A 57,459-nucleotide genomic window follows, 5' to 3' on the forward strand; every position below is an offset into this window, starting at 1 on the left:
GTGCTGGTGCTGCTAGAGCTGAGCAGTGGATACAGCTTTATCGAGACCGAATGCGAGAATCGCACCTATGCCACCTGGATGGAACAGGTAAAGCAGTGGTGGCAGGGCAGCGTCTGGCAGTGCCATTTATTAGACGACAATTAACTTGGCGATGGGCTCGCATCACCGGGTCTTGGCGGCGACGGTGGCTGTGACGCGTGCGCTTCCACCGGTAGCTTTTTTTTTAGCATCCGCCGCAGCTGACCTCGACTGAGGCTAACGTCGTGCACTTTGGCTAGATGCTCAACCAGCTGTCGGCTGTTGACGGTGCGCTCCTCAACTGACAGATGCTGCTCTAGTGCCGATAGAATCTCCGCTGAGCATTGGGGCGGACGCCCTGGGCGGGACAGATCCCATAAGCCATAAAGCCCTCCTTGCTGCCAGCGGTGAATCGCCTTGCGGGCAGTGGCTACCTGCCAGCCCAGGTATTCTGCAATTTGCTCAGGCGTCCAGCCCCGATGGCTCAGTCGTAGCGCCTCGGCCCGGTCTTTAGTACGTTGCGGTATCCCAGCTGCGGCTCGCAGGTCTTGCAAGGTGCGGTCTTCGTCTAGACTCAGCTCGACTCGCAATGGCGGTGTTGGCATGCCCCAAACATCCTACTCAATTTGGATGCTTCTCAGCTTACCCTATCGCTACGTTTAATTCCGTTCCTCTACTTATTATCTCAACCGTATCGATTCATTCTTGCTCATCACAACTGCCTATCGAACGATTTGTGCAACAAAGCCCTTCAGCAGCTTAATGATAAAGCTGGGTGCGACCCGGAACCGCTTTGCCAGCTGACGTTGAGAAATCGGCTCGTTTTCGTAGGTATCGATGATTTTTTCTCATAGGTCTAGGGAATATGCTTTCATTTGGGGATAGCCTATTGTCTTTATAGTTGACGTGCCTTACAGGAATTTTTTTCTATATCTTGAATAACGACATGGCGATTTGGAACCCTACTCAAGACATTGGCAACAAGCAGCTGCCGATAGTAAGGGATTGAAAAAATGTTTGATAGGGATAGTCAGGACAGTTTCCTAAAATACCTTCGATACTTGTAACGACGATATGAGCGGTTAGATTGATAATTTTAGAAGCCATAGTTCTAGAACGAAGGATTAAACTTCCATTTTTATTTTTTGAGTAATTCAGTCTATTTACTTAGCTGCCCTTCCGATAAGCAGGGCAAGTGGTCAATCATCATAAATTGCTCAGCCAGCCTGTAAGCATTTTCCTTCCAATCAGTCTCAGTCTGTGCATTTTGAAGGATATAAGTTTCCTCCCAGTCCGGTTCGTCTTCGAGAATGATTAGCATATTCCGAATAATTACCATACCTATTTGCATACGCTACAGGAACATATGCAGTCGTACTACATCCAGTTCATCCAGCTCTTCAGTATCTTGAATTACGACATAGCTGTTTTTGATACTACTCAGGGTTTGGGCGATCAGACGCTGCCGATAATAGGACACTGAAAACATCATTTGATAGGGATACTCAAGGCAGTCCTCTAAAATATTTTTGATACTTTCAACTACGATATAGGCAGTTAGATTAACAATTTTGGAAGGCATATAGCGGATATCGTTGGGTTGAGTAGAATTGAGAAAGGACAGGATACCTATCCGCCAAAAAATTGGCAGAGCACTTGCTAGATATCCTCTGCTATATTCAGAATCAGTAAGCTAAAAATTGACTTAGTTTTTTGTCCTTACAAATGAATCCTGGCACGGTGCATCGATGTCGACCCGTACAATTTCGCACATACTTAATATTTATTTACATTCCAGCCGCCCTATTTTCCAGCTGCCCTGGAGCCGAGTAAGCGACTATATTCCATCTGAACCAGGCGATAGCATTCGCAAGAGGCGGCTTCCAGCCCAGCTCGGTCTAAGATCGCCATTCGTCCCCGCGAATAGCGAATCATCCCAGCCTGCTGTAAAACGCCTACCGCTACGGTGACGCCCGAGCGCCGAATTCCGAGCATCTTCGCAATGAAATCGTGAGTTAGGGTCAGCGAGTCTCGTTGAACGCTGTCCTGTACCGATAGCAGCCAGCGGGCCAGGCGCTCTTCAATCGTATGCTGGCGATTGTAGGCGGCATTCTGGGCGACCTGCGTATACAGAGCCTGCATGTATAGCATCAGCAGCTGAGTCAACCTGCTGCCCCGGTTAAATTCTTGTATCAGCTGGCCAGCTTCCATCACCAGCACTTCACCTTCAAACTGTACGGTCACGCTTTGGGGCGTAGACTGTCCGCCCCAGATCACTGGCAGCCCCACCATGCCCTCATTGCCGACCAGGGCAATTTCGGTCAGGGTGCCGTCTTCTAGCAAAGAAAGAAGAGAAAGCAGCGCCTGCTCAGGGAAATAGACTTCCGTCATCACTTCGCCAGGATCATAGAGGACATGCCCAAGCGGATACGAGCGGAGACTCAGGAAAGGGGCAATGCGCTCCAGCTCATCGGCTGGCAGCGCCGCTAGCAGCTGGTTCCTGGGGCTAGCGCTGAGAGGCTGAAAATTCTTTCATTTAAAGCTCGTCATGGCCGTTGGAGTACTGCGGAATCAAGAAAAATGAACGTTGAACAACGTTGAACGCCACCTTTCGGTCATCCGTCAGTCATCCATACGAAGCTGATTATTTTTCAACCATACAAATTACTGTATAGCAAGTCAGTACGCTATCGTACCAACCCACTGCGGAGGATTTCTACTATCTCAGGTGATGCCTACCTGAGACAGCTCACTCGCTCAAAGGTTTGTTTTGTCTGGCGGTAGCAGGCACAGGCTTGAGCTTCCAGGGCGGCGCGATCGCGCACGGTAATCGTTCCCCGCTCATAGCTGATAATGCCCGCCTCTCGCAGAGCCTGGGCGGCTTGGGTAACGCTTGCCCGTCGGATACCGAGCGATGCACCTATAAACTGATGGTGAGCAGCAGCTGATTTTGCTGCACCGTATCCTGCACTGACAGCAGCCAGCGAGCCAGCCGCTGCTCGATACAGTGACGGGCACGGCAGGCCGCCAGCTGAGAAGTCTGATTGAGTCTCGCCTGGGTATATTGCAGCAGGGCAGTTTGGAGCTCACCGCCCTGACCGACAACCTGCCTTAAAGCCTGGGCGGGCAGCTTCATCGCACCGCCGGCAATCGGAATCGTGATCTGAGTAAAGGAAATGCCGTTGCTCAACATCAGCGGCAGCCCGACCATGCCTTCTGCCCCTACTAGCCCCGATTCAATGATGATGTTCCCTTCCAGCTGACAGCCCAGCGAAATCATACTAAAGTCAGGGAAATAGGCGGCGCTAATCTGCTCTCCAGGCTCACAGAGTACCTGCCCAAACGTCAGCGAAACCGGCTCTAGCTGCTCTGCAATTTGCTCATAAGCCAGCGTCGATAGCGCTGCCAGCAGATGATTGACGGGCCGAGATAGCGTTCTGGTCATAGGAGAACCCAAATAGACCCAGCCAGGTTTTATTCAGCGTGAATCGAGTACTGAGTAAGGGCACTTTACACCATCGCAAATTAAAAGAAACGCGATCGCAGCAGTTCTTATTACTTCGCATCCCGCCAATCCAGAGGTTGGGGCTAGGTGATAGGGCAGCGTCCCTCCAATAAATCTTGCTTTCGGCGAAAGACGTTACCCATAAATTCCATAAACACCTGAATTCGCTTGGCCGATCGCAAATCTTTGTGGGTCAGTATCCAGACATCGTGACAGAGTTCTGCTTTGCCTGGCGGAACCCGACGCAGGTCAGGTTCCACATCGCCCATAAAGCAGGGAATGCGCGACATCCCCAAGCCTGCTTTGACAGCAGCTAACTGCACCGTTGCGTTGTTCATACGCCCTCTTGTTGGCACAGTAGGAAACTCGCTTTTTTTGACCCAGTCAGGATAGGAAACACAGTCTCCCCAGCCAATCCAGCGAGTCTCTTTTGGTTGATGTTGAGGATCGTGATTTTCTAAATAGTCTAGCGAAGCATAGTTGGCGCAGGCATAGCGGGCAGCTTTGTAACCTACCAGATGGTCTGGCGGATTTTTAGTCACGCGAATGGCCACATCGGCTTCCCGCCGCGTCAGGTCAAACAGTTCATAGGACACGATTAGCGCCGCTTCAATGCCGGGATACTGTTCCATGAACGCTACAATGTCCGGCATCAGCAGGTTGTTGGCAAAGGCGTCCGGCAGCGTCACCCGAATTTCCCCTGTTAGCCTGGAATCTTTTCCCAATAGCTGTCGTTCAATGCCATTGACCTCGTCCTCAATCTGAACAGCGCTTGCCATTAGCTCAGTCCCCACAGCTGTAATGGCATAGCCGCTGGGCAATCGATCGAACAATTTCACCCCATATTCTATTTCTAGCGCCTCAATCCGGCGAGAAATAGTAGAGTGATGAACGCTTAGCTTTTCTGCTGCTGCTCGGGCAGATCCTTCTCGGGCCAAAGCTAGGAAGATTTTGAAATCGTGCCAGTTGCCCATGTCAAAACGGCTTCGCTAAAGAAAGATATCTCAACAGTGTACACGGCTGGATGATAAATGCAACGACTTGTCGCGCTCGTAACCATTCCCGTCGCGAAAAAGCACCGCTAAGATGGGTTCATTGCGTAAGGAGCCCATCAACCTATGACTGTTCCTGTTGTATCAGCTACTGTTGCAGCAGTCCTAATCATTCTGCAGCAGTCCCTGATGATTGCTGCTGGTATGCACCGTACCAAAGTGGGCATTAGTGCGGGTGTAGGCAACGACGCGAACTTAGAGCGTAAGGTCCGGCGACATGGCAACCTGGCAGAAAATGCAGCCCTATTTGTAGCTACGCTTGCCTTAGCCGAATTATGCGATATTCCCAAACCAGTTGTCGCTGGATTTGGATCTATTTTCATTCTGTCGCGAATGCTGCATGTCTTTGGGTTCTCCTCTCTGGCTGGTTCCCATCTTGCAGAAGGGAGCAAGGCGTTTCTAGTCATGCGTGCTATCGGTGCGGGTGGCACATTTCTAACGGGTATTGTGCTTGGTGTCTTTTTGGTGTTCTCCCTGGCTAGAGCACTGTAGCCCTAAGTCTCAAGATAAAGCCCTGAACAATGCCAAATTAAAGAAATACCGCTATGCCAATCTCACATAAAAACTTCGATGTTGCAATTATCGGTTCTGGTATCGCCGGGTCAATGCTAGCCGCTATTCTCTCTCGAATTGGGCTAAATGTTGTTGTGTTTGAAGCTAACAGCCATCCTAGATTTTCGATTGGGGAATCGATGATTTTGGAAACCTCCGAAGTCATGCGAGCAATGGCAGAAACCTATGATGTTCCTGAGCTGGCTTACTTCAGTTCTGAAAACTATTTTGACCAAATTGGCACGTCCCACGGCATCAAGCGCCACTTTAGCTTTATGCACCACGCAGAGGGACAGCCTTTCAATTCCCAGCACATCCTCCAGGCGGTCATTCCCAAACAGCCCCACGGCCACGAGCTGCATCTGTATCGACAGGATACGGACTACTTCTTAGCGATGATAGCCATTCGTTACGGGGCGACCGTTCTCCAGAAAACTGCTGTGCAATCGGTCAACATTGATGCTGAAGGGGCGCGGCTCTTGACTAAAAATCAGACCTTCTGGGCTGACTATGTCGTTGATGCAGGTGGATTTCGTTCTGTACTAGCAGAGCAATTTAACCTTCGCCACCATGATTTACAAACCCACTCGCGGGCAATTTTTACCCACATGGTGGATGTACCTTGCTACCATCAGCTCGGCTCCTCGAAGCAGGTCTATGGACTGCCGTTTCGACTGTCTGAAGGCACACTACACCATGTGTTTGAAGGCGGCTGGCTATGGGTGATCCCTTTCAATAATCACTCGCGATCGACTAATCCTCTCTGTAGCGTAGGGCTGATGCTCGACCCGCGTATTCATCCGGCCTGTCCTAAGCTGAGTCCGGAGGCGGAATTCTATCAGTTCATTCAGCAGTTCCCCGGCATCGCGGCACAGTTTCAGTCAGGCAAAGCGGTTCGACCTTGGACGCGTACGGGGCGATTGCAGTATGGGGTGAAACGAGTCGTGGGCGATCGCTACTGCCTGCTCGGCCAGGCGGCTGGATTTATTGACCCGCTATTTTCTAAGGGGCTCTATACCGCATTGGCCTGTACATCCGTGTTGGCAGAGCGCCTGCTGGCCGCGAAAGCCAGCAATGACTATTCAACAGCTCAGTTTCAACCGGTTGAAGATATCACCCTGGCGTTCATTCATGAAAATGACCGCTTAGTGGCCAATGCCTATCGCTCATTCGCGCACTATGACCTCTGGGCAACCTATACAGTGCTATGGCTGCTGGGTGCCTATCTGGAACTAGTCAAGCTGATCAGCAATCGGGTTTTAGCGACCGATTCCTCAGACTACTACCGCCGCTTGCAGGATCTTAGACTGGCGGGAGGAGCCTTTCCGCCGTTTCGCACTCTGGTGCAGCCTTTATATACGCTGATTGAAAGTTCAGACTTAACCGACGCCAAAGTCGCTAATGCCGTGAGTCAGCAGGTGAAGCAGCAGCTTGCCCAGGTTCCCTGGATGCCTGAGGCTTTTCAGCAGGTCTTACAAGGTAAAAATCATCTTCCGGCTAACAAACTCAGTCTGAAATTGCTAAACCGCAAGCATGGTTTTCTGGGTCAGGGCAGCTATCGAGCCCACTTTTTTGATAGTCTGCCGCTGCAAAATCTGGCCTGGACTTTTTTGCAGGAACAGGTTAGGTACTCTCGCCCTGCTCTGCGCCTGCAGCGGGCGGCTCAGCTTCAGTCTAAAAAGACTGTCAATCCCAGCCCTCACCACCCATTCGCTTCCTACCGATGGGCAACTGCCGCAGCGGCTGCCCTATTGCTCGCGGCGGTGGTCTATACACCCCGCTGGTCAAAACCTATTACCGTTGGCCTGGCTAACTTTCTGGCAAATCCTACCACATCCCAAATGGTCTGTAGCAGCCACGCTAACATAAGCCATTGACGAACCGATAAATCGCAGTTTTTTTAGCCATGGGTTCAGATGAGAGTCGCCTGCCGCCTTTAGCCTCTGACCTGCGACTGGCTCAACGCCGCGCTCCTTTAAAACACCAGCTGCCCTATGCCAAGTCTCAACCCTGGCAAGGGTGGACGCTTCGCGATCGCGATCCGGCCGTCATCCAATCATTCATGCCCTTCTACCGATGGGCCTATCAGCATTATTTCCGGGTCCAAACCGATGGGTGGGAAAATATTCCAGCAGCGGCGCCCTGCCTATTTGTGGGGTCTCACAATGGGGGCTTAGCGGCTCCCGATATGCACATGTTTATCTACGACTGGGTGCAGCGATTCGGAGCGGAGCGCCCGGTCTATGGGCTGATGCATCCGCAGGTGTGGTCTGTGTTTCCTCGTTTAGGTCAGGTTGCGACCCAGTTTGGCGCGGTGCGGTCACATCCTAAGATGGCGATCGCCGCCCTCGCCGCCGGAGCCAGTGTTCTGGTCTATCCCGGCGGCGCGCAGGATGCCTTTCGCCCCCATGCCCAGCGGTCTCGAATTTGTTTTGCCGACCGTCGGGGCTTTATCAAACTAGCCCTGCGGCAGGGCGTGCCAATTGTTCCGACTATTTCCTGGGGAGCCCACGATACGCTGATTGTCCTGGAAGATTGCTACGCCCAGGCTTGCCAACTGCACGAGTTGGGTCTGCCGTGGCTTTTTAATCGGGATCCCGAAGTCTTTCCGATCTATCTGGGCCTACCTTGGGGATTGGCGATCGGCCCCTTGCCCAATCTGCCGCTGCCTAGCAAAATCTATACTCGCGTCGGCAGGCCGATTTACTTTGAGCGCACCGGACGATCGGTTTTGAAAGATAGCGACTACGTTGAGGCCTGCTACTACCACGTCCGCGATCAGATGCAGTCGGAGCTAGACCAGCTGATTGCCGATACCGCTTAATCTGCGATCGCGCCTGCAAATCTTTCTCTAAGGAGAATTTTTGCCGCAAGGATATTGAGAAAACTTCACAAATCTCACCGCTACTAGACATCAAGACGGGTTGATGAGGATATAAAGTTTTCTTGACGCGCCCGATTCAGCGCAATTTAGAGCGTATATCAAACTACAATTCTTCAATCAAGACCTCTGATCGAGCCTCGCGATCGCTATTGAATCGACGACTCTGAATTGACGCCTCCACCACCTATCTCTGGCTGCATAATAAAGAGTGCTCCAACATAGTTAATCTTGAAGCGCTTTTTCCCTCACTGCGGGGCTTCTGGCTAGAGCTAGCCTATCCCATATCGAAAATATGATGGCCTGATCACGTCCCCTTCTGTCCCACCCATCATGGTGGAGCAGGGTCAGGGAGTCGTCAGCCGTATTCGTTAGCACCTGGCCTGTAGATCAGGCTGTGGGACGAAGTTGTCAATGAGCATACAGCCAAGTCAGCTATGAATTATCAACGCTTAATTGAATCCGGTGTCACCCAGTGGAACCAATGGCGTCTCAAATATCCGGAGCGGCTGCCGGACCTGAGCGGGGCTGACCTAAGTCGAGCTTATTTATTTGAGGCCAATCTGAGCGGGGCGAACCTAAGCGGTGCCAATCTGAGCCGTGCCTGCCTGATTGGGGCGAACCTGAACGGGGCTGATTTGAGCGGGGCGAACCTAAGCGGGGCCTATCTGAGCGAGGCCAGCTTGAACGAGGCCAATCTCAGCCAGGCAGATCTGTCTGGTGCCGAGGTCGCCTCTGCCGATCTGACAGGCGCTAACCTAGCTGGAACTTGTCTGGCGTCAGATACGCAAAATCCGGATCAGCCTCTGAATCAGTCCCTAAGCATGACTGCTGAGCAGGTCCATCGCCTAGAAGCGGTTTATCATCAACCGAGCGGGCAGCGACATTACGAGTCCCAGTCTACCGTTTCTCCTGCTGAGCTGCATCAGCCCACGGTGCGAGTCGAAGCACCTCAGTTCAGCCAGCCGTCTCCGGCTAAAGTATCCCTGGACGAAGCGAATCCTAACCCTCTAGCTTGGCCTCAGGCCCTGATCGAGCAGTGCCAGCAGAAACTGGCTGACTATTATATTGGCCCAATCGCAGCGCTCATCATGGAGGATATTGTTGCTATTCATTGCCCCCAAACGTTGGAGCAGTTTGTCGATTTGGTCACTGCCCATATCCCCGAGCCACAGGCTGCATTCTGCTTTCGCAATCGTGTTTTGTCTAGCCCACCTCAGGCCCCTAATAGCCCGAAGACTGCTAGAGCCTCAAGCACAGTAGATTCAACAAGCCCAGCGACGCTGACCGATGCCTTTATTGACCACTGTCGGCAATGTCTCACTGAGTACTACATCCTGCCGATCGCTGAAATGATTGTGGAGGAGGTGCTCACCCTTGATCAGCCCACGACTCCACACCAGCTGATCACTCTGATTGCTGACAAACTGCCCCAGGCGGAGGCAGAGAGCTTCATTCGTCAGGCCTATTTTTAGCTAGAGCACTTTTGCAGTGTAGGGCTCAAATCGCGAACGGTCTCCTTTGCAGACGGTAATCACGGTTTTGACGCCGCCACGGCGGGTAAAGTCGCCAATCACTCGAATGCCCGCCGGGGCTAGCTCGCTCCAGAGCCGGTCCGCGATCGCGTTCACCACCTGCTCGTGGCTGATCGACTCGTTCCGAAAGGCGTTGATATAGAGCTTGAATGCCTTCAGCTCAACCACCCAATCCCGGGGCTGATAGTCCACTACGATGGTGCCAAAGTCGGGATAGCCAGAGCGCGGACAAAGAGCCGTAAATTCAGGATGCTCCAGATGGATAACATAGGCATTGTCAGTCTGGTTCGGCCATTTTTCGAGCGGCTCAGCTGCGGCTCGCTGAATCGCTAAATCGCCATATTTCAGGTCAGGAGCAGCCGCTGCCTGGGAGGTGCCGTTACTGAGTTCTGGAAAGGATGGCATGGATTTGAGGTTGCGAGTATGCGGTAAGGTTGGCGCTATCGATGTGACAGCAACGCTGCCGGGAATCGACTGAGGTACGTTCACTGTAGCAGGCCCCAGCGTGAAACTTTAGGCCCAAAAGCGGGCTTCCATGCGATCGCAGTAGTTCTCCAAATTCTCAAACTGGCGGGCAAAGTCCGAGAGCACAGAGGGCAGCGTCAGCCGGAACAGGTTGGCCAGAAATCCGTAGCCGGTAGCGTCCAGGCTAGTGGGCTGCTCGCCCATCAAAAAGGGCTTGTCGGCGAGGAAATCGCTAATTGCCTTAATGTCGTTCTGGCCCATCTCATAGATTTCCGCTCGGCTATGGCGACCCATTCCATGACCGTAGAGATTGCGCAGGACATCCCGACGGACCATTGCAGGCACAATCTTGCGCAGAATAGGCGGCAGCTCTGAGAAATAAACCTGGCGAATCACTGCCCAGTTGTCGGCTTCGGCCCAGCGGCTGTATAGAGTCGCCCAGTAAAGGTGCTCTTCCATCAGTCGGCAAAAGGCAAGCGAGACGGATTGCTCCTGCGGACTCAGGTGCTGATCGAGCCGATCGCCGTAGGTTCGCTTGAGGTAGTCAAGGATAAAGCCAGAGTCGGCAACGGTGCGATCGCCATCATGAATATAGGGCAGCTTTTTCTTAGGCGCTTTGCGAACGTCAGCCTCTTCTGCAACCTCATAAGGGAGCTCGGCCATGCGCAAATAGGTTTCCAGCTTGAGGCAGAAAGGACTTGGATTACGAACGCCTAAGGCAGGTTCAAACTGATAGAGGGTAATCATCGGTCGTCGCCAGCATATATCCACATTGGCTCTGTTTGGCCAGCTCGGGCGAATCCGCATTTTTCGTAGAATGCGATCGCGTCACCCTCCGCTACCAGCATCTGCATATGCAACCCCTCATAGCGCTGTTTCAAAATCTCCATAATCCGTTTACCAATCCCCTGTCCCTGAAAGTCTGGATGCACCAGCAGATGCGGATAGTAAACCACCAAAAATCCATCAGAGATGGCATTGCCAATCCCAATCAGCCGTTCGCCCTCCCAAGCCGAAACCAGCGCATGGGAGTTGAGCAGCGCCTGATGTAGTGCCTCAGGCTTTCGAGCCGAAGACCAGCCGTTGGCCTGATATAGGGGCAGGATTTGCGCGATCGCGATCTTCCGCTCCTCAGAAAAAATAATCATCTTTTGCGATTCGGACCACTGACACAAAAACCTAGATTGAACGCAAATAGGGATCACCTGATGGAGGATGTAGCCCAGTCTGAATCCAAAACCGTCTTGTTTCTCGAATGGAATCGTTTTCTGGATAACGGGTATCATTCAAATCAAGACGAGCGCAGGTTGCCCGACCCGTCGAGGTGACACCTTCAATGACAACACCCTGATTCCAAACAAAATGCTCTCCCCAAATCTGCCGGCGAGGATTAAAAAGGGGAACAATTTCTTGAGATTCTGGATCAACACCCGAAACGAAATTGTAACGTCTTTCATTACAGCGACCTGTCTGCTTGACTTCATCACCGATTAGCATTTTGAGAAACCAGCATCGCATTGACATGGGTAAAGATCCGGTCTAATTCCCCAATTGCCTCTAGCTCAGCTATTTCGTCCGGCGTCAGCTGATCGGCTTTTTTCTTTTCCAGAAGATTTTCCATCTGAAGCTGAAGGGCTTCGCTGAACTTAAACAAGCTGAAATTGAATGATTGTTCAAGTCTGATTTCGTGAATCAGCGCAGATGGTCGGCTAAGAGCTACAGTCATTGATACCTCATTGCTATCGGGCAATATTTAATCTCTATCAGTAAAAGAATTATAGCTTCATACAGCAGTACAAAATATTGTGTTAGCAGGTTAGCCTTTTTGAAGTTCGTAGGCTTACTAGTTAGTAAATCCATATTGACTACATCCAGACTGGCCAGCAGCGCTTCTTGTGTAATATCTGCAGTTGCCAGTTCTCACCATCGCCTCACTATGCATTGACTACCTAGCTCAATCATCAAGTGGCAACTCGTCTAGTCAGTCAGCGCTCGAAAGATTGATGGCTCTCACCGCTTTTCCTTCCGGCTATCAGCCCCTCAACCCCAATATGCTCATCCAAATCAGTCCATTCAATGGCGTAACCTTCCCCAAGGAGTTGCCAGTTCTGTAGTTCTTCTTGAGAAGCATGTAGCAAACGGGGATACCAGGATAAAGGAATAGTTAAGCTGCGTCCGTCCGTCAGGTCTACAATTAGCTTTGCGTCGGTCACGCTGACCTGTATTTCAAGGGGTTCTGTCTCAAGTATTAAAGTAGTCACGCCAAGCCTCCAACGTCAATAGCCAACGCTTATTCTTGATGGATAGCCTCAGAATCAATAGCTCTTAGGGATTAATTTAAATTTTATATGTGCACTAGTTATTCGCTTGGGTTTACGTACGACGATGACGTTTGAATTTTATATCTCAGCCCAGTTTTCTATTTTCAGTCCTGCTATCTGACTAAAATCAGATAGGTTACGAGTAAGTAGCGTAGCGTTATTGACAACAGCGATCGCGGCAATTTTCAGATCCATATTTCCCAAGCGTGGATAGGCTTTCCTTAATCGTTGGTGTTCCAAACCAGCAGCAAGGTTAAACGGAACAATCATAATCGAACGATAATCATTCGAAAGCTTTTGTAGACCCCGATAAGCTGAAATCTGCTCGTCCAAGTTTCTTGCTCTCGACAGTACGCTGAGCCGACCTCTAACTTGTTCTTCATAGGTAATCACAGTAACCGCGACTTCTACTGCTGCAACGATTGCCAATCTTGCCAGAATGCGCTTGCCCTCTCGTCCATTACGCTGAATGAGACTGAGATGATCAGTGTCAAGAACATACATTATGAAGTGCTAGGACGCTACTCAGCAGACCTACGCCACTCCTCACCAAGACGGACTGCTTCATCGAAAGTCGAATCATTTTCAAAGCTGCCTGCCACCTTTATCCACCAGGGAGTTTCCTCTGTAGGATAATCCAGCTTACGAGAGGCATATGTCAGGGATGCCTTTAAATCATCCATCTCCAAATCTGGCAGTTCTTCCAAGACTTGCTCAGCGCTCAGACCTGCTGCGAATAGATCTAAAACGTCTACCACCCGAACCCTCATACTGCGAATGCAGGGACGACCTCCACACTGCTTTGGACTTATTGTAATGCGATTAAGCAATGCTAATCTACTTACATCTTTCCCAAAATTATCTTCATTCTTAGCGGACTCTGTCAAATAATTATGACTATTTTCATTTATCCCATCGCCTGACGAATATTTAAGGAGCTCATCTTGATTTCTTAAAATCTCTTCATTAACTTTTTTGATAATTTTGAACGAAGGTTTTATTGATCCATAATAGAATCCTGCTCCTAAAAAATACAACGAAAATAGAAGCATAATGAGCCGAATAGATAGCTTACCTGTTTGTAAAAAGACATAGAGGCCAAGCGATAATATACCTGCTAGAACAATAAGTACATAAATCAGGTCAGCTGAAAATAGCGCTATTTTATCTGATCTTGTAAATCTACCTAATGTTGTAAACCTGCGTACTTCTACAATTCCAGTACTTCCAACTTCTAAAAAAGGAAGGGTTTTTCGCAGATCAGGGTACGTAAGTCTACCATTTGCAAATTTATGTAGGTCAATCACCTTTTCTTGTAAGCATTTATCAGCTTTTATACCAGTTGCATGGCTAATAGATATGCAGTTTATTTGTTCCTGCACGATTTTTTTTGCCTTACCTGTTGCACCATTTTCTTTAAGCAAATATTTCAGTACCAAAAGCTTGCGCTTTGAAATAATATCCCAAAACCCATAAACTTCTTTCAAGCTAAATACTAAAGCAAGAAAGAGGATGCCAATGATGATTCGAGCATCTCTGGTATCTTCTATGAGTTTTACTACGCTTTCAAGCATTCGTTTATTAATAAACTCGTAAAGTATGAAATTGGCACTTCATGGATAGAGTTTTATGAGGCAGATGATTAGAATCCAGTTGGCTGCATCAGCGTTTGATGATGAAAGGACAACCTCCATTGTCCCTTGCGAAGGGGAGCGCGTCATCAGAAAGCGAAAGTTCTTGGAGTCCTGCAATATCAAATGACTCCCAAGGTTGTGAATTAATCGATTCAAGTATCTGGTTCTTGCCAACCAGCATCATGCCGCCTGGAAACGCCATTATGGCATCGTCGATCAGCAGAGACTCATAAAACTCGGTTGCGGCTTCTTTACTGGTGGATAGAGCTTTCCAGCCCTGCTTCTCAAGTTCGACTATATCGTGCATAGTATGAGACCCTCTGGTAGGTCTGCTATCGTAAGTAGATCATCCTAATCATTTGTAGGACTATGTCATGCTGAGCATTGCGCTAGCGCAGCCATGCCCCTTGGGCTATAGCATCTCACGGGAGCCTTTACATATCAGGAGATTCCTCGGCTTCGCTCGGAATGACATCCTTGGGCTTAATTGTGCCGACCTACTTACCTACCTTTGCTCAATCTGGGGTTGATTATCGGTCAGGCCAAACCGCTGCATGACCTTAACCACGCCGAAAGCCAGAAAACCTCCCGCTATGAGGCCGATCAGGATCAGGCCGAGAAAGATTCGCTTGAGCTTCTGAGTCCGTTCCTGGGCTCGCTTTGGGTCGGGGGGTGGAGATGACATGGTGGCCTAGCTGAGTTCACCTTTTGAGCTTATCGCAATGCCTGATGTTGGAATTGCAAAAGCGCTATGCATCCGAGCGGCTGGCAGCCGCCACAAATGCGTCAATTAGCTTGCGGGCGATGCTGAGCTTACCGGGAATAGGGGGCAAATCATGGGGCTTAAACCAGGCTGCGGCTTCGATTTCGGCCGGCTCGCAGACTAAGTCGCCGCCGGCGTAGGCTGCCGTAAAGCCAATCATCAGCGAGTCGGGAAAGGGCCAGGGCTGCGAGCCGAAATAGCGAATGTCTTTCACTGCCACGCCGACTTCTTCTCGGACCTCTCTGGCCACCGTATCTTCCAAAGATTCACCCGGCTCGACAAAGCCCGCCAAGACGCTGTACATACCGGGGCGAAACCGGGGCGATCGCGCCAACAAAACCTCCTCGCCTCGGTAAACCAGCACAATAATCGCCGGAGAGAGCCGAGGATACTGTCTCAGACCGCAGGACGGGCAGCGCTTAGCCCGCTCGTGGACCAGCTGGATCATCGGCGTGGCACAGTGACCGCAGTACTGATGGCTGCGATCCCAGGCGACAATCTGAACGGCCCGGGCCGCTAGGGCAAAAAACGGTTCGGTCAGGGCTTCGTGCAGTTCGCGCAGGGAAGAAAAGGCCATACCGGCGGGCGCGATCGCGGTTTCCGACAGCTCTGCCGAATAGCAGGGCTGGCCGTCAAGCCATCCTAAAAACTGTATCCTCACCGGTTCTAGCCCAATCTCGCTCAGGCTTTTCAACTGAGGGATTTGAACCGAGTCAGGCGTTTGCTCAACCAGCAGCCGCTGACCGACAAAGGCAAACCAATGCGCGATCGCGTCTGCCGGGGGTTCAATCCCAGGGATAAACGTATGGGGGACTTGAAAGGGATGCATATCGGGCTCGCAGCTGACATCATTCACTCCTAACATCTTCGCCTAGACTGAAAAAAGCATCGGTAAACCCTATGATTCGTCTTAAACCCTGGCAGGTAGCCCTGCTGATTGCGCCGATTGCCGCGATCGCGATTTTTATCGTCGTGGTGGCGGGCATCCAGATTCGGGCCTGGGGGATTAACTGGATTTGGGCCATTGTGGTTTTGCTGATTGTCGGCTGGCAGCGGCTGCTGGCCCGCTGGACGACGCCTGCCCTGAACCAGTTTGAAGCCCTGGCCACCGAGGTCAGCGAAGAGCTCGAAGCCGCGACTGACGCCGACGTAGCTGAATCTGCCGACCCCGCTGCTGCCGCCCAGGCCGAAGCTGCCCTGGAGAAAATTTTGCAGACTGCCCAGGCCGACCCGCCGCTGTGGGAAGACGCGGCCACCTTCTGGCAGCGCTGTCAGGAGCTGATTGTCGCTATTGCCCAGGTTTACAATCCTGAAGTCAAACGACCCCTGCTGAATATCTACGTGCCCCAGGCCTATGACCTGCTGCGCGGCACCGTAGACGATATGGATCAGTGGATGGCCAAGCTTGGTCCAGCTCTGAACCAGGTGTCGGTCGGTCAGGTTTATGAAGGCTACGAGGTCTACCGCAAGCTGGAGCCATCGGCTAAAAAGCTGCTCAAGGTTTGGCAGTGGAGTCAGTGGGTGCTCAACCCGGCGGCGGCGGTAGCCCGGCAGGCCAGTTTGCGCTACAGCAACCAGGCCGGTCAGCAGCTTTTATTTAATTTGGGCCAGCTGCTGCGCGAGGCGGCGCTGAGAAATCTGGGACGGCAGGCGATCACGCTCTATGGCGGCACGGCAGCGCCAACCGTAACTGAGCTCAGCCCCGCCCCAACCGCCCTGCCCAAGGCCAAAACCCAAACCCTGCGAGAAATTCTAGACCAAGCCAAACCCGCTGAGACCGTAGCCCAGCAGCCGGTGAATATTCTGCTGGTGGGCCGCACCGGGGCCGGTAAGAGCAGCCTGATTAATACTCTCTTCCAGGCCGAAAAGGCGGCGGTCGATGTGCTGCCCAGCACCGACCAGGTGCAGAACTATCATTGGCAAACCCCCAGCGGCGAGGCCCTAACGCTGTGGGATACGCCGGGCTACGAGCAGGTTAACCGCGAAGACCTGCGCGAAGCGGTGCTCGACTTTGCTAGCCGGGCCGACCTGCTGCTGCTGGTGACGCCAGCCCTCGACCCGGCTTTGCAGATGGACGTAGATTTTCTTCAGGCTCTGCAAACGGCGGGGAATGACCTCAGCGCGATCGCGATTGTCACCCAGGTCGATCGGCTGCGACCGATTCGCGAATGGTCGCCTCCCTACGACTGGCAGTCGGGCGATCGGCCCAAGGAGAAGGCGATTCGCGAGGCCACCGCCTACCGGGCAGAGCAGCTAGGAGAGCCGTGCGATCAGGTGCTGCCGCTGGTCACCCGCGATCGCGACCGACCCGACTGGGGCACAGAAATGCTCTCGCTCAGCCTGATCGAAGCTATCTCACCGGCCAAGCAGCTGCGGCTGGCCCGCTTTCTGCGCAACCGCGAAGCCCGCACCGTCGCCGCTGCCAGAATTATTGACCGCTATACCTTTCAAATGGCGACTACTCAGGGCCTGACCAGTCTGCTGAAGAGCCCCGTACTCCAGTTCATCTCAACCCTGACGACAGGGACGCCGACGCTGGCCTATCTGCTGGCCGAAAAGATTCCAGTCGAAGAGCTGCCGGTGGTCATCGGCAAGCTTCAGATGGCCTATGACCTGTATAATTTGCTGAATGAGGAGTCTGAGCGATCGCGCAGCTTTGACCTGCTCACCCTCTGGCCGCTGCTGCTAGAAAATCCCACTGCCCCCGACCGCAACGCCTGGGCCTTTGGCCATGCCCTAGTTGAATACTGGTCGCAGGGTCTGTCTATAGATCAGCTGCGGCAGCGGTTTGAGGCTTACCTGGGTCAAACCCCTCAACTCAATCCGGCAGCTAGCCTATGACTAACCAAACCCAGGGCCTCGACGAAGCCCTTTATCAATATCTGCTATCCACGACGCTGCGCGAAACGCCGCTGCTGGCCGAGCTGCGGCAGGAAACCGCTAACCATCCCCGATCAATGATGCAGATTGCGCCAGAGCAGGGACAGTTTATGGCCCTGCTGATGGAGCTGATCGGCGCGCAGAGAACCCTGGAGGTGGGCGTATTCACCGGCTATAGCGCCCTGGTTGTCGCTCAGGCGCTCCCCCCCCAGGGCAAAGTCGTGGCCTGCGATGTCAGTGAGAAATATACCGCGATCGCGCAGCGCTACTGGCAGCGCGCCGGGGTGGCTGACAAAATTGACCTGCGCATCGGCAACGCGGTCGAAACCTTAGACAAGCTAATACAAAGCGGCCAGCAAGATTTTGACTTTGCCTTTATCGACGCTGACAAGAGCAGCTACGATCGCTACTACGAGCAGGCCCTCCAGCTGGTTCGACCAGGCGGGCTGATCGCCATTGACAATGCCCTCTGGTACGGTCGAGTCGCCGACCCCACCGTGCAGGACAACCGCACCCAGCAAATCCGCGCTCTCAATATTAAGGTGACTGAGGATAATCGGGTCAGCACCAGCCTAGTCCCCATCGGCGATGGCCTACTGCTCGCCCGCAAGCGAGCCTAAGGAAGCTGCGCGTAAATAACATACCAGAGGGCCATTGGTACTTGATTTGTTTGCCAATTCCTAACTGTACCCGATCACCCCCTTACTCCCTCAAGAACCCACACCAGCCATCTCCGCCGTCTCCACCGTTTCTGCCTCAGGACTATCCGCCTCAGACGGAGGAACCACCTGCCAGAACTTAGGCAGATACTCAGCCCAGCGGTCTAAAATCTCAGCCGCTTTCTGACTGCCGGTGCGCTCTGCGTGGGCAGAAATCAGCCGCTTCAGCTGCTGTTCGCCCGCCTCACTGGTCACCCGCTGTACCTTGACGATTTCTGGATTCACCCGAGTCGGGAAATCACCCGCTTCGTCCAGGAAGTAAGCCAGGCCGCCAGTCATGCCCGCGCCCACATTGCGACCCACGCCGCCTAAGACCGCGACTACGCCGCCGGTCATGTACTCGCAGCAGTGGTCGCCCGCGCCCTCAATCACGGCCTGGCCCTTCGAGTTACGGACGGCAAAGCGCTCGCCTGCGATTCCCAACGCGTAAAGCGTGCCGCCGGTAGCGCCGTAGAGGCAGGTATTGCCCAGGATGACGTTTTCTGACGGATTGTAGGTCACCTCGGCTGGCGGCTTGATGATAATCTCGCCGCCGTGCATCCCCTTGCCCACATAGTCATTGGCTTCGCCTACCAGGGTCAGGGTCATCCCCGGCAGGTTAAAGGCGCCAAAGCTCTGGCCCGCAGCGCCGGTAAAGGTCAGGTCGAGCTGACCTTCAAAGCCGCCGTTGCCGTACTTTTTCGCGATCGCGCCCGCTACCCGAGCCCCCACCGTCCGGTCGGTGTTGACCACCGGATAGGTCTGAGCGACACTGCCCTGCTGCGCGATCGCCTGGGCGACTTCGGCATTTGCCAGAATCTCGTCGTCGAGTACCGGACCGTTGTTATGGACGGTTTCATGCTCCAGCCAGGCGCGATCGTCCTGGGAATTCGGCAGGTCAATTAGGCAAGAGAGATTCAGCGACTGGGTTTTAGTCAGGTTCAGGTCGGTTCGCGGCTTCAGCAGGTCGGCCCGGCCAATGATTTCGCTGAGCGAACGGTAGCCCAGCTTGGCCAGCAGCGAACGGGTTTCTTGCGCCACAAAGGAAAAGAAATTCACCACATGCTCCGGTATCCCGGTAAAGCGCTGGCGCAGCTCTTCCTTCTGAGTCGCCACCCCCACCGGGCAGTTGTTGGTATGGCAAATGCGGGCCATGATGCAGCCTTCGGCGATCATTGAAATTGAGCCGAAGCCGTATTCTTCGCCGCCCATGAGTGCGCCCATGATCACATCCCAGCCGGTCTTAAGGCCGCCATCGACCCGCAGCCGGACGCGATCGCGCAGCTGATTCTGCATCAGCACTCGATGGACTTCGCTCAGCCCCAGCTCCCAGGGCACCCCGGCATGCTTGATCGAGCTCAGCGGCGAAGCGCCGGTGCCGCCGTCGTGACCCGCAATCAGGATGACGTCAGCATTACTTTTAGCCACCCCAGCGGCCACCGTGCCAATCCCAATCTCAGCCACCAGCTTCACCGAAACGCCTGCGTTGGGGTTGATCTGATGCAGGTCAAAAATCAGCTGGGCCAGGTCTTCGATCGAATAGATGTCGTGGTGGGGCGGTGGCGAAATTAACGTCACCCCAGCTTTTGACCGCCGCAGTCCAGCGATATATTCGCTCACCTTTTTACCCGGCAGCTGGCCACCCTCTCCGGGCTTAGCGCCCTGAGCCATTTTGATCTCAATCTGCTTGGCATTCATCAGGTACTCGGGCGTGACGCCAAAGCGACCCGAAGCCACCTGCTTGATCGCCGAAGAGGCGGTGTCGCCGTTGCGCAGTCCCTTCAGGTGGGGCAGCGTCGGCGAATGGCCCTCGGCATCCACGTCGTCGAGCACCTTAAAGCGCACAGAATCTTCGCCGCCTTCGCCCGAATTGGACTTGCCGCCAATCCGGTTCATCGCGATCGCGAGCGTCTCATGGGCTTCCCGTGACAGCGACCCCAGGGACATGCCGCCCGTGCAGAACCGCTCCATAATGGCCTCGACCGGCTCGACTTCGGCCAGGTCGATGGACTCGCGATCGCTGTCAAACTCCAGCAGATCCCTCAGCGCCGACAGGGGCCGATTGTGCAGCTGCTCCATGTAGACCGCATAGTGGTCGTACTGGCGCGTTTCGACTGCCTTGTGCAGCAGCTTGGTCATGGCCGGGTTATTCATGTGGTACTCACCCGACGGTCTGGACTGGACGAAGCCCATATTCTCTAACCGCTTGCGGGTGAGTTCGGGGAAGGCCTTCTGGTGGAAAGACATGGTTTCATGGGCAAGTTCTTCAATCCCCAGACCGCCCAGCCGGGAAACGGTACCCCGGAAGGCAAGTTCCAGCAAATCGAGGCCAATCCCGATCGCCTCAAAAATCTGCGCCCCCTGATAGCTCGACAGTAGCGAGATGCCCATCTTCGAGAGAATCTTCAACAGCCCCATCTCCACCGCTTTACGGTAGTTAGCCTGAGCCCCGTTCAGGGTCGAGACCGGCAGCTTGCCCATCTCCATTTGCTTTTGGGTCTTGCTATCAGCCCACCAATGTCGCACGCTCTCAAAGGCCAGGTAAGGACAGATGGCGCTAGCGCCATAGCCCAGCAGGCAGGCAAAGTGATGGGTGCTCCAGCACTGGGCCGTATCGACCACCAGGGAGGCTTTCATCCGCAGCTCCTGGCGGATCAGGTGATGGTGAACTGCGCCGACGGCTACCAGGGGCGGAATATAGGTGTACTCTGCGGCAAGCAGAGCCGGATCGCCGTTATCGTCCAGCCGGTCACTGAGAATGAGAATTTCGCTACCGGCGGCGACGGCGGCGGCGGCGCGATCGCACAGGGCCTGAATCGCTTCGGTCAGACCCGCCGGTCCGCCCTGCACCTGATACAAAGTAGAGAGATTGCTAACCTCAAACGCCGATTCGCGAATCATCGCCAGCTCTGGTTCATTGACCACCGGCGACTCTAGCTTCAGCAGCCGAGCCTGTTCGGGCGTTGCCTCTAGCAGATTACCTCGCGGGCCGAGCTGGGTGGTCAGCGACATCACCAGCCGCTCCCGCAGCGGATCAATCGGCGGGTTGGTAACCTGAGCAAACCGCTGTTTGAAATAGTCGTAGAGCTGGTGAGGCTTTTCCGAGAGAATCGCCAGCGGCGTATCGTTCCCCATACAGAAGGTGGGCTCTTTGGCCTGGGCCGCCATGTCCTGAATAATCATGTCCAGGTCTTCGGCAGTGTAGCCAAAGGCCGTTTGCTGGGTCATCAGCGCCTGAGATTCTAGATAGGCGTCCTCGCCGAATAGCTGCGGCGAAATCTCCTGTCGGTGCTGTAGCCATTCGCCGTAGGGCTCAGCGGCCGCGATGCGCTGCTTGATTTCCCAATTTTTGAGAATTTCCTGGGTCTTAAAATCAATGGCGATCATCTGACCGGGGCCAAGTCGGCCTTTCTCAATCACCTTCTCAACCGGCATATCGACCACGCCCGCTTCCGACGAGACAATCAGGTAGCCGTCTGAGGTGATGACATAGCGAGCCGGGCGCAGACCGTTGCGGTCTAACGTCGCCCCGACCTGCTTGCCGTCGCTAAACACAATCAGGGCTGGGCCATCCCAGGGCTCCTGAACGCCGCTGTAATATTCGTAAAAATCAGTAATCTCAGGATGGTCGGCCAGGTCGGGCTGGTTTTGATAGGCCTCTGGCACCATCATCATCAGCGACTCTAGCGGGCTGCGACCAGAGCGCACCAGCAGCTCCATCGCCCCGTCTAAGTTAGCGGAGTCGCTATCCTCCGCATCGACCACCGGCTTCAGTAGGGAAAGCTGCTCGCCCCAAAGCGGATGGGCCAGATCGGCCTGCCGCGCCATCATCCAGTTGATATTGCCGATCAGCGTATTGATTTCGCCGTTGTGGCCCAGCAGTCGCATCGGATGGGCCAGCGGCCATTTAGGCATAGTGTTGGTGCTAAAGCGGCGATGGTAGACGGCAAAGGGGCTCTCATAGGCCGGATTTTGCAAATCTTGGTAAAACTGACCCAGGACCTCCGAGCGCACCATGCCTTTATAGACAATCGTTTGGCTAGAGAAAGAGCAGACGTAGAGCTCCTGTAGGGCACCAATCACCTCTGGAGAAAGGGCTTTGCTGCCGCTCAGCTTGCGAATTGCCTGCTCAAACTGTCGCCGAATCAGATAGAGCTGCCGTTCTAAATCGTCCCCACTCAGATTAGGGGATTGCACCAGTACCTGTTCAATCTGGGGCTGAAACTGCCGAGCCTGGGGACCTAACGTCTCGGGCTTAACGGGCACGGCTCGCCAGCCTAGAAAGGTAAATCCCGCCACCTGTACCGCCTTTTCCATCTCCTGCCGGGCTACATTAGTTGCCGCTTCGGCCTGGGGTAGGAAGACCATTCCGACGCCGGTCTGCTCGGGCTCTAAAGGCTCTAAGCCAGCTTCGTCCGCCCAGTCTTGCATTAGCTGCCAGGGTATCGCCGTCATCACACCGGCCCCGTCGCCTGAATCCTGGTCGGCACAGCAGCCGCCCCGGTGCTCCATGCAGCCCAGTGCGGTCAGGGCATCCGCAACCAGATTATGGCTGACCCGGCCGCGCTGGTCGGCAATAAAGCCAACGCCGCAGGCGTCACGTTCTTCGACCAGCCATCGCGGGCCAGATAATAGGCTATGGTTGACCGGAGGAGTTTGGTTAAATGTCATGCGCGGTTACCCTGGAAGATGATTTGAAGATGTAAAACGACTCTGAAGTCAGCCCAGATAAACCTCATAGGCTCAGTCTTGAATAGGCAATTTTTTTGGAGAGCGGAAAACCTGAGCGGCTCGGCTGCAGCAGCTCAGAAACTTTACGGACGTCAAGCCCTTAATGGAATTTTAGAGACGATTGGCCTAAATAAGCAACCATGCGCCTTCAAGCCTCCCGACTGAACTCGGGGTAGACCGGCGCTTCCGAAACGCTCAGGTCGCCCTGAAGATTCCAAAAGTGCCAATTTGCAAGCTATCCCAAGCTGTGCGATCGCGTTTCCGGTGGACTGATATCTTAAAATCTCGATTTCCCATCAGTCAAGCTGCAGCCCTAGACTGTCTAGTTTTCCTGACAACTGCGGTCTCCCTTTGACAGTCCTTGGCAGCTCCTGGCAAGGTGAACAATTTTGACAAGATCGCCCAAACTGGGGTGGCCTTGGGGCAATCTTAGAACGACGTCGCCTCTGTTGCGGTTTAACTCAATTTTATGAAAGCGTTTTCTCGCTCGGTAGGTTTCACGGATGGGCAGTCGCGATCGCGGGCCCCTCACCCGTCGCTTCAGCGAATTTTGCTGCGCTTCAGCCGCATTAGCCTGCTCGCTGCCGTGACCTGGGTGCTGCCCGGCGGGGCGCTATCGCCAGCTGAGCTGGTGGCATCTAAGTCGGGCTTGGTCGATCTGGAGTCGCTGACCCAGCAGCAGACGGCGGCTCAGGCCGACCAAACCCAGGCCCAGCTCAGCCCAGGCGTCCCCCAGGGGGCCAGTCAGGGCGGGACTCAAATCAGCTTCAACGGCCGTACTCTCTCGGGCAGATGGCAGCGGCAGGACGATCGGATTAGCCTCACCAGCGCTGCCGCCAGCCTGCTGGGGGCCGAACTCACCAGCAGCTCAGACCCGGCCCGCCAGCCGCTGGACTGGTTCCCCCGGCCCGAGACGGCGCGGCTGGCGCTGCCGGTGCGGTGGCAGGCTAACGAGCGCTACCTCGACATCACCGACTGGGCTCAGAGCTACGGCTGGCAGCTTCAGACTCGCGGCAACCAGCTGCAAATCACCCAGCCGCCCGGTCAGGTCGGAGCCATTCGGCAGGGGCGGCAGCCCTGGGGCGATCGGATTGTGATCGACTTGAGCCAGCCAGCCGCCTGGCAGGTGGATGCGGTAGACGGCTACACCGTCACTCTCGATGCCCTCACTCCGGCCCAGACGATTGCTGCCTTTAAGCCCAGCCTCGGCAACCTGCTCACGGGTCTAAAAGTTTCCAGCCAGAATGGCCGGACGGTGATCAACCTAAAGACCAGCGACACCGCCCAGCCCCGAATCTGGACGCTGGGCAACCCCAACCGGCTGGTCATCGATATTCGTCAGGACGCGATGGTAGAGCGCGATATTGCCTGGGCTCCCGGCGTTCGCTGGCGGCAGCAGTACGTCACGGTGGGCGGCAGCCGCTTTCCGGTCTATCTGCTGGTGGTCGATCCGCGCGAGTCGAGGCTAGACCTGCGCCCGATCTGGTCTAACCCCGGCACGGCGGTGGGGATCGCGCCAATTATCACGACGGCCCAGCGCTATCAGGCCGCCGCCGCCGTCAATGCCGGATTTTTTAACCGCAACAACCAGCTTCCCCTGGGGGCGCTGCGAGAGAACGGTCGCTGGATCTCTGGACCGATTTTAGGTCGGGGAGCTATGGCCTGGAATCCGGACGGCGACCTGGTGATGGATCGGCTCCGGCTTTCCGAGGTCGTCACCACCGAGTCCGGCCAGACTTTTCCAGTCCTGACGGTTAACAGCGGCTATGTGCAGGCGGGGATTGCCCGCTTCACGTCAGATTGGGGAGCTAGCTATACCCCGATAACCGACGGTGAGGTCGTCATAACCGTCCGTGACCAGCGAGTGGCCGATCAGCGGACATTGGGCTCAGCCGGGAGCGGCAGTATCCCGATCCCTCCGAATGGCTATCTGCTGGTGCTGCGCAATTTCTCTACGGCGGCGGCGAGTTTACGTCCAGGTTCAGGCGTCGCGATCGCGAGCCAAAGCCTGCCGACATCGTTCGACCAGTATGCCAACGTGGTCGGGGGTGGGCCGCTGCTGATCCGCGATCGCCGGGTCGTCCTCGATCCGCAGCTTGAGGGCTTTAGCAGTAACTTCATTCAGGGCATGGCTCCGCGCACTGCTATTGGTAAAACCGCTGACGGCACCTGGCTGATTGTCGCGATGCAGGGTCGGATTGGGGGGCGCGGCCCGACCCTGGCCGAGACGGCGCAGATCATGCAGCAGCTGGGCAGCGTCGATGCGCTTAATCTGGACGGCGGTAGTTCCTCCAGCCTCTATCTAGGTGGGCAGCTGCTGAACCGCTCTCCGCGGACGGCAGCGCGGGTACACAACGGGATTGGGCTATTTTTGACCGAGTAGGGCCGACAGCTTTACGCAGGGATCATGCGAATAAAGAAATCGTATAAATTACCGGTTTTTGTCGCCCTGGAACTGTTGAGGACTAGAACGGTCTTGCTAATATGAACTGGCACATCGGGCCAACGCAAAGCCACTGGCATCTGTAACGCAGCAGATTCGAATAACCTAAATCGATCTGTAAGGAGTATTGAGGAATTTATGGTTCAAGCTAAAGAACGCACCCAATCCGCGCCGCCGGACGTTTCTCAGGATGTCCCTAAGGAAAAAGGCTTTGAAGGCGTCGCCGCGACTGAGCTCAGACCCTGGGGCTCCTTTACCGTGCTCGAAGAGGGTAAAGGCTACAAAATTAAGCGCATCGAGGTGAAGCCAGGGCATCGGCTGAGCCTGCAGATGCACCACCACCGCAGCGAGCATTGGATTGTCGTCTCAGGAACGGCTAAGGTCTCCTGTGGCGAGCAGGAAATCATGCTCTGCTCCAATCAGTCCACCTATGTTCCAGCCTGCACCAGCCACCGCCTGGAAAATTCGGGCGTGATTCCGCTGGTGCTAATTGAGGTGCAGAATGGCGAATACCTGGGTGAAGATGACATCATCCGCTTTCAGGACGACTACGCTCGCCATCAGCACTAGCACCCGGCTCTGCCGAACTACCAAGTTCTAGCGTTCAGTCTATCAGCACAATCCTGCGGGGGCATAGAGCCTATGCCCCCGCTTTTGCTATCCTGAAAACCGGGCTCACGGCTCAGTCCCCCATTCTCTGCTCAATCGCAATCTGCATGATTCAGCTCACAGCGGCCGCTATTCAGGAAATTAACCGGCTGCGCGATCGCCAGAACCTGACTGCCGCTAATTTTCGTCTGGACATTCGGCCCAGCGGCTGCGCCCAGTGGGCCTACCAGCTGTCTTTTGAGTCAGTAGATTTAAATGCGGGATCAGAGACCAATTCAACGACTGGGTCAGACGACATCTATGATTTTGGCAACGTTCGGGTTGTGGTCAGCCAGACGAACCGGGCCTATTTAGAAAACTTAAAGATCGACTTTTCTGAAGACCTGATGGGCGGTGCCTTTCGCTTTGACAATCCGCAGGCTACAGAGAGCTGTCGCTGCGGCTATGCGTTCGCGATCGCGCCTGCTGACCCCGCCGCCGAGCCGCCCTATCGGCAGTCCGAACCTGCCCCGCCAATCTAAAGCCAAGCTAAAATTGACAAGCTAAAAATATAATTGCTAGTATCAGAGCTTGTGACGATACCGTAATAACCAGCACCATCCACATTCTATGCCCACGATTCAACAGCTAATCCGCGACGAGCGGTCAAAAGCGACTAAAAAAACCAAATCGCCAGCGCTCAAGAGCTGTCCGCAGCGGCGGGGGGTCTGTACCCGGGTCTATACCACCACGCCTAAAAAGCCCAACTCGGCGCTGCGTAAGGTGGCGCGGGTCAGGCTGACCTCAGGCTTTGAAGTCACGGCCTACATCCCTGGAATTGGGCATAACCTGCAAGAGCATTCCGTCGTCATGATTCGCGGGGGACGGGTGAAGGACCTGCCGGGCGTTCGCTATCACATCATTCGCGGCACGCTCGATACCTCCGGCGTCAAAGACCGCCGTCAGGGCCGGTCCAAGTATGGGGCCAAGCGGCCTAAAGCCGCGGCGACCTAATTCAGCCCAAAGCGCTGCCAAATGATTGACGCTCGGCTTCTGGACAGCCGCGATCGCCCTTTTTCCTAATTCTTCAACCTATTCACAAACCCCAAGGTCTAAAAATAAGCTATGTCTCGTCGTACTACGGCCCAAAAGCGCACGGTTCCGCCCGACCCGGTTTATAACAGCCGCCTAGTCAGCATGATGGCCCGGCGGATTATGCAAAGTGGGAAAAAATCGTTGGCTCATCGTTTGATTTACGATGCGTTCAAGATTATTGAGCAAAGAGCGGGTAGCGATCCGCTAGAGGTCTTTGAGCAAGCAGTGCGCAATACCACCCCGATGGTCGAAGTCAAGGCCAGGCGAGTTGGGGGAGCGACCTATCAGGTGCCAATGGAAGTCCGTACGGAGCGTGGAACGGCGCTGTCGCTACGGTGGATATCACAGTTTTCACGTCAGCGGGCCGGGCGAACCATGGCGATGAAGCTTGCCAACGAACTGATGGATGCAGCGAACGAAACCGGAGGAGCCGTACGCCGACGCGAGGAAACTCACCGAATGGCTGAGGCGAATAAGGCATTTGCTCACTATCGTTACTAGGCTGTTGATGCGCTGTGTCGGGAGGGATTACCACTGCCCTGCCAGTGGGATAGCTCAGTTGACTTCCTCGTCATTTGGTCCAGCCAGATAAGGCCCGATACAGACTTAACAGATTACAGAGCGGCGTGAGTCCAAGCAAACTTCCTGGTTCTGCTTGTTGGTCACGTCCCCGAAAGTATAGAATTCTTAACAGGACCATGGGTACAATAGTGACCTATGGCAGCAAACAAGGAGGCAGCTGTGGCACGGAAAACCCCGCTAGAAAAAGTTAGAAATATTGGAATTGCGGCGCATATTGACGCTGGCAAGACGACGACGACGGAGCGAATTTTATTTTACTCTGGCGTTGTCCACAAGATCGGTGAAGTGCACGAAGGTAATGCGGTCACCGACTGGATGGATCAAGAGCGCGAGCGGGGAATTACCATCACGGCTGCGGCGATCAGTACCTCCTGGCTCGATCACCAGATCAACATCATCGACACCCCCGGTCACGTCGATTTCACCATCGAAGTAGAGCGTTCCATGCGGGTGCTCGACGGTGTGATTGCGGTCTTCTGCTCGGTTGGCGGCGTCCAGCCCCAGTCTGAGACCGTCTGGCGGCAGGCCGATCGCTACAAGGTGCCGCGGCTGGCCTTTGTCAATAAGATGGACCGGACCGGTGCAAACTTCTTCAAGGTCTACAGTCAGCTGCGCGATCGCCTGCGTGCTAACGCCGTTCCAATCCAAATCCCGATTGGGGCAGAGGACAACTTTCGGGGGGTAGTAGATCTGGTCAATATGAAGGCCTTCATCTACACCAATGACCTCGGTACTGACATTCAGGAAACTGAGATCCCGGCCGATATTTTGGAACAGGCCAATGAGTATCGTACGGTTTTAGTCGAGGCCGTTGCCGAGCGCGACGATGCCCTGATGGAGAAATACCTGGAAGGCGAAGGGCTGACCAATGAAGAAATTATGGCCGGCGTTCGTAAGAGCACAATCGCAGGCAAAATGGTCCCCGTCCTGTGTGGCTCTGCCTTTAAGAACAAGGGTGTCCAGCGGCTGCTCGATGCCGTCGTAGACTATCTGCCCTCACCGCCTGAAGTTCCTGCGATTCAAGGAACGCTTCCCAACGGTGAGACCGATACCCGGCCCGCGAGCGACGAAGCCCCGCTGTCAGCGCTGGCCTTTAAGATTATGGCCGATCCTTACGGCCGCCTGACTTTCATTCGCGTCTATTCTGGCGTTCTGCAAAAAGGTAGCTATGTCTACAACGCGACAAAGGATAAGAAAGAGCGGATTTCTCGCCTGATTATTCTGAAGGCAGACGATCGGATTGAAGTGGATGAAATGCGGGCTGGCGATCTGGGCGCGGCGCTGGGACTAAAGGATACCTTTACGGGCGATACAATCTGCGATCCCGATGAGCCAATTGTGCTGGAATCTCTCTTTATCCCTGAACCGGTGATTTCAGTGGCGGTCGAGCCCAAGACCAAGCAGGATATGGAGAAGCTGTCGAAAGCCCTCCAGTCTCTGTCTGAGGAAGACCCGACCTTCCGCGTCATCTCTGACCCCGAGACAAATCAAACCGTGATCGCTGGGATGGGCGAACTGCACCTCGACATTCTGGTGGATCGGATGCTGCGCGAGTTCAAGGTTGAGGCCAACATCGGCGCGCCGCAGGTAGCCTATCGGGAAACGATTCGTAAGCCGTCCGATGCCGAAGGCAAGTTCATCCGTCAGAGTGGGGGTAAAGGTCAATACGGTCACGTGGTGATCCAGCTTGAGCCCGGTGAGCCCGGCACTGGTTTTGAGTTTGTCTCCAAAATTGTCGGTGGCTCGGTGCCCAAAGAGTTCATTTCGCCTGCTGAGCAGGGCATGAAAGAAGCTTGTGAATCTGGTATCCTAGCCGGATATCCCCTGATTGACGTCAAGGTCACCTTGGTAGACGGGTCCTACCACGACGTTGATTCTTCCGAAATGGCATTTAAGATCGCCGGTTCCATGGCCGTTCGCAATGCCGTCTTAAAGGCTTCTCCGGTTCTTCTAGAGCCGACGATGAAGGTCGAAGTAGAGGCTCCAGAAGAGTTTCTCGGAGACGTCATGGGGGACCTTAACTCTCGTCGTGGACAGATCGAGGGAATGGGCTCCGAAGAAGGTCTGGCTAAGGTCACTGCAAATGTGCCTTTGGCAGAGATGTTTGGTTACGCCACCGACATTCGCTCTAAAACTCAGGGAAGAGGCATCTTCTCTATGGAGTTCAGCCAGTATGATGAGGTTCCTCGGAATGTGGCTGAAGCAGTCATTGCAAAAAATAAAGGGAACGCATAGGTAGTTTAGGAACAAAATCCATGGCACGCGCAAAGTTCGAAAGAAGCAAACCCCACGTCAACATCGGCACCATCGGTCACGTTGACCACGGTAAGACGACCCTGACGGCAGCGATTACCATGACGCTAGCCGCTTCTGGGGGCGCCAAAGCCCGTAAGTACGACGAGATCGACGCGGCCCCTGAGGAAAAAGCTCGGGGCATCACGATCAATACGGCCCACGTGGAGTACGAGACGGAAAATCGTCACTATGCCCATGTGGACTGTCCCGGCCACGCTGACTACGTGAAAAACATGATCACGGGTGCAGCGCAGATGGACGGAGCCATTCTGGTTGTATCAGCCGCTGATGGCCCCATGCCTCAGACTCGGGAGCACATTCTGCTGGCGAAACAGGTCGGCGTTCCCAACATCGTGGTCTTTTTGAATAAGCAGGACCAAGTAGACGATGAAGAGCTGCTAGAGCTGGTCGAGCTAGAGGTTCGCGAGCTGCTGAGCTCCTACGACTTTCCAGGGGATGATATCCCCATCGTGGCGGGTTCGGCCCTGAAGGCGGTAGAAGTGCTGCTGGCGAATCCGGCGACGGCGAAGGGTGACGATGAGTGGGTCGATAAGATCTACACCCTGATGGACGAGGTTGACGCCTACATTCCGACCCCTGAGCGCGATATCGACAAGCCTTTCCTGATGGCGGTTGAGGACGTTTTCTCAATCACCGGTCGCGGCACTGTGGCCACCGGTCGGATTGAGCGGGGTAAGGTCAAGGTAGGTGAGACGGTTGAGCTGGTGGGGATCAAAGATACCCGCAGCACTACCGTCACCGGCGTAGAAATGTTCCAGAAGACGCTGGACGAAGGCATGGCCGGAGATAACGTTGGCGTGCTGCTGCGGGGTGTGCAAAAAGAAGATATTGAGCGTGGTATGGTGCTGGCCAAGCCCGGCAGCATTACCCCCCACACCAAGTTCGAAGCTGAGGTCTACGTTCTGAATAAAGAAGAAGGCGGTCGTCATACGCCGTTCTTCCCGGGCTACAAGCCTCAGTTCTATGTCCGTACCACCGACGTCACCGGCAGCATTGAGAGCTTTACCGCTGACGACGGCAGCACCGCCGAGATGGTGATGCCCGGCGACCGGATTAAGATGAACGTGGCGCTGATCAACCCGATTGCGATTGAGCAGGGCATGCGCTTTGCCATTCGCGAAGGCGGCCGAACCGTGGGTGCGGGCGTCGTGGCTAAAATCACCAAGTAGGTTTTGCCTACTGCTTAACGGGGAAGCCAGACTTGCTGGCTTCCCCGATTTTTCGCTTTGATTTTCACTCTGAACCTCGATAACTGAAGAAGGACTTTCTCCGATGGCTACGATTCAACAGCAAAAAATTCGGATTCGGCTCAAGGCGTTTGACCGTCGCCTGCTTGATACCTCCTGCGAAAAGATTGTCGATACGGCCAATCGGACTAACGCCACCGCGATCGGCCCAATTCCACTGCCGACCAAGCGTAGGATCTACTGTGTACTGAGATCGCCCCACGTCGATAAAGACTCCCGTGAGCATTTTGAAACCCGTACCCATCGCCGAATCATTGATATTTACCAGCCCTCATCGAAAACGATTGACGCGCTGATGAAGCTTGACCTGCCGGCCGGCGTTGACATCGAAGTGAAGCTATAGGCAATCGCGATTCTTAGGGACAGCGCGGCTGTACCAGTGTCTCTGGGCTAAAATGAGAGAAATCAACTGCCCTTTCCGGTTTTCAAACAGTCCGCTCTAAGCAGCCCTTCCTTGCTCATCCCAAAGCCGACATAATGAATTCTTCCTCCGTCGCTGTTCGAGAACTTCCGCTTTTTCCACTGCCTGAACTCGTCCTTTTTCCTGGCAGGCCTCTACCGCTTCACGTTTTCGAATATCGATATCGGATCCTGGTGAATACGATCCTCCAAAGCGATCGCCGCTTTGGCGTACTCATGGTTGATCCTCAAACTAAAGAAATTGCGAAAGTCGGCTGCTGCGCCGAAATTGTTCACTACCAGCGTTTGCCAGACGATCGACTAAAGGTGCTGACGATGGGCCAGCAGCGCTTTCGCGTTTTAGACTATGTGCGAGAAAAGCCCTACCGAGTCGGTCTGGTCGAGTGGATAGAGGACGGTACTGACAATCAGGATCTGGTTCCTCTAGCAACGGAGGTGAATCAGCTGCTGCGGGACGTCGTTCGCCTATCTGCCAAGCTGACTCAGCAGGAGATTGACTTTCCTGAAGATATTCCAGATCTACCGCTGGAACTGTCTTACTGGGTTGCCAGCACGCTCTACGGTGTCGCTGATGAGCAGCAGATGCTGCTTGAAATGCAAGATACGAACGGACGGCTGCAGCGTGAAGCCGAAATTTTGACCTCTACCCGTAATAATCTAGCCGCTCGCACTGCGCTCAAAGATATTTTGGAGTAGAGGTCTGAGCCAGCACCTCTTCCATCGGCAGCAGCGTATAGCTGCCAAACAGCTTTAGCGTTTCTGTGCAGCCGCCCATGGCGTCTAAAGCAGCCCTGGTGTGTGGGCTATCTAGGCCCGCTTCAATATCGATAAAAAATAAATAGTCCCCTAGCGATCGCTTAGTCGGTCGGGACTCGATTCGACTCATATTAATCTTTGCCAGAGCCAGATGCTGGAGCGGTTTCAGCAAGGCTCCGGCATCGTTTGTGGGCAGGCTAAAGGCCAGAGAAGTATAGTCTCCCGATTGGGAAGACTCTCGACTGAGCACCCAAAACCGGGTGCAGTTATCGCTGTGGTCATTGATCGGATGGGCCAGCACAGGTAGGCCATAGATCTGAGCAGCCCAGGCAGACGAAATTGCGCCCACCGTAGGGTCGGCATCGAGGTGTTGCAGCGCTTCAGTCGTAGAATTTGTCGCGATCAGGGTGACCTCGGGCAAATGGGTTTCCAGCCACTTCTGACATTGGGTCAAGGCCTGGGGATGAGAATAAACCGTAGATACCACCTGTAGTCGATCGGCCTGGGATAGAAAAGCATGCTCAATTGGCAGCGTCAGGGCTCGCTGAATCTGAAGCATATCCAGTTCCCACAGCATATCCAAGGTCGTCGTAACGCCGCCGCCGATGGAATTTTCGACTGGAACTACGCAGATATCGACCTCAGCCTGGGCGACTGCCCGCAGTACCTGGGCAATGCTAGGATAGGCTTGACGGGCGGTGTCGGTCTGATGGTGCTGTTGCAGCCAGCGAGCATAGGTCGAGGCGGCAAACTCTGAGTAAGTTCCCTGCGGTCCGAGATAGGCAATTGAAAGGTTCATGCCGTCATCTTCCCACTTTTGACTGAAAAATAGTTTAAAGCGCTACGTTGTTCTGCTGAGCAGACCGAGTTTACAAGCCTTCCCAACGATAGGGTCAGCTCTCAGCATAAAAATGATATTATTAGGAATCAGTAATAAGACTGACTTATCAAAGTTTTTAGTTTCTAACCCGTACTTCCAATGGTTTGCTTTCAAGCGTCCCAGTCTGTATCTATTGCAGTGCCGCCTCAGTCAGTACCGATTCAGCAATACCTGAAACAGTCGGACCGACTGATGCTGGCGCTGATCGATCCTGAGCAGCTTGAGACGCTAGAGCCGGGCCTGTTTCGGTTTAGAATGCAGCCGATAAAGTTTGTCACGCTGATGCTGCGTCCGGTTTCTGACATTGAGATCTGGTCTGAGCAGAATACGGTTTATGTGCACTCAACCGCCTGTCGGCTGGAAGGTCAGCCAGCCATTAGCGACAAGTTCTCGCTCAACCTCCAGGGCCATCTTTCGTCCCAGGACGGTCGCCGGGGCACTCAGCTCTGTGGTCAGGCCAATCTGAAAGTAGACGTTGATCTGCCTACAGCTCTGCGGTTTATGCCAAAGTCTGTCCTTAAAGCGACCGGCAACGGCATTCTCAACGGTATTCTAGCGACGATGAAGCAGCGCCTGATGCGGCGACTGGTTGCAGACTATCGAGACTGGGCGGCAAAACAGCCCGCCCTTTCAGCTAAAGTCTCATAGCAATTCTTTCACTCCCTTCCTCTAGCTTAAACTCCGTCTGCCTATAGCGGCAGCTCCAGCTGACAGCTCCGAAACGATTTACGATGCTGCCGACTAGGACCCAGCCGGGCCAGGCCAGCTAGGTGCTTGGCGCTGCCATAACCCTTATTAGAAGCCAGATCATAGCCTGGATAGCGCTGCTCTAAACGTACGATCAGGGTATCCCGCCAGACCTTGGCCAAGATGCTGGCAGCTGCGATCGCAAGGCTGCGGCTGTCCCCTTTAACCACCGTCTGCTGAGCCAGGCCCAGCTGGGGAATGGGCTGATTACCGTCGATTAGGCAGAGGTTAAGGGGAGGAGATAGTCGGCTGATAGCTCGTTTCATCGCCAGCAGCGAGGCCTGAAGAATATTGATCCGATCAATGGCTGCGGCTGAAACGTAGCCAATCTGCCAGTCCAGAGCTACCGAGCGAATTTGAGTCGATAGCAGCTGACGCCGCTGAGGCGTGAGCTGCTTGCTGTCAGTCACACCAGCCTGGAACAGCGACTCAGCCGCGACGGGTGGCAGCAGCACCGCCGCTGCCACCACCGGACCAAAGAGGGCCCCCCGACCGACTTCGTCCACACCAGCTACCTCAGCCGTGACTGGGTACTGACAAAATCGCGATCGCACAGGCGGATCCGTTACTCCGATTCAGACGCCGTCGAGCGTCGCCGGCGCCGCCGCCTCACGGGAGCAGCGGACTCTTCCGCCTCAGCTTTAGCTTCACTCTCGGGCAAATCAGCCTGGGGGGCTACTTTATCGGTCGAAGCAGAAGTCTCACTACGAGAAACTGATGAGTCAGCGTCTGCCAAATCAGTACCCAATGACTCCGCTGCCGCAGCCTGACTCGTTGCGCTATCTAACTTAGCCACCTCACCCGGTAGGACTACAGACACCACAGCCTGCTTGGGATTTTTAACCGATTGCTCGCTGAGCACTAGGGGAGAAATACCCATAGCAGCATAGATCCGCTGCTCTTCAGGGGACATCTCAACGGCAATCATTTCAGCTGGCTCTTCGGACTTGCGCCGGCCATTGCGAGAGCGCTTGCTACGAGAGGTCTGGCTATCGGTCTCGGTCGCCTGCTGACCGTTACTGTCCGGGGCTGCGACTTCCTTTTTAGGGTCTTTGGGGTCCTGCTTGGGCGTAGGTTCCGGGACTGAACGCGTCGTGCGGCTCGGTAAACTGTCGGGCTCGCGCCGTCGCCGCCGCCGATTGCTGTTGCGACCGCCGCCGCTCTTCTCACGGTAGTCGGGATGATGGAGTAAATCGAGCTCCTGCAGGTCGGTTTGGGCCTCGATTGCCTCCACGGTCTCTTCCCGGGCTGGCCGGCTAGAGAAGCTGGCCGTCGGTGAAACGTAGCTCGGCATCCGCGATGCGACCGCAGAGCGCTCGGCGACCGCTGGCTCTTCACTGCCCGGCAAATGTACCAGGTGCCCCTGTCCGCCACAGGTCGGACAGGTACGGCCAAACAGCTCGTAGATATTTTGCCCCTGGCGCTTTCGGGTCAGCTCGACTAGGCCTAGCTCAGAGAGCTGAGAAATCTGGGGTCGGGACTTGTCCGCGCGAATCGCTTTGCTGAACTGCTCTAGTACCTGGAGCTGATCGCGGCGGGCGTCCATATCGATAAAGTCGATAATGATCACCCCGGCGATATTTCGCAGACGCAGCTGCCGCGCAATTTCGGTTGCGGCTTCGCAATTGGTCCAGAGGACGGTCTCCCGGGCTGTCGCCGAGCGAGTGAAAGAGCCTGAGTTGACGTCAACTACGGTTAGCGCTTCGGTTTGCTCAATAATAATGTAGCCACCAGAAGGCAAATCAACCCGAGGCTTCAGCGCTTCACGGATCGCTGCATTGACCCGGAAGAATTCTAGGATGTGCGTCTTTTCTCGGTGATAGTCAATCAGGATGCCGGAAGGAATTTTTCCCCCGCTCCAATTTGATAAATGCTGCTTGACCCGCTGGAGCCCTGACGGAGAATCCGTTACGATTCGGTTCACATCAGCATTGTAGACGTCTCGTAGAACCCGCTGGATAAAGTCGTCGTCGCGGTTGAGCAGGGCCGGCGGACGGGTGGACATCGCCTCCTGCTGCACCATCTCCCAGCGTCGCTGCAGCGCTTCCAGATCTTCGATGATGGCATCTTCGGGCACCTGCTCTGCCTCCGTGCGGACCAGCAGCCCCATCCCCGGCGGCTTGATCAGAATACCCAGGGCCCTGAGCCGATGGCGCTCGGCGTCACTCTGAATCCGGCGCGAGAGATTGACGCCTCTGCCATAGGGCATTAACACCAGATATCGACCTGGCAAAGTGACCTTGCCGGTGAGCCGAGGACCCTTATTGCCGGTGGGTTCCTTCATCACCTGCACCAGCACTTTCTGCTGTGGCGCGAGGAGCTCCGTAATCGGCGCAGTCATGCGCTTGAGCTTCAGCGGTCCGAGATCGGAAACATGGATAAAGCCGTTGCGCTCGCTATCGCCGAGATTGACAAAGGCAGCATCAATACCCGATAGAACGTTTTCGACAGTGCCAAGGTAGATATCGCCGACCTGGTGGCTACCGGTCGCAACGATGAGTTCCTGGATCTGATCTTCTGAAAAAACAGCAGCCAGGCGATGCTGTTCTGCGATGATGATTTGCTTGGGCATTCAATTTCCTCTGAAACCTTACCAGCCTGGAGCTTCACACTTGCCAATAGGGCAGCTCCGCTGGCGGATCATGGATTGGTAAAAGTCTGGGATAAGAAAAGTGAGATGGACGCCCAATGGCCATTGTCTGCAATAGACAAGTGACACATCGAAGGCAGTCTAAGTAAACTGACTCAGCGCTCCCGGGCAGTCGTCAACGGATTTTGTCAGAAAGCCAAGATGACTCGAAAGTACCAAACCTCTCTGGGGCTACAGGAAAGCTCCCGCGCTTTGCCAAGACCTTGTATAGCACAAGAACTCTGACAGAAGCTGCTCCAGAATTAGTACCTCGCCGCTGGACGGGCTCAAAACTGATGGCCCTGGACGTCCTCTTTGCGGCGGCTTCTGCTGAAACGCATTATAGCTCGGCCCGACGCACATATTTACTTTCCTAATCAACTTTTAGCACAAAATTCCCCAGCGGGTGTCTACCCGCTGGGGAATTGATGGGGAATTTTACAGAAGACTCCCAGCGCTTTTTGACTAAGAGGCCGAGACCGCCTGTCTAGCTCGCACCGGGCTGGACTTAGCGGTGCCCTCTACCGGAATGTGCTGAAGCAGGAAAACAACTAGAGGGTAGCTCTTGGGCAGTTCGCGCCGAACAAAGCGCCGCAGTTCTTCCTCCAGGCGAGATCGCAGCCCGTCCCACTTCACAATTGGGCCGCTGCCGTTGCCGTCTTCGGCCACTTCCGACCAGCGATCGCGCAGCCCTTTCTCGACCACCTGCTGCACGCTGCGCTCCCACTGCTCCTGGGCCTTGGTCGTCACCACACCGCGCAGGTTGACAATCGGCTCGCCCAGCAGCTTGCCCTGGTCGCTGACCGTCGCTGAGACCGTGAAGATGCCATCTTCGGCAATCTGCTGCCGCTCTCGCAGCACGTCGCGCTGCACCACGCCAGTCCGTGACGAATCGACCAGCTCCACGCCAGAAGGCACCTGACCGGCGATCCGAATCGCCGCCTCGTTGACTTCAATCACGTCGCCATTATTCACAATCACGATGTTTTCAGCCGGGATGCCCATACTCTGAGCCATTTGGGAATGCTTCACCAGCATCCGGTGCTCACCGTGCACCGGCATGAAGAACTTGGGCCGGGTCAGGGCCAGCATCATCTTCTGGTCTTCCTGGGAGCCGTGACCCGAGACATGGAGTCCCTTATCTTTGCCGTAGACGACATGCGCCCCCTGCTGCATCAGCTTGTCAATGGTGTTGACTACGCCGATGGTATTGCCCGGAATCGGGTGGGCCGAGAAGATGACGGTATCGCCTTCATGAATCTTAATCTGGCGGTGGGAGCGATTGGAAATTCGCGTCAGGGCCGCCATCGGCTCGCCCTGGGAGCCCGTCGTCAGGATCATTGCCTGCTTGTCGGGGCACTGATTGAGCTGATTGAGCGGCTTGAACAGGCTGTCGGGGCATTTGATGTAGCCCAGCTCGCGGGCATGGGCGATCACGTTGAGCATCGACCGGCCCACTACGAATACCGACCGGCCGTGCTTTTGGGCCAGCTCTAAGAGCATATTCACCCGATGCACTGAGGAGGCAAAGGTGGTCACAAACAGCCGACCGGCAGCCTGGCTAAAGGCCTGGTCCAGGTTAGGGAAGACCGTGCGCTCAGAGGGCGTGCTGCCCGGCACTTCGGCGTTGGTCGAGTCGCCAACCAGACAGAGCACGCCGTTCTCGCCATACTCAGCCAGGCGCTGGAAGTCAAAATATTCGCCATCGACCGGCGTATGGTCAATTTTGTAGTCACCGCTGTGGATGACGACACCCGCCGGGGTGCGAATCGCGACGGTAAAGCTGTCGGAAATCGAATGGGTATTGCGGATGTACTCCACTTCAAACGATTTGCCGAACTTGACTTTCTCCCGGGGGCCGACGGTGCGCAGCTCGGTGCGCTTGGCCATACCGGCCTCTTCCAGCTTGCCCTGGAGCAGCGCCATTGCCAGCCGCGGCCCGTAGATCACTGGGATATTGAACTGCCTGAGGTGAAAGGCAATACCGCCGATGTGGTCTTCGTGACCGTGGGTGACGATCATGCCCTTGATTTTGTGCTGATTTTCGCGCAGGTAGGTGACGTCGGGCAGCACGATGTTGACGCCGTGCATGCCGTCCGTGGGAAAGGCCAAACCCGCATCTAGCAGGACGATTTCGTCGTTGATTTCAAAGATGCAGGTATTTTTGCCAATTTCATGCAGTCCGCCGAGCGGAATGATTTTTAGGGTTGCCGAATCGGAATTGCGTTTGTTTCGAGTCATAGAAAATCCTTGAGTAAACAGTGAATGATGAGAATTGTGAACTGAAAATAGATGGGGAGGCAGGCGCGATCGCGCCGACCGGCCTCTGCGTAAGCTTGGGACGGGGCGGGCTGCCTGATTAAGATTTCAGCAGCTCCAGGCTTTCAAGCACCGATTTGAGCTGTTGAAGCACCGCTGCCGAAGCGTCGCCCAGCGGCGAGCGGCAGGTGCCTACGGCCCACCCCTCTAGCCTCAGTGCGGCCTTTAGCGGAATCGGACTGGTCGTCGCAAACAGCGCCTTGAACAGCGGGAAAAGCGCTAGATGCAGCGCCGTTGCCCGCCGCGTCTGGCCCTGCTCAAAGGCCTGAATCATCTGCTGTAGCTGTGGCCCCGCCAAATGGCTGGCAACGCTGACCACGCCAACGCCGCCTACGGCGAGCAGCGGCAGCGTCAGCGAATCATCACCCGAATAGAGGTCAAAGGTCGGCGGCGTCAGCTGCCGAATCTCACTGGCCAGATCAAGGTTCCCATCGGCTTGCTTGAGGGCCACAATATTGGGAATCTCTGCCAGCTTGGCCACCGTTGCTGGCGCGATTGCGCAGCTGGTACGACCAGGGACGTTATACAGCATGATCGGCAGGTCGGGGACGGCTTTTGCGATCGCGCTGAAGTGGTCATAGAGCCCCTCCTGGGGAGGCTTATTATAGTAGGGGACGACCTGCAAAGAGCCGTCTAGCCCCAGCTTTTGGGCTTTCTGGGTAGCGCTGATGGCCTCGCAGGTGCTGTTAGAACCGGTCCCGGCCATCACCCGAGCCCGCCCCGAGACGGCCCCCTGGACGACCTGAAACAGCTGATATTCTTCGTCCCAGGTGAGGGTCGGTGATTCGCCTGTCGTGCCGCAGACGACCAGGGTGTCTGTGCCCTGCTCAACTAGATGAGCCGCCAGCTTCTCAGCAATCGCGTAGTTCACCTCCCCAGTTTCAGAAAAGGGGGTGACCATCGCCGTCAGCACTCGTCCAAACCAGGGCACGTGATTGACTTCTGCGCTGTCTTTAAACGGGTCTTTGGGCATGGTTTCAGGCCGCTACAGCCGTCGCCAGCCAGCGCTTGGCGACCAGCAGCTCAGCAATCTGGACGGCGTTAAGCGCAGCCCCTTTGCGAATCTGATCGCCGCTCAGCCAGAGCTCTAGCCCACAGGGGTGAGACAGATCCTGACGGATTCGGCCAACCAGGACATCGTCTTGACCACTGGCCTCGAACGGCATGGGGAAATAGTTAGCCTGCCAATCTTCTAGCAGCTTTACGCCGGGAGCCTGCGCCAAGATTGACCTGGCTCGCTCTGGTTCGAATGGGGTGTCAAATTCCAGGTTAACCGCTTCAGAATGGGCCCGCAAGACGGGAACCCGTATACAGGTAGCCGTAACCCGCAAATCGGGCTGATTAAAGATTTTGCGAGTTTCGTTCACCATTTTCATCTCTTCCTGGCAATAGCCCTGCTCGGTCAGGGGTGAATTGTGAGGAAAGAGATTGAAGGCTAGGGGATAGGGAAAAATTTCGGTCGGCGGCGGCTGATCGGCCAGCATTGCGGCAGCCTGCTCTTTAACTTCGGCCATCGCCCGAGCTCCGGCCCCGCTAGCGGACTGGTAGGTCGCCACCACGACTCGCCGAATCGGCTGCACCTGATGCAGCGGCCACAGCGCCAAACTCATCAAAATCGTCGTGCAGTTGGGGTTGGCGATTAGGCCGCGGTGATTCGCCGCCACCTCTGGGTTGACCTCGGGGACGATCAGCGGCACATCGCTATCCATCCGAAAGGCGCTGGAATTGTCGATGACGACCGCTCCAGCCGCGATCGCGACCTCGGCCCATTCTCGCGATACGCTAGCCCCGGCCGACGCCAAGACAATATCGACGTCTTCCAAGGCCGACTGGCTCAGCGCTTCGACGGTCACCGGCTGACCGCGAAAGCTCAGATGCTTGCCGGCCGACCGAGCCGACGCCAGCAGCTTGAGAGATTTAATTGGGAAACGGCGCTCCTGTAAGAGCTCTAGTAGCTCTGTCCCCACCGCTCCAGTCGCGCCTAAAATGGCAACGGTGTATGTTTCTTCGGGCAAGCAAATATCCTCCTGCACATGTTTCTTAATCTATTCATTGATCTATTCAATTGTCTGGAAGCTTCTATATGAAACGGAATACCAGCAGGGGGCCTGATTTTAGCTTGCCCCTGCCTCCAAGGCCCGTTTTGGCGACCCGCTTTGGCAGTCTGTGTGGCGCTAGGCTACCGGCTCTACCCCGACTCGTCAAGCAGCCGTAGCGCTAACTTACTTCATTATATAGGCCCAGCGCCAGTGGCTGTCGCCCATGTTGCCCTTTCGTCGAATCTCAGCCTATCGGCACCCACTGCCGGGCTAGTGGCTAGGGAGGCGGGAAGCCAAATAATTAGGTATGATAGCTAACTGTTTCTGTCTCCGACAGCCAACGGCCGACCTGCTGAACCATCAAGAACATTAATAAAGAACATAGCTGCAATGAAAGTTACCCAGGAAAAACTGCCCGACAGCCAGGTAGGACTCGAAATTGAAGTGCCCGCAGACCTGTCTAAGCAAGGATACGAGCAGGTTCTGCGGGACTATATGAAAAGCGCTAATATCCCTGGTTTCCGTAAGGGCAAGGTGCCGCGTCAGGTGCTGATTCAGCGCTTAGGACCGACTCGGCTGAAGGCAGCGGCGCTAGAAGACCTAGTGCAGAAGGCCATTGATCAAGCTATTGAGCAGGAAGAGCTAGAGGCGATCGGCAACTATCAGCTGCGCTCTTCCTTTGAAGATCTAATTGGTCAGTATGAGCCCGGCCAGCCTTTTATCATTTCGGCTTCGGTAGACGTTCCACCCCGGCTCAGCCTGAGCGAATATAAAGATCTGTCAGTTAAGGCTGAAAAAATTGAGCCCGATCCCAATCGGGTTGATGAAACCCTGAGCCGCTACCGCGAAAATCTGGCGACGCTGGTGCCAATCGAAGACCGAGCGGCTCAGGCGGGCGATGTGGCGATTATTGACTTTGTCGGCAAGCTGGTCAAACCCGACGGCGAGCCGGAAGTTTTTGAAGGCGGCAGCGCCGAGGACTTCCAGGTCGAAATTAAAGAAGGGCAATTTATTCCGGGCTTTGTCGAAGGCATTATTGGGATGGAGCTGGAAGAGACCAAAGATGTGGAGGTGACCTTTCCGGAAGCCTATTCCGACTCCAACCTAGCTGGTCAGCCCGCCGTTTTTACCATTACGCTGAACGAGCTGAAGGAAAAGGAGCTGCCCGACCTAGACGACGACTTTGCCCAGGAGGTCAGCGATTTTGAAACCATTGCCGAGCTGCGCCAGTCCTTAGAAGAGCGCTATCAGGAAGAGACTGAGCAGGCTACCCAGGCCAATATTGAGGCGGCGCTGCTCGACGCGCTGGTTGAGCATTTAGAGGCCGAGATGCCCCATACTCTGGTGCAGCGCGAAGCCACTTTCCTAGTGCAGCAAACGGTGGTGCAGCTCAGCCGCCAGGGCATCGACGTCAATAAGTTTCTGACTCAAGATCTGGTCGAAGGGATGCGGAAAAATGCCCGGCCCGAGGCGATTGAGCGGCTGCGGCGCACCCTGGCCTTGGGAGAAGTGGCTAAGCAAGAAGCGATCGCGGTCGAAGAAGCCGACATTCTGGCCCGCATGGACGAAATGCTGGCTGAAGTCGAGGATCCCGATGCCATCGATCCCGACCGGCTGCGTGAGGTCGTCAACGAAGACCTGCTAAAAGAAAAAATTCTCGCCTGGCTGAAGGAGCAGGCGACGATTGAGCTGGTACCCGAGGGCGCTTTGGCTCCTGAGGAAGATGAGGCAGCCGAACCCGTAGAACCGGACTCAGAGGAAGCAGCATCCGCCGAGCCCGCCTCAGCTGCCGAAGCAGTGATTGATGTCGAGGCTAGCGCCTAACTTTAGGCAGACGCGCCAGACAGGCAATTTTGCCGTTAGCAGATGGCCGAGGCTTGACAATCTATAAATTCGTCCGGGTATTGTAGATTAATGTCGAAATGCATTGACTTCGCTAAAGTGAGGTTAGCGATTAGGCATTTAGCTTCTAACCTGCCTGGCCGCTCCATCCTCTGTGCGACCGTTTGAATTTATGGACATTCTCAATTCCCAGCTGCCCAACATAGTCAGTACGAACGCCGGCGCCTCGACTCCCCGCAGCGTTGTGCCGATGGTACTGGAGCAGTCGGGTCGAGGCGAGCGCGCCTTTGACATCTACTCGCGGCTGCTGCGGGAGCGGATTGTCTTTCTGGGCACCCCGGTAGACGATATGGTGGCCGACTCCATCGTGGCTCAGCTGCTTTACCTGGATGCCGAAGACCCTGAAAAGGACGTGCAGCTCTACATCAACTCGCCCGGTGGCTCCGTTACAGCGGGTATGGCAATCTACGACACGATGCAGCAGGTGCGGCCAGACGTGGTTACCATCTGCTTTGGGTTAGCGGCCAGCATGGGGGCCTTTTTGCTCGCGGGCGGTGCGGCCAATAAGCGAATGGCGCTGCCCAGCTCGCGGATTATGATTCACCAGCCGCTGGGCGGAGCCCAGGGGCAGGCTGTCGATATCGAAATTCAGGCGCGGGAAATTCTGTACCTCAAGCGCCGCCTGAATGAGCTCTTAGCGGGTCATACCGGGCAAGCTCTAGAAAAGATTGAGGCTGACACCGAACGAGACTTCTTCATGTCAGCCGAAGAAGCCAGGGTCTACGGCCTGATCGATCAGGTGATCACCAAATCGACAATGGCGGATGCTAAGCTGACTGCGCTAGGGTAAAGAGCCAATATGCCTAAATATGACTCCCATCTCAAATGTTCCTTCTGCGGCAAGTCTCAGGAGCAGGTGCGCAAGCTGATCGCTGGGCCAGGAGTCTACATCTGCGATGAGTGTGTCGATCTCTGTAATGAAATTTTAGACGAAGAGTTGTTTGACTCTAGCGCTGCGGTCGCGACCCCCGCCCCGCGCCGCGACCAGCCCCCCGAGCGCCGGCGCAAAGCGCCCGTTCCCATCGCCCTCAGCCAGATTCCCAAACCGCGAGAAATTAAGTCCTACCTAGACGAGCATGTGATTGGCCAGAACGAGGCCAAAAAGGTGCTCTCGGTAGCGGTTTACAATCACTACAAGCGGCTCAGCTACGCCCAGTCGGAAGAAGGCGAGGCCAGTGAAAATATCGAGCTGCAAAAGTCAAATATTTTGCTCATCGGCCCAACTGGCTGTGGCAAAACTCTGCTTGCTCAGACCTTGGCCAGTATTCTAGACGTCCCCTTCGCTGTTGCCGACGCCACGACCCTGACCGAAGCGGGCTACGTCGGCGAAGATGTCGAGAATATTTTGCTGCGGCTGCTGCAGGTGGCCGACCTGGACGTTGAAGAAGCCCAGCGCGGCATTATCTACATCGATGAAATCGATAAGATTGCCCGCAAGAGTGAAAATCCGTCGATTACCCGCGATGTGTCCGGCGAGGGCGTCCAGCAGGCGCTGCTTAAGATGCTGGAAGGCACCGTCGCCAACGTTCCGCCCCAGGGCGGGCGGAAGCATCCCTACCAGGACTGCATTCAAATCGACACCCGCAATATTTTATTCATCTGCGGCGGCGCGTTTGTTGGACTCGACAAAATTGTCGAGCAGCGGATTGGCAAAAAGTCGATGGGCTTCATCCAGCCAGGCGAAGGGGCCAGCCGCGATAAGCGGGCCGCCGATATTCTTAAGTATCTGGAACCTGATGATATCGTCAAATTTGGCATGATTCCCGAGTTTATTGGCCGGATTCCCGCTATCTCTGTGGTTGAGCCGCTGGACGAAGACACGCTGGTCTCTATCCTCACCGAGCCCCGAAATGCGCTAGTCAAACAGTTTAAGCAGCTGATGCGAATGGATAGCGTAGACCTGGAGTTTACGGCTGATGCGGTAAGAGCGATCGCGAAAGAAGCCTTCAAGCGCAAAACCGGCGCCCGAGCCCTGCGCAGCATCATCGAAGAAATCATGCTCGACGTGATGTACGAGCTGCCTTCCCGTAAAGATGTCAACCACTGCACCATCACTCCCGAAATGGTGGAAGAGCGCTCCACGGCTAACCTACTGCTGCACCCCTCTTCCCTGCCCAAACCCGAATCTGCTTAGCCATGGCAACCGTCGTCGTCAACGGCGTTGAGCATTACTACGAGTGGATTGCTGAGGCCGATTCCCCCGGCGCATCCGGTCGGCCGGTGATGGTTTTCTTACATGGCTGGGCCGGGTCGGCCCGCTATTGGGAATCGACCGCCCAGGCCCTCAAGTCTGATTTTGACTGTCTGCTCTACGATATGCGGGGGTTTGGTCGAACTCAGGCCCCGGCAGCGGAGCAAATGGTAGCTGACCCTAGCCTCGGCAGCTTAGAAAGCTTTGCCGAAGACCTGCGGATTTTACTAGACCAGCTCGGCCTAAGCCAGCCCGTCTATCTAAACGCCCACTCGATGGGGGGCACGGTCGGACTTTACTTTCTCGATCGCTGTCCAGAACGGGTGCAAAAGGCCATTTTTACCTGCAATGGCAGCTTTGAGTATGACCAACGCGCCTTTGAAGCCTTCTACCGGTTTGGCGGCTACGTCGTCGCGGTGCGACCTAAATGGCTGAGCCGGGTGCCGCTAGCGCCGCAGATGTTTATGTCGCGCTTTTTACGGCGCTCCATTCCGCTGGCAGAGAAGCAGGCGTTTCTAAAAGATTTTCTGGTGGCGGATGGGGCCACCGCCGTTGGAACGCTACGGGCCGCGGTCAGCAAACATGCGACTGAAGTAATGCCTGCTGCCTTTTCTAGGGTGCAGCGGCCCGCCCTGATGATATCGGGTGAATATGACAAAATTACGCCAGCTGAGCTGGGGCGACAGGCGGCAGCCATGAGCGACCAGATCGAATATGTGCTGATGAAAGAGACGGCCCACTTTCCGATGCTGGAGGACCCGGCGACCTATCTAGAAGTTGTTTTAGATTTTGTCAGAGCAAAATCCTGAGACGGGTTTGGGTCAGCTTCTACTGAGTTAGTCGCTTGAGTCAGCGACCATAGATCTCTAGAATTAAGACTATTCACCTCTCTCTATTGAGAAGCTGCACCGAGTCCCCTTTATCCCCCGGAGGAACCATGCCCGAACGTCCAATTATTCTTGGCATTGTGGGCGATAGCGCCGCTGGTAAAACGACCTTGACGCGGGGGATTGCTCAGGTTGTCGGGAAGGACGACGTCACCATCATCTGCACCGACGACTACCACCGCTACGACCGCAAGCAGCGAGCTGAGATTGGCATTTCTGCCCTAGCTCCCGACTGCAACTACCTGGATATTATCGAGCAGCACCTGCAGCTGCTGCGGCAGGGGCAGCCCATCCTCAAGCCGATTTACAACCACTCAACGGGTATGTTTGACCCGCCGGAGTACATTCAGCCGAAGAAATTTGTGATCGTCGAGGGGCTGCTGGGCTACAAGACCAAGCGGGCTCGTGATACCTACGATGTGAAGGTCTACCTGGCGCCGCCGGAAGACCTGCGTACCAAGTGGAAAGTCGGCCGCGATACCCGCAAGCGGGGCTATGAGCCCGAACAGGTGCTGGAGCAGCTGAGAAAACGCGAGCCTGACTCGGAAGCCTTTATCCGCCCGCAGCGGCAGTGGGCCGATGTGATCGTGACCTTCTACCCCCCCCAGGATGACTCGGAGCAGAGCGACCTGCTGCTGAACGTCAAACTGGTGCTGCGCCCGACCATTCCTCACCCAGATTTCACCCATATTCTCGATGACAATGGCAACGACTTAGGCGATGCCATTCGGCTGGGGCTAGACCGCGATATGAGTAAGCCGGTGGACGTGCTAGAAATTGACGGCCATGCCCATGAGTCTCAGGTGCAGCAGCTGGAGCGTATTCTCTGTAAGGAAGTGCCCCATCTCGGCCAGTTTTGCAGCATTGAAGGCAATACCAATATTGGCAAAATTACCGGCACCACCGGCGAAACGTTGCAGAGCTATCCGCTGGCGCTGACCCAGCTTTTAATCACCTATCACATGCTTAAAGCAGCTCAGCGGACGGCCTTGCTTAAGTAGTAGTCGAGCAGCGCCGCATTTTCCTTCAGACTAACCAGCTGGTTGGCGCAGAGGATGCCCGATGCGGCGACGGCAGGAACGCCGATGCCGGGCAGAGTGCTATCTCCCACTCGGTAAAGCCCCTGAATGGGGGTTTTACAGCTGGGGAAGGGGCCTTGGTCAGCCGTGATCGCGGGTCCATAAGTCCCCCGATACCGCCGCAAAAAGTGGCTATGGGTGAGCGGTGTACCAATCAGCTCGACCTCTATTCGCTGGCGAACGTCGGGAATAATTTTTTCTAGCGCCCGAAACAGCGGTTCCACCTTTTCCCGCTTTTTGGCCTCGTAGGATTCGTCTCGCTGCCAGCCTGCCCAGGTCTCCAGCGTATAGGCATGGATGGCGTGATGCCCCGGCGGGGACAGGTTCGGGTCGAGCACGGTAGGAATCGACACCATGCAGGTGTTGCCGGGCGCGGCGATGTCTGCCTCAGTGCTGTGAACTACCACGTGATGAATTGTTAAGCCCTCCAACCCCTCAGCCCGAATGCCCAGGTGCAGGTGCATAAAGCTATCGACAGCCGGCGTCGCCAGGGCGGATTTGCGCTTGGGCGTCGGCCGCTGGTCGGGGCCAAGTAGGTGACCATAGGTGTCCCAAATCGTCGCGTTGGAAATCACCGTAGCGGCTTCCAACCGTTCGCCGGACTGAAGCACCACGCCCCGCGCCCGGCCCTGCTCGGTCCAAATTTTCTCGACATGGGTGCCCAGCCGCAGCTCTCCGCCCCAGCGCTTGAGACCGCGCACCAGCGCTTCAATAATGGCCCCGCTGCCGCCAATCGGATAGTCGATGACCGAGCGCGATCGCTCGCCAAACATAAAGGCCATTTCTGGCGCGACCGTTGCGTCGGCCTTCATCCCCGAGAGCAAAAAGCATTCCAGGTCGAGCAGCTGCCGTAGCCAGGGATCCTGCACCGTCTCTGCGACGATGTCGCCCATGGACCGGCCCAGATCGCGCAGGTGGGGCAAAAGTTTGACCAAAGCTCCGCCGTAGCGCCGCAGCAGCAGCGGCAGCAGTTTCCAATCGGCCCGCAGCGCCAGGCTGGGAACCGCCTGCAGTGGCGCATAGAGGTCGAGCAGCCGTTGCTCTAGTCGGTCAAAATCAGCCGCGGCCTGGGGGCTGACCTGAGCCAGGGCATGACGGTATTTGTCGCCGTCGCCGTAGACTGGGAAGGTCTGCTCGGGGAAATGATAGTGGCCAAACGGGTCGTAGGCGATGCTGGGCAGCGGTTCTTCCAGGCTGTCGAGCACCTGGCGCAGCGGATTGGCCGAGGTCGCATCGCTCAGGCCGCAGTAAAAGGAAGGGCCAGAGTCGAAGGTATACCCCTGCCATTTAAACGCGTGAGCCGCCCCACCGGGCAGCGTATGGCTTTCACAGACGGTGACTCGGCGACCGTAGCGGGCCAGCAGGGCGGCGGCAACCAGGCCGCCAATGCCGCTGCCAATCACAATTACATCGGTCTGCATAAATGTCTTAAGCGCTCTGAAGCTGCATCAGGCTACGCTCAATGTCTACCAAAGACTGCTGCACGGCAGCTTCCTCTTGTGGGGTGATTTTCTGGAGCTGCTCAAGCCGCCAGCGGGTGGCCGACTCCAGTTCCCGGATCTCTTGCTCAACGTGCTCGCGGGCCGGGTCCGGCAGCGTTTCTAGCACCTGCTGGAGTGCCGCCATCTCTCGCTCAAAGAAGGCTTGGGACGCCTCAATCTGAGCCTGAACGCCCCCGGCTTTGACGACAGAGTAAATTTCCATCAGCCGACGATAGGCCCGCAGATAGTTTGCGTCGGCGCTAACGGTACCCGGCTGAACGCTATATCGGGCTGCGGCTAAGCGTTTCCGCTGCTGCCACCACCGCAGCAGTAGCGGAATCGAGGTTGGGCCAATGACCGGCGAATTGGATAGGAGTTGCATTTAAGCTTTCAGAGACTTTTAGGAATTGGGGCTAGGCTAACGTCGGCGATGAAAACCGTATGATTTATTACTTTAATAAATGGGCTGGAGACAATCGGAAAATTGATAAAACCTTACAAAATCAGGCAGCCAGCTCTTTTTAGTGCTTTAGCATAGCAAGTGACAGAGAGACAGTTTCGCACTTATGGCACTCAAGGCAGTCCTTTTTAATTTTAATGGCGTCATCATCAACGACGAAGCCGTTCACCAGCGGCTGGTCGATCAGCTGCTGCTCGAGCAGAATCTGCGACCTGACCCCAAAGAGTATGCCCAGGTTTGCTTAGGTCGTAGCGATCGCGCCTGCCTCCGCGACCTGCTGGCCCAGCGCGATCGCGTTATCACCGATGCTGACCTGGAGCGGCTGCTGACTCAAAAAACGGCGGGCTATCAGGACTGGCTCAGCCAGGTCAGGGCAGTTCCTACTTATCCCGGCTTAGAAGACCTGATCTTTCGCGCCCGTGCTGCCCAGCTAAAAATGGCCGTCGTCACCGGGGCCCAGCGCATAGAGGTCGAGCAGGTTTTGGCCAGGACTGAGTTTGCACCCCACTTCTCAGTGATTGTGGCCGGGGATGAGCTGCCGGCCGAGGCCAGCAAGCCCGCTCCAGACGGCTATCTGCAAGCGATAGAGCGGCTGAATCAGCAGTATCCTGAGCTGGGCCTACGGCCTGACCAGTGCGTGGCGGTGGAAGATACCTTTGTCGGCATCGACGCGGCCAAAAATGCAGGAATCCCTGTGGTTGGCGTTGCTCACACGCTGCCGAACCATATGCTACAGCGGACGGCGACCTGGGTAGTGGACTATTTGTCGGAGGTGGAGCTGGAGTGGGTTGGGCGGAGGTATGAGTAGGTAGAGGGTAGAGGGAGAGTGGGGGAGTGTTCGCGAAGCGTCGCCGTAGGCGTTAGGGGTGGGGTGGTTTTTGGTAGAATGCGGACTGTGACGGGGAATTAGCTCAGCTGGTAGAGCGCTGCGATCGCACCGCAGAGGTCAGGAGTTCGAATCTCCTATTCTCCATCTTGAACCCCTGGCTGATTTTCGGGCTGATTTTGGGGCTGATTTGGGAAAATACATAGGTTCGGGCGGATGATGCGATGGGATAGAGGCCGACGCTAGTCATCACAGATTGCCTTTCAAAATTTCTTCCACAAAGGGCGTGAGTTCAGGAAACGTAGGCGATCGCACAGTGTCACTCCCGGCAAATTCAGAGGCGTCGTACCATCCCCCGGCAAGCGTAAGGAGGGTGACTTTTTCTGAAAGTGGATCGACGATCCAATATTCAGGAATGTCAAGAACGCTGTACTCAGCTCGCTTAGCACGGTAGTCGATGCCTTTGGTAGACTCACTGACCACCTCCACAACGAGCAGTGGAGGCGGCTCGTTAAGGCGAATCACCGCCTCACGGTTTTGTAGTTCCCGCCACTGCTCTAGGGGTAAGACAACAACGTCTGGAATACGGACAGTGTCCCATCGGTCACCTCGTGGCGATTGAATACCAATAACCATTTGCTTAGTGACCCAGTCTGGCGCTAGTCGCTTAATCTCGTCGCGAAAACAATTGTTAACGAAGTCAGCGATTTCACCATGCTGCCCCATCCCTAATGTCATCGAGACAAGCTCTCCATTAACGAGCTCGTAAGAGATATCGGTGCCGTCGTCATAGCTGAGGTAGTCGTCGAGGGTCAGTCGCTGAGTCGTAATTGCCATATTCTGCCTAGCGCTTCAGATACCATCGATCTTAACGGAGCCCTAAGACGATGGCCCTAAGACGATGGGTAGAATAGACTCAGAGCGCAAAATGCTCCAGTCGGCAGATTCTGCTGACTTTTGAGCTGGGAAAAATACATGAGAGCAAGATGTTAGTCCCAAATTTTCTTCAAATTTAGGCAGAAACCCACAAGTACAGGTTCCGCAGATAGCTTCAGAGGCGCTTCGATCACTTCAGCAGGCTGCCCTAGTCGATACACGGTAACCTGACGCTGCTTGCGGTCAATGAGCCAGCCTAAATGGCAACCGTTATCCAAATATTCCTGCATTTTCTGCTGTAGCGGTGCAAGTGCATCAGAGGGCGATCTCAGTTCTACTACAAAATCGGGACAGAGGGGGATGAACCGCTCTCGCTGCTCTGGGGTGAGGGCCTGCCAGCGAGACTTTTCCACCCAGGCAGCATCGGGAGAGCGGTCACTGCCGCTAGGCAAGGTAAAACCGGTCGAGGAGTCGAAGGCTTCCCCCAGTTCTGTCGCTTCGTTCCAGTTCCAGAGCTGACTGCTAATCGACAGGTTGCGTTTGCCGGTTTCTCCGCCAGTCGGGGGCATGACAATCAGGTCTCCCTGGGCAGTGCGTTCAAGCTTGAGGTCGGGGTTTGTCTGGCAAAGTTGGTAAAACTGCTGCCGTGAGAGGTGAATGATAGGCTCCAAAGTTAGGGTAAGGGCAGTCATGGCCTGGATACTCGCTGGATACTCGACAGCAGTTGCTTCTCAGTGTAAGCGATACTAGCTTAATCAAGTCTTGTCGGTGATAAGCCCCTTCTGCAGATAGCTAATGTTTTGCGTCATAAAAGATAAGTTACCCTATTCTGCTGTTGGCTTCGAGCAGCGTTAAGTCAAGGGGGTTGCGGGAAAGTGCTGGACTAGGGTCGTTGGCTCAAAAAATAATCGTGCTAGGTTGGCTAATTGGCGTAAAACCGAGGGAAAATCGGAATCTGGCTCTTTTAGCAAACTTAAATCCTTATTGCGGGAAGCGTAAACGCTTTACCTAAACAGCCCCTAATTCTGTAAATAATCGTGAGCTGCTCTACTTTACCTGCGCAGTTTCACTGGAATTGAAAAAATCAAGTAAACAGATGTAACCGATATAGCCGACGACATCGGAGAGAAAATTTACCAATGCTTACAATCAGAAAATTCTGTAAATCCTGATCCGACCTAGATAGAATTATTAATAAAAAGGGAATTCTGCATTTATGGATTTTTATAGTTCTCTAAAAGTCCAACTTAAAACCGTAGAGGTTATCCAGATGAGCACAGAAGAATCGACCGTCACCTATCAGGTCACTCTAATTAACGAGGCCCGAAATTTTAATGCGACGATTAACGTTCGCAGTGATGAGTACATTACCGAAGCAGCCGAGCAGCAGGGTATCCAGCTGCCGGTATCCTGCCGGGCAGGCGCTTGCATTAGCTGCAGTGGGCAGCTCGTCGAAGGCTCAGTGGGTCAAGGTCACTGCTTCTTAACGCCTAAAGAAGAAGCCGCTGGTTTTGTCCTGACCTGCAAGGCCTACCCTCGTTCAAACTGCACTATTCTAACCGATCGGGAAGATGCTTTGTTGGAATTTTCTGATCGTCTTTGAACGCCTGCCGCTTAAAATCATCGGTTTTTGAGGAAGGTTGAATCAAAAAAACGTCCCTCATATTTTCCCCATATTTCATCTCGACTCAGGTTGAGGAGCCAACGGCCACTCAAAACCTGTCTAGATATAAACCGCTTTTTGACCTTTCGTCTGAAACGCGCTGTTTCAGCTGCTGTTTGACTATGATATTACCTTCCTCCCTATCAGATAACGTTATTTCAAAAAAAATTGATGACTGTAGTTTTGTTGAGGTTGATGCGGAAACGCGTTTAATCGAGATTATTGGCAAAAGTGAGACTCGAGTGATCACAGCGCCTAAAACGGCTTCTATTACAGATATTTCTCTGCTGATGAAAGAGCACCAGGTAACCTATCTAGTCATTGTTGAAGCGGCTGAATCTGGCCCCGGTGTCGTTTCTAGCTTGCCTCAACCCGTCGGGCTAGTCACTAATCAGACCCTGCTTCAATATCGGTCCGCCAGGCTAGGTTCCCAGGTCGCTCGGGCTGAAGCTCTGATGCAAGCCCCTCTATGTCAGCTTCATGCAGAAGCTTCGCTCTGGGAGGCTCACCAGCTAATGAGTCAGCAGCAGGCACAGTACGGTGTTGTACTCAATGATGCGCTAGAGCTCCTGGGTTTGGTTTCTCAAACCGATCTGCTACGGCTGCTTGACCCGACTGTGCTGGTTGACCTAGTCGAAAGTTTGCAGCAGCAAACGACGGATTTGGCCAGTCAGTTGAGCTGTACCCAAACACAGCTGAACCATGAGCAGGCCGCCCATCATCAAACTCAGCTGACGCTAGAGCAGGCTCAGGCGCAGTTTAAGGCAAAAATCAAAGAGCGGACAGCTGAAATTTCTCAGATCAATGAGAGTCTGAAGAAAGACCTGCGCAAGCGCCAGCGGGTCGAAAAAGCTCTGCGTCAGACTTTAGAGACGCTACAGAACACCCAAGCACAGCTCATTCAGCAAGAGCGGATGGCGGGCCTGGGACAGCTCGTTGCGGGCATCGCTCATGAAATCAATAACCCGGTCAACTTCATTCACGGCAACCTCACCCCGGCCAGCCAGTATGTCCATGATCTGCTAGGTCTGATAGCTCAGTTTCAGCAGCAGTATCCCAACCCGACCCCAATCATTCAGGCTGAAATGGATGCCATTGAGCTGGACTTTCTGACCGAAGACTTTCCGAAGCTGCTGGACTCGATGCAAGTTGGGACGGAGCGCATTCGTGAAATCGTGAAATCGCTGCGGAACTTCTCTCGCTTAGACGAGGCAGAATTCAAGCAGGTCGATGTCCATGAGGGCATTGACAGTACCCTGATGATTCTGCACAGTCGCCTAAAAGAAAGGGCAGGCCATCCTGGCATCCGGGTGGTCAAGGCCTATGGTGAGCTGCCTAAAGTTGATTGCTTTGCTAGCCAGCTCAATCAGGTGTTCCTCAATCTGCTAAGCAATGCCATTGACGCGGTGGAAAACCACGATCAGCAGCGATCGCTTGAAGCCATCCAGGCTGAACCCGGCACCATTCGAATCACCACTGAAGTGACAGATCAGAATTGGGTTTGCATTCGCATAGCGGATAACGGCCCTGGTATTCCCGAAAATATTCGGGCTCAGGTGTTTGATCCGTTCTTTACAACCAAGCCCGTTGGCCAAGGTACTGGACTGGGTCTCTCGATTAGCTATCAAATCGTCCAAGACAAGCACAGCGGTAGTCTGAGCTGCCGTTCAGTCCCGGCCCAGGGGGCTGAGTTTACGATCGAGATTCCTGTTGAGCAAACTGCTCATCAACTCGCCTGTGGCGAATAGAGGCATCGTCGAAGGAAGCAGCAGCCGGGTTTGTGCTTTTGTGTAAAGCTCGTCCCCGCAGCACCTGCATTATCATCACCGATCAGGATGATGCTCTATTAGAGTTCTCAGACCGGCTTTGATCCGTGCTTCACACCGTTAGGATTCAAACCTAGCAAGCTGAGCTCTATAGATGGCGATCGCGCTTTCTGTCATTTTCCCGGCCGCTAGCCTGAGCAAAGCGTCTATGGCTGGACTCAAAAGCCTCCAGGCAGCAGATTTCATTAACTTTTGAGACAGACTAAAAATCTTGCTCAAAGAACTAGCTAAAATTTCTGTAACATACAATACAAAATGAGGGTTTTATGGCCGTATCGATTGCCGTCTCTTCAAATGCAGCTGCCCCAATTGAAAGCTTTATTCCCAAAGCACATGAGTGGGTCAAACTGCGCAATCCGATTTCTGAATACAGTGCTGATGAGGCTCTGCTGCTCTGCGAAGCGTCCGAGGATTGCTGGGTAGCCTGGGTGCCTGGGTATGGTGAAGCTCGCTTGAATCGTCAGCAGCTACTCCAGCCAGAATAGTCGAGCTTATTCAGTCCCAATTTTTCTTTAGATCGAGGTAAAACCCCGGCAGTCGGGATTCTGCCGACCAGCTCGGAGGCGCTTCCAACAATTCAGCGGCTGCTCTTAACTTCGGCAGGGAGTTGCATCAGGCCATCGCTGAACTGTGTGCTTTCTGAATACCTTAAAATGAGGGTGACTGTCTGGCATCCCCTGTGACCGATAAACCCCCTTTCCCAGGCATGAATCCTTACTCGGAGCATCCGGCCCTATGGCCAGAGATTCACCATGGGGCGATCAGCAGCCTGATGCGGGTGCTGAATCCTCAGATTACGCCAAAGTATCGGGCGGCATTAGATCAGCGGGTCTACATGGATACCCTGTTAGTCGGCATTCCAGAGAGTACGGTTACTCAACAATCCCTGTCTACTGAAGCGCTTATTCCTGCTTCAGCGCTGCGTTCAGCAGTGGTTAGCATACCTGAGCGAGTCACGGTGCCCATGCTAGAAGAAGTGACCGAGCGCTATCTAGAAATTAGAGAAATCAAAACTCAAAGGGTGATTACCGTTGTCGAGCTGCTGTCGCCGAAAAACAAGCGATCGGGAGAAGGGCGAAAGCAGTATTTGCGCAAGCGACAGTCGCTGCTCAATAGCCAAACTCATCTAGTCGAGATTGACCTGCTCAGAGCAGGCGTGCCAATGCCAGTTGAGGGAGGCAACAAATCCGATTATCAAATCCTGGTGAGCCGGGCGCAGGAGCGTCCGGGGGCAGAGCGCTATCCCTTTAATCTGCAAGATCCCATTCCCTGCTTTCTACTACCTTTGCAACCTGGCGATGAGGAACCTATCATCGATTTAGCCCAATTGATTGTTCAGGCATCTGAGGAAGCGGCAATTGATCTTGCCATCGACTATACGCAACCGCCAACGCCCGCCCTGAGCGCAGAACATGCTGCCTGGCTAAAAAACCTTTAATCCACTTTACCCAACGACCCATGTCAGTACCCCTGATTCCCAAACTCAGCAGACTGCCCCAGCATCTGCCAGCAGAAGCGGCAGTGAGTATTGAATTGGAAGAGGGAATCCCTATGTTTCGAGCTTCCAGCACCGTTCAAACTCGAATCGAAGAATTACTCTTTAAGCAAAAAGAAGCCGCACTCAGTTTAGCGGAAGCGCAGGAATTGGACTGCTATGAAGAGATTGACGACTACTTAAGCTTTGTGAATCGGACAGTCCGTAATCTTTTTCTAGCGCAAGCCCAGAAAGCTTTCTGAGAATGGCTCGTAGTAAGGTTTCTGAGGCAATTCAGGCTCAGGCGCGTCAGCGAGCTAGAAATCTATGCGAATATTGCCATGCCTCAGAGAAATGGCAGTACGTTCGCTTTACTGTAGATCACGTCATTCCGCTTGACCAGGATGGCGCTGATGATATTGATAATTTGGCAATTGCATGTTTTCACTGCAATCGCCGAAAATCAAACCGCCTTACAGGCGTTGATCCTATAGATATTGTAGATATTGCAACAGTACCGCTGTTCAATCCACGGCACGACCAGTGGATTGAACACTTTATCTGGTCGGCTGATACACTTTACATTTTGGCCCTGACATCGACTGGACGCGCGACCATTGCAGCTCTGGATCTAAATCGCGATCGCGTAATCAATATTCGCGCTGCTGACAGAGAAATCGGTCGGCATCCTCCATTGGAAGACCCCGTTCAAAAAGCCACTTTTTCTTCGTAAGGCATAATCACGGTAGAGTAGGCTACTGCTGTGCGATTCTCTATAGAGGCTTTGCCAATGCAGTTTCTCGCTCGGTTTGGCGCTGCTGAATCTCGTCGAGCTTGGGGTTGGGGATAGCCTGGATCAGCTGCTGCGTGTAGGGCTTTTGGGGATAGTTGTAAATTTCGTCGGCGGGGCCGATTTCTTCCAGGCGACCGGCGTTCATCACCATAATGCGATCGCTGACAAACTTAACCACGCTGAGGTCGTGGGAAATAAAGATATAGGTGAGGCCAAAGTCGGCCTGGAGGTCTTTCAGCAGGTTCAGCACCTGGGCCTGAACCGAGACATCCAAGGCTGAAACCGACTCGTCACAGATGATGAAGCTAGGCTCGCAGGCCAGGGTGCGGGCGATGCAGATGCGCTGGCGCTGGCCGCCGGAAAATTCGTGGGGCATGCGCGGTAGGGCAGAGGCGTCGAGGCCAACCCGCTCTAGCAGATCGACGGCGCGATCTCGCCTTTCCGCCGCAGAGTCATACAGGTGATGAATCTGCATTGGCTCCATCACGGCTGAGCCAATGTTCTGCCGCCCGTTTAGCGAGCCGTAGGGATTTTGAAAGATAATCTGCATTTTACGACGCAGGTCGCGCAGCGGTTTGGCATCCAGCGTCAGGACCGGCTGGCCTTCGTAGGTGACCTCGCCCTCGGTCGGCTCGATCAGCCTGAGCAAACAGCGGCTCAGGGTTGATTTGCCGCAGCCCGACTCGCCCACCAGACCCAGCGTCTCGCCCGGGTAGACCTCAAAGCTGACCTGATCGACCGCCTTGAAAAACGTTTTCTTGGCCAAAAAACCGTGCCGCACCGGATAGGCTTTAGTCAGATTTCTGACGGTCAGCAGCGGTGGCTTTTGAGTCAGCGCCTCGTAGCGAGATCGGGTTTCGGCCGCGCTGATCTCGGCGGTTAGCTCCTCTGAGTCAGCGTCTGCC

General features: G+C 54.8%; 55 protein-coding genes, 1 tRNA gene and 2 pseudogenes (1 of these 58 only partly in view). 29 read left to right on the forward strand and 29 right to left on the reverse strand.

Annotation, left to right across the window (positions count from 1 at the left end; genetic code table 11):
* Positions 1-140 precede the first annotated feature (140 nt).
* From IQ241_RS10925 to IQ241_RS10945, 6 genes are all read right to left on the reverse strand, one after another.
* Entirely contained in the window at positions 141-623 is a 483-nt protein-coding gene (locus IQ241_RS10925) for a helix-turn-helix domain-containing protein (protein WP_193906951.1), read from the reverse strand.
* A 749-nt stretch (positions 624-1,372) separates the two neighbouring features.
* Positions 1,373-1,600 carry a hypothetical protein gene (locus tag IQ241_RS10930; RefSeq protein WP_193906953.1) on the reverse strand — a complete coding sequence of 76 codons (228 nt, stop codon included), beginning with the start codon at positions 1,598-1,600 and terminating at the stop codon, positions 1,373-1,375.
* A 221-nt stretch (positions 1,601-1,821) separates the two neighbouring features.
* Positions 1,822-2,511 (reverse strand): Crp/Fnr family transcriptional regulator, encoded by a 690-nt coding sequence (locus IQ241_RS10935; protein ID WP_193907080.1) that lies wholly within the window; start codon positions 2,509-2,511, stop codon positions 1,822-1,824.
* 242 nt (positions 2,512-2,753) lie between these two features.
* A complete protein-coding gene (locus IQ241_RS26480; RefSeq protein WP_390622452.1) occupies positions 2,754-3,041 on the reverse strand; it encodes a helix-turn-helix domain-containing protein in 288 nt (95 codons plus the stop codon).
* On the reverse strand, positions 2,939-3,463 hold the full coding sequence (locus IQ241_RS10940; protein WP_228021590.1) for a Crp/Fnr family transcriptional regulator: 525 nt from the start codon (positions 3,461-3,463) through the stop codon (positions 2,939-2,941). Before IQ241_RS10940 ends, IQ241_RS26480 begins: the two co-directional genes overlap by 103 nt.
* 143 nt (positions 3,464-3,606) lie before the next feature.
* A complete protein-coding gene (locus IQ241_RS10945; RefSeq protein ID WP_193906955.1) occupies positions 3,607-4,497 on the reverse strand; it encodes a LysR family transcriptional regulator in 891 nt (296 codons plus the stop codon).
* 144 nt (positions 4,498-4,641) lie between these two features.
* Between IQ241_RS10945 and IQ241_RS10950 the strand changes: the two genes are divergently transcribed.
* The 4 genes from IQ241_RS10950 (at position 4,642) to IQ241_RS10965 (ending at position 9,483) form a co-directional block, all read left to right on the forward strand.
* Positions 4,642-5,067 (forward strand): MAPEG family protein, encoded by a 426-nt coding sequence (locus tag IQ241_RS10950; RefSeq protein WP_193906957.1) that lies wholly within the window; start codon positions 4,642-4,644, stop codon positions 5,065-5,067.
* Between the two features lie 53 nt (positions 5,068-5,120).
* On the forward strand, positions 5,121-7,004 hold the full coding sequence (locus IQ241_RS10955; RefSeq protein ID WP_193906959.1) for an NAD(P)/FAD-dependent oxidoreductase: 1,884 nt from the start codon (positions 5,121-5,123) through the stop codon (positions 7,002-7,004).
* Between the two features lie 185 nt (positions 7,005-7,189).
* On the forward strand, positions 7,190-7,951 hold the full coding sequence (locus tag IQ241_RS10960) for a lysophospholipid acyltransferase family protein (protein WP_390622453.1): 762 nt from the start codon (positions 7,190-7,192) through the stop codon (positions 7,949-7,951).
* Positions 7,952-8,445: 494 nt separating this feature from the next.
* Entirely contained in the window at positions 8,446-9,483 is a 1,038-nt protein-coding gene (locus tag IQ241_RS10965) for a pentapeptide repeat-containing protein (protein WP_193906964.1), read from the forward strand.
* On the opposite strand, the gene queF is transcribed toward IQ241_RS10965, so the two are convergent.
* The 11 genes and pseudogenes from queF to nudC all read right to left on the reverse strand — a co-directional run bounded on the left by queF (position 9,484) and on the right by nudC (position 15,591).
* A complete protein-coding gene (gene queF, locus IQ241_RS10970; RefSeq protein ID WP_193907082.1) occupies positions 9,484-9,891 on the reverse strand; it encodes a preQ(1) synthase in 408 nt (135 codons plus the stop codon). It lies immediately after the preceding gene.
* Positions 9,892-10,056: 165 nt separating this feature from the next.
* Positions 10,057-10,755, reverse strand: a complete 699-nt coding sequence (locus IQ241_RS10975; RefSeq protein WP_193906966.1) for a glutathione S-transferase family protein — start codon at positions 10,753-10,755, stop codon at positions 10,057-10,059.
* Entirely contained in the window at positions 10,752-11,156 is a 405-nt protein-coding gene (locus tag IQ241_RS10980; protein WP_193906968.1) for a GNAT family N-acetyltransferase, read from the reverse strand. Before IQ241_RS10980 ends, IQ241_RS10975 begins: the two co-directional genes overlap by 4 nt.
* 31 nt (positions 11,157-11,187) lie before the next feature.
* Positions 11,188-11,472 (reverse strand): annotated as a pseudogene (locus tag IQ241_RS10985) (HNH endonuclease); the annotation flags it as partial.
* A 19-nt stretch (positions 11,473-11,491) separates the two neighbouring features.
* Positions 11,492-11,734 carry a hypothetical protein gene (locus IQ241_RS10990; RefSeq protein ID WP_193907086.1) on the reverse strand — a complete coding sequence of 81 codons (243 nt, stop codon included), beginning with the start codon at positions 11,732-11,734 and terminating at the stop codon, positions 11,492-11,494.
* A gap of 259 nt (positions 11,735-11,993) precedes the next feature.
* Entirely contained in the window at positions 11,994-12,269 is a 276-nt protein-coding gene (locus tag IQ241_RS10995) for a DUF2442 domain-containing protein (RefSeq protein ID WP_193906970.1), read from the reverse strand.
* Positions 12,270-12,407: 138 nt separating this feature from the next.
* Positions 12,408-12,833, reverse strand: a complete 426-nt coding sequence (locus IQ241_RS11000) for a type II toxin-antitoxin system VapC family toxin (protein WP_193906972.1) — start codon at positions 12,831-12,833, stop codon at positions 12,408-12,410.
* 125 nt (positions 12,834-12,958) lie between these two features.
* Positions 12,959-13,159: pseudogene (locus tag IQ241_RS26485) on the reverse strand (DUF433 domain-containing protein); the annotation flags it as partial.
* Positions 13,160-13,991: 832 nt separating this feature from the next.
* On the reverse strand, positions 13,992-14,270 hold the full coding sequence (locus IQ241_RS11010; protein WP_193906975.1) for a nuclear transport factor 2 family protein: 279 nt from the start codon (positions 14,268-14,270) through the stop codon (positions 13,992-13,994).
* Between the two features lie 198 nt (positions 14,271-14,468).
* On the reverse strand, positions 14,469-14,648 hold the full coding sequence (locus IQ241_RS11015; protein WP_193906977.1) for a hypothetical protein: 180 nt from the start codon (positions 14,646-14,648) through the stop codon (positions 14,469-14,471).
* Between the two features lie 64 nt (positions 14,649-14,712).
* Positions 14,713-15,591 carry an NAD(+) diphosphatase gene (gene nudC, locus IQ241_RS11020; protein ID WP_228021594.1) on the reverse strand — a complete coding sequence of 293 codons (879 nt, stop codon included), beginning with the start codon at positions 15,589-15,591 and terminating at the stop codon, positions 14,713-14,715.
* Positions 15,592-15,626: 35 nt separating this feature from the next.
* Between nudC and IQ241_RS11025 the strand changes: the two genes are divergently transcribed.
* On the forward strand, positions 15,627-17,567 hold the full coding sequence (locus IQ241_RS11025; protein WP_193906978.1) for a GTPase family protein: 1,941 nt from the start codon (positions 15,627-15,629) through the stop codon (positions 17,565-17,567).
* Positions 17,564-18,226, forward strand: a complete 663-nt coding sequence (locus IQ241_RS11030) for a class I SAM-dependent methyltransferase (protein WP_193906980.1) — start codon at positions 17,564-17,566, stop codon at positions 18,224-18,226. The genes IQ241_RS11025 and IQ241_RS11030 overlap by 4 nt, the downstream gene beginning before the upstream one ends.
* A gap of 90 nt (positions 18,227-18,316) precedes the next feature.
* Here the strand turns inward: IQ241_RS11030 and IQ241_RS11035 are convergent, their stop codons facing one another.
* Positions 18,317-22,975, reverse strand: a complete 4,659-nt coding sequence (locus IQ241_RS11035) for a glutamate synthase-related protein (RefSeq protein WP_193906983.1) — start codon at positions 22,973-22,975, stop codon at positions 18,317-18,319.
* 529 nt (positions 22,976-23,504) lie between these two features.
* Between IQ241_RS11035 and IQ241_RS11040 the strand changes: the two genes are divergently transcribed.
* The 9 genes from IQ241_RS11040 (at position 23,505) to IQ241_RS11080 (ending at position 32,422) form a co-directional block, all read left to right on the forward strand.
* Entirely contained in the window at positions 23,505-25,418 is a 1,914-nt protein-coding gene (locus tag IQ241_RS11040) for a phosphodiester glycosidase family protein (protein ID WP_193906984.1), read from the forward strand.
* A 198-nt stretch (positions 25,419-25,616) separates the two neighbouring features.
* Positions 25,617-26,048 (forward strand): phosphomannose isomerase type II C-terminal cupin domain, encoded by a 432-nt coding sequence (locus IQ241_RS11045; protein ID WP_193906986.1) that lies wholly within the window; start codon positions 25,617-25,619, stop codon positions 26,046-26,048.
* Positions 26,049-26,194: 146 nt separating this feature from the next.
* Complete coding sequence (locus IQ241_RS11050; RefSeq protein ID WP_193906988.1) at positions 26,195-26,608, forward strand: HesB/IscA family protein; 414 nt, start codon at positions 26,195-26,197, stop codon at positions 26,606-26,608.
* A gap of 88 nt (positions 26,609-26,696) precedes the next feature.
* Positions 26,697-27,080, forward strand: a complete 384-nt coding sequence (rpsL, locus tag IQ241_RS11055; protein WP_193906990.1) for a 30S ribosomal protein S12 — start codon at positions 26,697-26,699, stop codon at positions 27,078-27,080.
* A 111-nt stretch (positions 27,081-27,191) separates the two neighbouring features.
* Positions 27,192-27,662 carry a 30S ribosomal protein S7 gene (gene rpsG / locus IQ241_RS11060; RefSeq protein ID WP_193906998.1) on the forward strand — a complete coding sequence of 157 codons (471 nt, stop codon included), beginning with the start codon at positions 27,192-27,194 and terminating at the stop codon, positions 27,660-27,662.
* Between the two features lie 240 nt (positions 27,663-27,902).
* Complete coding sequence (fusA, locus tag IQ241_RS11065) at positions 27,903-29,978, forward strand: elongation factor G (protein ID WP_193907000.1); 2,076 nt, start codon at positions 27,903-27,905, stop codon at positions 29,976-29,978.
* 20 nt (positions 29,979-29,998) lie between these two features.
* The gene (gene tuf, locus IQ241_RS11070; RefSeq protein ID WP_193907002.1) at positions 29,999-31,228 is read left to right on the forward strand and encodes an elongation factor Tu; all 1,230 of its coding nucleotides are present in this window, start codon (positions 29,999-30,001) and stop codon (positions 31,226-31,228) included.
* A 103-nt stretch (positions 31,229-31,331) separates the two neighbouring features.
* Positions 31,332-31,649: a 30S ribosomal protein S10 gene (gene rpsJ / locus IQ241_RS11075; RefSeq protein ID WP_018399487.1), complete on the forward strand. Its 318-nt coding sequence runs from the start codon at positions 31,332-31,334 to the stop codon at positions 31,647-31,649.
* Positions 31,650-31,783: 134 nt separating this feature from the next.
* Entirely contained in the window at positions 31,784-32,422 is a 639-nt protein-coding gene (locus IQ241_RS11080; RefSeq protein WP_193907004.1) for an LON peptidase substrate-binding domain-containing protein, read from the forward strand.
* Here IQ241_RS11080 and pheA read toward each other — a convergent pair.
* Entirely contained in the window at positions 32,403-33,281 is an 879-nt protein-coding gene (gene pheA / locus IQ241_RS11085; RefSeq protein WP_193907006.1) for a prephenate dehydratase, read from the reverse strand. The two genes, IQ241_RS11080 and pheA, sit on opposite strands and share 20 nt — an antisense overlap.
* A gap of 219 nt (positions 33,282-33,500) precedes the next feature.
* Between pheA and IQ241_RS11090 the strand changes: the two genes are divergently transcribed.
* On the forward strand, positions 33,501-34,010 hold the full coding sequence (locus IQ241_RS11090) for a DUF1997 domain-containing protein (protein ID WP_322743630.1): 510 nt from the start codon (positions 33,501-33,503) through the stop codon (positions 34,008-34,010).
* A gap of 41 nt (positions 34,011-34,051) precedes the next feature.
* Here the strand turns inward: IQ241_RS11090 and IQ241_RS11095 are convergent, their stop codons facing one another.
* From IQ241_RS11095 to IQ241_RS11115, 5 genes are all read right to left on the reverse strand, one after another.
* On the reverse strand, positions 34,052-34,663 hold the full coding sequence (locus tag IQ241_RS11095; protein ID WP_322743631.1) for a ribonuclease HII: 612 nt from the start codon (positions 34,661-34,663) through the stop codon (positions 34,052-34,054).
* 11 nt (positions 34,664-34,674) lie between these two features.
* Positions 34,675-36,681 (reverse strand): Rne/Rng family ribonuclease, encoded by a 2,007-nt coding sequence (locus IQ241_RS11100; protein WP_193907015.1) that lies wholly within the window; start codon positions 36,679-36,681, stop codon positions 34,675-34,677.
* Between the two features lie 522 nt (positions 36,682-37,203).
* Positions 37,204-38,979: a ribonuclease J gene (locus IQ241_RS11105; RefSeq protein WP_193907017.1), complete on the reverse strand. Its 1,776-nt coding sequence runs from the start codon at positions 38,977-38,979 to the stop codon at positions 37,204-37,206.
* Between the two features lie 118 nt (positions 38,980-39,097).
* Positions 39,098-40,030 (reverse strand): 4-hydroxy-tetrahydrodipicolinate synthase, encoded by a 933-nt coding sequence (gene dapA / locus IQ241_RS11110; RefSeq protein WP_228021596.1) that lies wholly within the window; start codon positions 40,028-40,030, stop codon positions 39,098-39,100.
* A gap of 4 nt (positions 40,031-40,034) precedes the next feature.
* Positions 40,035-41,072 (reverse strand): aspartate-semialdehyde dehydrogenase, encoded by a 1,038-nt coding sequence (locus IQ241_RS11115; RefSeq protein WP_193907027.1) that lies wholly within the window; start codon positions 41,070-41,072, stop codon positions 40,035-40,037.
* Positions 41,073-41,486: 414 nt separating this feature from the next.
* Here IQ241_RS11115 and tig point away from each other — a divergent pair, with 414 nt between their 5' ends.
* The 5 genes from tig (at position 41,487) to IQ241_RS11140 (ending at position 47,077) form a co-directional block, all read left to right on the forward strand.
* On the forward strand, positions 41,487-42,920 hold the full coding sequence (tig, locus tag IQ241_RS11120) for a trigger factor (protein WP_193907029.1): 1,434 nt from the start codon (positions 41,487-41,489) through the stop codon (positions 42,918-42,920).
* Positions 42,921-43,116: 196 nt separating this feature from the next.
* On the forward strand, positions 43,117-43,788 hold the full coding sequence (clpP, locus tag IQ241_RS11125) for an ATP-dependent Clp endopeptidase proteolytic subunit ClpP (RefSeq protein ID WP_390622454.1): 672 nt from the start codon (positions 43,117-43,119) through the stop codon (positions 43,786-43,788).
* A gap of 9 nt (positions 43,789-43,797) precedes the next feature.
* Complete coding sequence (gene clpX, locus IQ241_RS11130; RefSeq protein ID WP_193907034.1) at positions 43,798-45,132, forward strand: ATP-dependent protease ATP-binding subunit ClpX; 1,335 nt, start codon at positions 43,798-43,800, stop codon at positions 45,130-45,132.
* 2 nt (positions 45,133-45,134) lie between these two features.
* Entirely contained in the window at positions 45,135-45,998 is an 864-nt protein-coding gene (locus IQ241_RS11135) for an alpha/beta fold hydrolase (RefSeq protein WP_193907036.1), read from the forward strand.
* A 128-nt stretch (positions 45,999-46,126) separates the two neighbouring features.
* Positions 46,127-47,077, forward strand: coding sequence for a phosphoribulokinase (locus IQ241_RS11140; protein WP_193907038.1), 951 nt, complete (start codon positions 46,127-46,129; stop codon positions 47,075-47,077).
* Here IQ241_RS11140 and IQ241_RS11145 read toward each other — a convergent pair.
* Together IQ241_RS11145 and IQ241_RS11150 are read right to left on the reverse strand one after the other, a co-directional pair.
* Positions 47,053-48,576, reverse strand: a complete 1,524-nt coding sequence (locus tag IQ241_RS11145) for a phytoene desaturase family protein (protein ID WP_193907040.1) — start codon at positions 48,574-48,576, stop codon at positions 47,053-47,055. The two genes, IQ241_RS11140 and IQ241_RS11145, sit on opposite strands and share 25 nt — an antisense overlap.
* A gap of 7 nt (positions 48,577-48,583) precedes the next feature.
* Positions 48,584-49,018, reverse strand: a complete 435-nt coding sequence (locus IQ241_RS11150; protein WP_193907042.1) for a hypothetical protein — start codon at positions 49,016-49,018, stop codon at positions 48,584-48,586.
* Between the two features lie 184 nt (positions 49,019-49,202).
* On the opposite strand from IQ241_RS11150, the gene IQ241_RS11155 reads away from it, so the two are divergent.
* Positions 49,203-49,904: an HAD family hydrolase gene (locus IQ241_RS11155; RefSeq protein ID WP_193907044.1), complete on the forward strand. Its 702-nt coding sequence runs from the start codon at positions 49,203-49,205 to the stop codon at positions 49,902-49,904.
* Between the two features lie 92 nt (positions 49,905-49,996).
* A tRNA-Ala gene (locus IQ241_RS11160) sits at positions 49,997-50,069 on the forward strand.
* Positions 50,070-50,171: 102 nt separating this feature from the next.
* On the opposite strand, the gene IQ241_RS11165 is transcribed toward IQ241_RS11160, so the two are convergent.
* Together IQ241_RS11165 and IQ241_RS11170 are read right to left on the reverse strand one after the other, a co-directional pair.
* Positions 50,172-50,759, reverse strand: coding sequence for a Uma2 family endonuclease (locus tag IQ241_RS11165; protein ID WP_193907045.1), 588 nt, complete (start codon positions 50,757-50,759; stop codon positions 50,172-50,174).
* A 152-nt stretch (positions 50,760-50,911) separates the two neighbouring features.
* Entirely contained in the window at positions 50,912-51,490 is a 579-nt protein-coding gene (locus IQ241_RS11170; RefSeq protein ID WP_193907046.1) for a Uma2 family endonuclease, read from the reverse strand.
* Positions 51,491-52,068: 578 nt separating this feature from the next.
* On the opposite strand from IQ241_RS11170, the gene IQ241_RS11175 reads away from it, so the two are divergent.
* From IQ241_RS11175 to IQ241_RS11200, 6 genes are all read left to right on the forward strand, one after another.
* Positions 52,069-52,401, forward strand: coding sequence for a 2Fe-2S iron-sulfur cluster-binding protein (locus IQ241_RS11175; protein WP_193907047.1), 333 nt, complete (start codon positions 52,069-52,071; stop codon positions 52,399-52,401).
* A gap of 350 nt (positions 52,402-52,751) precedes the next feature.
* Positions 52,752-54,209, forward strand: a complete 1,458-nt coding sequence (locus tag IQ241_RS11180) for an ATP-binding protein (RefSeq protein WP_228021597.1) — start codon at positions 52,752-52,754, stop codon at positions 54,207-54,209.
* A gap of 344 nt (positions 54,210-54,553) precedes the next feature.
* Positions 54,554-54,772, forward strand: a complete 219-nt coding sequence (locus IQ241_RS11185) for a hypothetical protein (protein WP_193907055.1) — start codon at positions 54,554-54,556, stop codon at positions 54,770-54,772.
* Positions 54,773-54,966: 194 nt separating this feature from the next.
* Positions 54,967-55,725: a DUF4058 family protein gene (locus IQ241_RS11190; RefSeq protein ID WP_193907057.1), complete on the forward strand. Its 759-nt coding sequence runs from the start codon at positions 54,967-54,969 to the stop codon at positions 55,723-55,725.
* 20 nt (positions 55,726-55,745) lie between these two features.
* On the forward strand, positions 55,746-56,024 hold the full coding sequence (locus tag IQ241_RS11195; RefSeq protein WP_193907059.1) for a hypothetical protein: 279 nt from the start codon (positions 55,746-55,748) through the stop codon (positions 56,022-56,024).
* Positions 56,025-56,026: 2 nt separating this feature from the next.
* The gene (locus IQ241_RS11200; protein WP_193907061.1) at positions 56,027-56,494 is read left to right on the forward strand and encodes an HNH endonuclease; all 468 of its coding nucleotides are present in this window, start codon (positions 56,027-56,029) and stop codon (positions 56,492-56,494) included.
* 40 nt (positions 56,495-56,534) lie between these two features.
* On the opposite strand, the gene IQ241_RS11205 is transcribed toward IQ241_RS11200, so the two are convergent.
* Positions 56,535-57,459, reverse strand: partial view of an ABC transporter ATP-binding protein gene (locus IQ241_RS11205; protein ID WP_193907063.1) — the 3' portion only. Its footprint extends 902 nt past the window's final position; 925 of the gene's 1,827 nt are visible here — the last part of the coding sequence; its start codon lies off the right edge, out of view; its stop codon occupies positions 56,535-56,537.

The sequence above is a fragment of the Vasconcelosia minhoensis LEGE 07310 genome (genome assembly GCF_015207255.1).
GTDB classification, from domain to species: Bacteria; Cyanobacteriota; Cyanobacteriia; order Phormidesmidales; family Phormidesmidaceae; genus Vasconcelosia; species Vasconcelosia minhoensis.

Coding starts and splice junctions, on each gene's coding strand:
- IQ241_RS10925 (WP_193906951.1), bottom strand. CDS start 623: ATGCCAACACCGCCATTGCGAGTCGAGCTGAGTCTAGACGAAGACCGC.
- IQ241_RS10930 (WP_193906953.1), bottom strand. CDS start 1,600: ATGCCTTCCAAAATTGTTAATCTAACTGCCTATATCGTAGTTGAAAGT.
- IQ241_RS10940 (WP_228021590.1), bottom strand. CDS start 3,463: ATGACCAGAACGCTATCTCGGCCCGTCAATCATCTGCTGGCAGCGCTA.
- IQ241_RS10945 (WP_193906955.1), bottom strand. CDS start 4,497: ATGGGCAACTGGCACGATTTCAAAATCTTCCTAGCTTTGGCCCGAGAA.
- IQ241_RS10950 (WP_193906957.1), top strand. CDS start 4,642: ATGACTGTTCCTGTTGTATCAGCTACTGTTGCAGCAGTCCTAATCATT.
- IQ241_RS10955 (WP_193906959.1), top strand. CDS start 5,121: ATGCCAATCTCACATAAAAACTTCGATGTTGCAATTATCGGTTCTGGT.
- IQ241_RS10960 (WP_390622453.1), top strand. CDS start 7,190: ATGCCCTTCTACCGATGGGCCTATCAGCATTATTTCCGGGTCCAAACC.
- IQ241_RS10965 (WP_193906964.1), top strand. CDS start 8,446: ATGAATTATCAACGCTTAATTGAATCCGGTGTCACCCAGTGGAACCAA.
- IQ241_RS10975 (WP_193906966.1), bottom strand. CDS start 10,755: ATGATTACCCTCTATCAGTTTGAACCTGCCTTAGGCGTTCGTAATCCA.
- IQ241_RS10980 (WP_193906968.1), bottom strand. CDS start 11,156: ATGATTATTTTTTCTGAGGAGCGGAAGATCGCGATCGCGCAAATCCTG.
- IQ241_RS10990 (WP_193907086.1), bottom strand. CDS start 11,734: ATGACTGTAGCTCTTAGCCGACCATCTGCGCTGATTCACGAAATCAGA.
- IQ241_RS11000 (WP_193906972.1), bottom strand. CDS start 12,833: ATGTATGTTCTTGACACTGATCATCTCAGTCTCATTCAGCGTAATGGA.
- IQ241_RS11010 (WP_193906975.1), bottom strand. CDS start 14,270: ATGCACGATATAGTCGAACTTGAGAAGCAGGGCTGGAAAGCTCTATCC.
- IQ241_RS11015 (WP_193906977.1), bottom strand. CDS start 14,648: ATGTCATCTCCACCCCCCGACCCAAAGCGAGCCCAGGAACGGACTCAG.
- nudC (WP_228021594.1), bottom strand. CDS start 15,591: ATGTTAGGAGTGAATGATGTCAGCTGCGAGCCCGATATGCATCCCTTT.
- IQ241_RS11025 (WP_193906978.1), top strand. CDS start 15,627: ATGATTCGTCTTAAACCCTGGCAGGTAGCCCTGCTGATTGCGCCGATT.
- IQ241_RS11030 (WP_193906980.1), top strand. CDS start 17,564: ATGACTAACCAAACCCAGGGCCTCGACGAAGCCCTTTATCAATATCTG.
- IQ241_RS11035 (WP_193906983.1), bottom strand. CDS start 22,975: ATGACATTTAACCAAACTCCTCCGGTCAACCATAGCCTATTATCTGGC.
- IQ241_RS11040 (WP_193906984.1), top strand. CDS start 23,505: ATGAAAGCGTTTTCTCGCTCGGTAGGTTTCACGGATGGGCAGTCGCGA.
- IQ241_RS11045 (WP_193906986.1), top strand. CDS start 25,617: ATGGTTCAAGCTAAAGAACGCACCCAATCCGCGCCGCCGGACGTTTCT.
- IQ241_RS11050 (WP_193906988.1), top strand. CDS start 26,195: ATGATTCAGCTCACAGCGGCCGCTATTCAGGAAATTAACCGGCTGCGC.
- rpsL (WP_193906990.1), top strand. CDS start 26,697: ATGCCCACGATTCAACAGCTAATCCGCGACGAGCGGTCAAAAGCGACT.
- rpsG (WP_193906998.1), top strand. CDS start 27,192: ATGTCTCGTCGTACTACGGCCCAAAAGCGCACGGTTCCGCCCGACCCG.
- tuf (WP_193907002.1), top strand. CDS start 29,999: ATGGCACGCGCAAAGTTCGAAAGAAGCAAACCCCACGTCAACATCGGC.
- rpsJ (WP_018399487.1), top strand. CDS start 31,332: ATGGCTACGATTCAACAGCAAAAAATTCGGATTCGGCTCAAGGCGTTT.
- IQ241_RS11080 (WP_193907004.1), top strand. CDS start 31,784: ATGAATTCTTCCTCCGTCGCTGTTCGAGAACTTCCGCTTTTTCCACTG.
- pheA (WP_193907006.1), bottom strand. CDS start 33,281: ATGAACCTTTCAATTGCCTATCTCGGACCGCAGGGAACTTACTCAGAG.
- IQ241_RS11100 (WP_193907015.1), bottom strand. CDS start 36,681: ATGCCCAAGCAAATCATCATCGCAGAACAGCATCGCCTGGCTGCTGTT.
- IQ241_RS11105 (WP_193907017.1), bottom strand. CDS start 38,979: ATGACTCGAAACAAACGCAATTCCGATTCGGCAACCCTAAAAATCATT.
- dapA (WP_228021596.1), bottom strand. CDS start 40,030: ATGCCCAAAGACCCGTTTAAAGACAGCGCAGAAGTCAATCACGTGCCC.
- tig (WP_193907029.1), top strand. CDS start 41,487: ATGAAAGTTACCCAGGAAAAACTGCCCGACAGCCAGGTAGGACTCGAA.
- clpX (WP_193907034.1), top strand. CDS start 43,798: ATGCCTAAATATGACTCCCATCTCAAATGTTCCTTCTGCGGCAAGTCT.
- IQ241_RS11135 (WP_193907036.1), top strand. CDS start 45,135: ATGGCAACCGTCGTCGTCAACGGCGTTGAGCATTACTACGAGTGGATT.
- IQ241_RS11140 (WP_193907038.1), top strand. CDS start 46,127: ATGCCCGAACGTCCAATTATTCTTGGCATTGTGGGCGATAGCGCCGCT.
- IQ241_RS11145 (WP_193907040.1), bottom strand. CDS start 48,576: ATGCAGACCGATGTAATTGTGATTGGCAGCGGCATTGGCGGCCTGGTT.
- IQ241_RS11150 (WP_193907042.1), bottom strand. CDS start 49,018: ATGCAACTCCTATCCAATTCGCCGGTCATTGGCCCAACCTCGATTCCG.
- IQ241_RS11155 (WP_193907044.1), top strand. CDS start 49,203: ATGGCACTCAAGGCAGTCCTTTTTAATTTTAATGGCGTCATCATCAAC.
- IQ241_RS11165 (WP_193907045.1), bottom strand. CDS start 50,759: ATGGCAATTACGACTCAGCGACTGACCCTCGACGACTACCTCAGCTAT.
- IQ241_RS11170 (WP_193907046.1), bottom strand. CDS start 51,490: ATGACTGCCCTTACCCTAACTTTGGAGCCTATCATTCACCTCTCACGG.
- IQ241_RS11175 (WP_193907047.1), top strand. CDS start 52,069: ATGAGCACAGAAGAATCGACCGTCACCTATCAGGTCACTCTAATTAAC.
- IQ241_RS11180 (WP_228021597.1), top strand. CDS start 52,752: ATGAAAGAGCACCAGGTAACCTATCTAGTCATTGTTGAAGCGGCTGAA.
- IQ241_RS11185 (WP_193907055.1), top strand. CDS start 54,554: ATGGCCGTATCGATTGCCGTCTCTTCAAATGCAGCTGCCCCAATTGAA.
- IQ241_RS11195 (WP_193907059.1), top strand. CDS start 55,746: ATGTCAGTACCCCTGATTCCCAAACTCAGCAGACTGCCCCAGCATCTG.
- IQ241_RS11200 (WP_193907061.1), top strand. CDS start 56,027: ATGGCTCGTAGTAAGGTTTCTGAGGCAATTCAGGCTCAGGCGCGTCAG.